57 protein-coding genes, 1 pseudogene and 1 CRISPR repeat array (2 of these 59 cut by a window edge) are annotated in these 55,881 nt (G+C 70.1%); of the genes and pseudogenes, 12 read left to right on the top strand and 46 right to left on the bottom strand.

What is annotated here, in order from left to right; all coding sequences use genetic code 11:
* Window positions 1–40 carry the 3' end of a DnaJ-like cysteine-rich domain-containing protein gene (locus O7608_RS18375; RefSeq protein WP_289205754.1) on the top strand. Its footprint begins 380 nt before the window's first position, so the window shows 40 of its 420 coding nt (coding positions 381–420); its start codon lies off the left edge, out of view; its stop codon occupies window positions 38–40.
* Window positions 41–90: 50 nt separating this feature from the next.
* Here O7608_RS18375 and O7608_RS18370 read toward each other — a convergent pair whose 3' ends face one another.
* The 4 genes and pseudogenes from O7608_RS18370 to O7608_RS18355 all read right to left on the bottom strand — a co-directional run.
* Window positions 91–1,059, bottom strand: coding sequence for a carbohydrate ABC transporter permease (locus O7608_RS18370; protein WP_421360829.1), 969 nt, complete (start codon window positions 1,057–1,059; stop codon window positions 91–93).
* A 13-nt stretch (window positions 1,060–1,072) separates the two neighbouring features.
* Window positions 1,073–2,014: a carbohydrate ABC transporter permease gene (locus O7608_RS18365; protein WP_289205753.1), complete on the bottom strand. Its 942-nt coding sequence runs from the start codon at window positions 2,012–2,014 to the stop codon at window positions 1,073–1,075.
* A gap of 60 nt (window positions 2,015–2,074) precedes the next feature.
* Window positions 2,075–3,523, bottom strand: coding sequence for an N-acetylglucosamine/diacetylchitobiose ABC transporter substrate-binding protein (gene ngcE, locus O7608_RS18360; protein ID WP_289205752.1), 1,449 nt, complete (start codon window positions 3,521–3,523; stop codon window positions 2,075–2,077).
* Window positions 3,524–3,622: 99 nt separating this feature from the next.
* Window positions 3,623–4,540, bottom strand: a pseudogene (locus tag O7608_RS18355) (MurR/RpiR family transcriptional regulator); the annotation flags it as partial.
* Between the two features lie 179 nt (window positions 4,541–4,719).
* Between O7608_RS18355 and O7608_RS18350 the strand changes: the two are divergent.
* Complete coding sequence (locus O7608_RS18350; RefSeq protein ID WP_289205751.1) at window positions 4,720–5,892, top strand: alpha/beta hydrolase; 1,173 nt, start codon at window positions 4,720–4,722, stop codon at window positions 5,890–5,892.
* Window positions 5,893–5,910: 18 nt separating this feature from the next.
* Here the strand turns inward: O7608_RS18350 and O7608_RS18345 are convergent, their stop codons facing one another.
* Complete coding sequence (locus tag O7608_RS18345) at window positions 5,911–6,972, bottom strand: pectinesterase family protein (RefSeq protein ID WP_289205750.1); 1,062 nt, start codon at window positions 6,970–6,972, stop codon at window positions 5,911–5,913.
* Window positions 6,973–7,084: 112 nt separating this feature from the next.
* Between O7608_RS18345 and O7608_RS18340 the strand changes: the two genes are divergently transcribed.
* A complete protein-coding gene (locus O7608_RS18340) occupies window positions 7,085–7,516 on the top strand; it encodes a VOC family protein (protein WP_289205749.1) in 432 nt (143 codons plus the stop codon).
* On the opposite strand, the gene O7608_RS18335 is transcribed toward O7608_RS18340, so the two are convergent.
* Entirely contained in the window at window positions 7,426–7,629 is a 204-nt protein-coding gene (locus O7608_RS18335) for a DUF397 domain-containing protein (RefSeq protein ID WP_502959218.1), read from the bottom strand. The two genes, O7608_RS18340 and O7608_RS18335, sit on opposite strands and share 91 nt — an antisense overlap.
* A complete protein-coding gene (locus O7608_RS18330) occupies window positions 7,626–8,417 on the bottom strand; it encodes a helix-turn-helix domain-containing protein (RefSeq protein ID WP_289205747.1) in 792 nt (263 codons plus the stop codon). Before O7608_RS18330 ends, O7608_RS18335 begins: the two co-directional genes overlap by 4 nt.
* 134 nt (window positions 8,418–8,551) lie before the next feature.
* On the opposite strand from O7608_RS18330, the gene O7608_RS18325 reads away from it, so the two are divergent.
* On the top strand, window positions 8,552–9,016 hold the full coding sequence (locus tag O7608_RS18325) for a hypothetical protein (protein WP_289205746.1): 465 nt from the start codon (window positions 8,552–8,554) through the stop codon (window positions 9,014–9,016).
* Window positions 9,009–9,299: a hypothetical protein gene (locus O7608_RS18320; protein WP_289205745.1), complete on the top strand. Its 291-nt coding sequence runs from the start codon at window positions 9,009–9,011 to the stop codon at window positions 9,297–9,299. The genes O7608_RS18325 and O7608_RS18320 overlap by 8 nt, the downstream gene beginning before the upstream one ends.
* Before the next feature lie 309 nt (window positions 9,300–9,608).
* Here the strand turns inward: O7608_RS18320 and O7608_RS18315 are convergent.
* The 10 genes from O7608_RS18315 to O7608_RS18270 all read right to left on the bottom strand — a co-directional run bounded on the left by O7608_RS18315 (window position 9,609) and on the right by O7608_RS18270 (window position 18,524).
* A protein-coding gene (locus tag O7608_RS18315) for an IS3 family transposase (RefSeq protein ID WP_502959132.1) occupies window positions 9,609–10,777 on the bottom strand; the annotation gives its coding sequence in 2 pieces (ribosomal slippage) (window positions 9,609–10,522 and window positions 10,522–10,777; 1,170 coding nt in all).
* Window positions 10,778–10,789: 12 nt separating this feature from the next.
* The gene (locus O7608_RS18310; protein WP_289205743.1) at window positions 10,790–11,413 is read right to left on the bottom strand and encodes a hypothetical protein; all 624 of its coding nucleotides are present in this window, start codon (window positions 11,411–11,413) and stop codon (window positions 10,790–10,792) included.
* A 352-nt stretch (window positions 11,414–11,765) separates the two neighbouring features.
* A complete protein-coding gene (locus O7608_RS18305) occupies window positions 11,766–12,164 on the bottom strand; it encodes a hypothetical protein (protein ID WP_289205742.1) in 399 nt (132 codons plus the stop codon).
* A gap of 3 nt (window positions 12,165–12,167) precedes the next feature.
* Window positions 12,168–14,324, bottom strand: a complete 2,157-nt coding sequence (locus O7608_RS18300) for an ATP-binding protein (protein WP_289205741.1) — start codon at window positions 14,322–14,324, stop codon at window positions 12,168–12,170.
* Window positions 14,321–14,890 (bottom strand): GNAT family N-acetyltransferase, encoded by a 570-nt coding sequence (locus tag O7608_RS18295; protein ID WP_289205740.1) that lies wholly within the window; start codon window positions 14,888–14,890, stop codon window positions 14,321–14,323. Before O7608_RS18295 ends, O7608_RS18300 begins: the two co-directional genes overlap by 4 nt.
* 63 nt (window positions 14,891–14,953) lie before the next feature.
* On the bottom strand, window positions 14,954–15,469 hold the full coding sequence (locus O7608_RS18290; RefSeq protein WP_289205739.1) for a DUF6879 family protein: 516 nt from the start codon (window positions 15,467–15,469) through the stop codon (window positions 14,954–14,956).
* A 2-nt stretch (window positions 15,470–15,471) separates the two neighbouring features.
* Window positions 15,472–15,678 (bottom strand): hypothetical protein, encoded by a 207-nt coding sequence (locus O7608_RS18285; RefSeq protein ID WP_282226833.1) that lies wholly within the window; start codon window positions 15,676–15,678, stop codon window positions 15,472–15,474.
* Between the two features lie 213 nt (window positions 15,679–15,891).
* Window positions 15,892–16,524: a class I SAM-dependent methyltransferase gene (locus O7608_RS18280; protein WP_289205738.1), complete on the bottom strand. Its 633-nt coding sequence runs from the start codon at window positions 16,522–16,524 to the stop codon at window positions 15,892–15,894.
* A gap of 5 nt (window positions 16,525–16,529) precedes the next feature.
* Window positions 16,530–17,651: a thiamine-phosphate kinase gene (thiL, locus tag O7608_RS18275; protein ID WP_289205737.1), complete on the bottom strand. Its 1,122-nt coding sequence runs from the start codon at window positions 17,649–17,651 to the stop codon at window positions 16,530–16,532.
* A gap of 297 nt (window positions 17,652–17,948) precedes the next feature.
* Window positions 17,949–18,524, bottom strand: a complete 576-nt coding sequence (locus O7608_RS18270; protein ID WP_289205736.1) for an HIT family protein — start codon at window positions 18,522–18,524, stop codon at window positions 17,949–17,951.
* Between the two features lie 190 nt (window positions 18,525–18,714).
* Between O7608_RS18270 and O7608_RS18265 the strand changes: the two genes are divergently transcribed.
* Both O7608_RS18265 and O7608_RS18260 read left to right on the top strand, forming a co-directional pair.
* Window positions 18,715–19,542: a DUF5753 domain-containing protein gene (locus tag O7608_RS18265; RefSeq protein WP_289205735.1), complete on the top strand. Its 828-nt coding sequence runs from the start codon at window positions 18,715–18,717 to the stop codon at window positions 19,540–19,542.
* Complete coding sequence (locus tag O7608_RS18260) at window positions 19,539–19,733, top strand: DUF397 domain-containing protein (RefSeq protein WP_289205734.1); 195 nt, start codon at window positions 19,539–19,541, stop codon at window positions 19,731–19,733. The genes O7608_RS18265 and O7608_RS18260 overlap by 4 nt, the downstream gene beginning before the upstream one ends.
* A 58-nt stretch (window positions 19,734–19,791) precedes the next feature.
* A CRISPR array of direct repeats spans window positions 19,792–21,430; the repeat unit is 36 nt; unit sequence GCCTCAATGAAGGGCAGCTCCCGAGAGAGCTGCGAC.
* A 208-nt stretch (window positions 21,431–21,638) separates the two neighbouring features.
* Here the strand turns inward: O7608_RS18260 and cas2 are convergent.
* Genes cas2 through cas7g form a run of 6 tightly spaced genes read right to left on the bottom strand, consistent with a single transcriptional unit; the run spans window position 21,639 to window position 30,177 of the window.
* Entirely contained in the window at window positions 21,639–21,941 is a 303-nt protein-coding gene (cas2, locus tag O7608_RS18255; protein WP_278169783.1) for a CRISPR-associated endonuclease Cas2, read from the bottom strand.
* Window positions 21,938–23,536, bottom strand: a complete 1,599-nt coding sequence (gene cas1 / locus O7608_RS18250; protein WP_289205733.1) for a CRISPR-associated endonuclease Cas1 — start codon at window positions 23,534–23,536, stop codon at window positions 21,938–21,940. The genes cas2 and cas1 overlap by 4 nt, the downstream gene beginning before the upstream one ends.
* Before the next feature lie 2 nt (window positions 23,537–23,538).
* A complete protein-coding gene (locus tag O7608_RS18245) occupies window positions 23,539–24,600 on the bottom strand; it encodes a hypothetical protein (RefSeq protein ID WP_289205732.1) in 1,062 nt (353 codons plus the stop codon).
* Window positions 24,597–27,419: a type I-G CRISPR-associated helicase/endonuclease Cas3g gene (cas3g, locus tag O7608_RS18240; protein WP_289205731.1), complete on the bottom strand. Its 2,823-nt coding sequence runs from the start codon at window positions 27,417–27,419 to the stop codon at window positions 24,597–24,599. Before cas3g ends, O7608_RS18245 begins: the two co-directional genes overlap by 4 nt.
* Window positions 27,416–28,945, bottom strand: coding sequence for a type I-G CRISPR-associated protein Csb2 (gene csb2 / locus O7608_RS18235; protein ID WP_289205730.1), 1,530 nt, complete (start codon window positions 28,943–28,945; stop codon window positions 27,416–27,418). Before csb2 ends, cas3g begins: the two co-directional genes overlap by 4 nt.
* Window positions 28,942–30,177 carry a type I-G CRISPR-associated RAMP protein Csb1/Cas7g gene (gene cas7g, locus O7608_RS18230; protein WP_289205729.1) on the bottom strand — a complete coding sequence of 412 codons (1,236 nt, stop codon included), beginning with the start codon at window positions 30,175–30,177 and terminating at the stop codon, window positions 28,942–28,944. Before cas7g ends, csb2 begins: the two co-directional genes overlap by 4 nt.
* A gap of 202 nt (window positions 30,178–30,379) precedes the next feature.
* Between cas7g and O7608_RS18225 the strand changes: the two genes are divergently transcribed.
* Entirely contained in the window at window positions 30,380–30,583 is a 204-nt protein-coding gene (locus tag O7608_RS18225; protein WP_289205728.1) for a hypothetical protein, read from the top strand.
* Window positions 30,584–30,768: 185 nt separating this feature from the next.
* Here O7608_RS18225 and O7608_RS32005 read toward each other — a convergent pair whose 3' ends face one another.
* The 5 genes from O7608_RS32005 to O7608_RS18205 form a co-directional block, all read right to left on the bottom strand.
* Complete coding sequence (locus tag O7608_RS32005) at window positions 30,769–31,272, bottom strand: ATP-binding protein (RefSeq protein ID WP_353850448.1); 504 nt, start codon at window positions 31,270–31,272, stop codon at window positions 30,769–30,771.
* The gene (locus tag O7608_RS18220; protein ID WP_353850447.1) at window positions 31,217–33,607 is read right to left on the bottom strand and encodes a helicase HerA domain-containing protein; all 2,391 of its coding nucleotides are present in this window, start codon (window positions 33,605–33,607) and stop codon (window positions 31,217–31,219) included. Before O7608_RS18220 ends, O7608_RS32005 begins: the two co-directional genes overlap by 56 nt.
* A complete protein-coding gene (locus O7608_RS18215; protein ID WP_289205727.1) occupies window positions 33,604–34,305 on the bottom strand; it encodes a hypothetical protein in 702 nt (233 codons plus the stop codon). Before O7608_RS18215 ends, O7608_RS18220 begins: the two co-directional genes overlap by 4 nt.
* Window position 34,306: 1 nt before the next feature.
* The gene (locus O7608_RS18210) at window positions 34,307–34,525 is read right to left on the bottom strand and encodes an endonuclease domain-containing protein (RefSeq protein ID WP_289210943.1); all 219 of its coding nucleotides are present in this window, start codon (window positions 34,523–34,525) and stop codon (window positions 34,307–34,309) included.
* 269 nt (window positions 34,526–34,794) lie between these two features.
* On the bottom strand, window positions 34,795–35,313 hold the full coding sequence (locus O7608_RS18205) for a hypothetical protein (RefSeq protein WP_289205726.1): 519 nt from the start codon (window positions 35,311–35,313) through the stop codon (window positions 34,795–34,797).
* Between the two features lie 413 nt (window positions 35,314–35,726).
* On the opposite strand from O7608_RS18205, the gene O7608_RS18200 reads away from it, so the two are divergent.
* From O7608_RS18200 to O7608_RS18190, 3 genes are all read left to right on the top strand, one after another.
* Window positions 35,727–36,554, top strand: coding sequence for a DUF5753 domain-containing protein (locus tag O7608_RS18200; protein WP_289205725.1), 828 nt, complete (start codon window positions 35,727–35,729; stop codon window positions 36,552–36,554).
* Entirely contained in the window at window positions 36,551–36,745 is a 195-nt protein-coding gene (locus O7608_RS18195) for a DUF397 domain-containing protein (RefSeq protein ID WP_289205724.1), read from the top strand. The genes O7608_RS18200 and O7608_RS18195 overlap by 4 nt, the downstream gene beginning before the upstream one ends.
* A gap of 914 nt (window positions 36,746–37,659) precedes the next feature.
* Entirely contained in the window at window positions 37,660–38,175 is a 516-nt protein-coding gene (locus O7608_RS18190) for a Uma2 family endonuclease (RefSeq protein ID WP_289205723.1), read from the top strand.
* Between the two features lie 48 nt (window positions 38,176–38,223).
* Here the strand turns inward: O7608_RS18190 and O7608_RS18185 are convergent, their stop codons facing one another.
* The 18 genes from O7608_RS18185 to fabG form a co-directional block, all read right to left on the bottom strand.
* Window positions 38,224–38,790 carry a Uma2 family endonuclease gene (locus tag O7608_RS18185; RefSeq protein ID WP_289205722.1) on the bottom strand — a complete coding sequence of 189 codons (567 nt, stop codon included), beginning with the start codon at window positions 38,788–38,790 and terminating at the stop codon, window positions 38,224–38,226.
* Window positions 38,791–39,071: 281 nt separating this feature from the next.
* On the bottom strand, window positions 39,072–40,220 hold the full coding sequence (locus O7608_RS18180) for an ABC transporter permease (protein WP_289205721.1): 1,149 nt from the start codon (window positions 40,218–40,220) through the stop codon (window positions 39,072–39,074).
* A gap of 17 nt (window positions 40,221–40,237) precedes the next feature.
* The gene (locus O7608_RS18175) at window positions 40,238–41,416 is read right to left on the bottom strand and encodes an ABC transporter permease (protein WP_289205720.1); all 1,179 of its coding nucleotides are present in this window, start codon (window positions 41,414–41,416) and stop codon (window positions 40,238–40,240) included.
* A gap of 2 nt (window positions 41,417–41,418) precedes the next feature.
* Complete coding sequence (locus O7608_RS18170) at window positions 41,419–42,357, bottom strand: ABC transporter ATP-binding protein (RefSeq protein ID WP_289205719.1); 939 nt, start codon at window positions 42,355–42,357, stop codon at window positions 41,419–41,421.
* Window positions 42,354–43,388 carry a right-handed parallel beta-helix repeat-containing protein gene (locus tag O7608_RS18165; protein ID WP_289205718.1) on the bottom strand — a complete coding sequence of 345 codons (1,035 nt, stop codon included), beginning with the start codon at window positions 43,386–43,388 and terminating at the stop codon, window positions 42,354–42,356. The genes O7608_RS18170 and O7608_RS18165 overlap by 4 nt, the downstream gene beginning before the upstream one ends.
* Window positions 43,388–43,930 (bottom strand): holo-ACP synthase, encoded by a 543-nt coding sequence (locus O7608_RS18160; RefSeq protein WP_289205717.1) that lies wholly within the window; start codon window positions 43,928–43,930, stop codon window positions 43,388–43,390. Before O7608_RS18160 ends, O7608_RS18165 begins: the two co-directional genes overlap by 1 nt.
* Complete coding sequence (locus O7608_RS18155; protein WP_289205716.1) at window positions 43,927–44,721, bottom strand: alpha/beta fold hydrolase; 795 nt, start codon at window positions 44,719–44,721, stop codon at window positions 43,927–43,929. The genes O7608_RS18160 and O7608_RS18155 overlap by 4 nt, the downstream gene beginning before the upstream one ends.
* Window positions 44,718–45,572, bottom strand: a complete 855-nt coding sequence (locus O7608_RS18150; protein ID WP_289205715.1) for an ester cyclase — start codon at window positions 45,570–45,572, stop codon at window positions 44,718–44,720. The genes O7608_RS18155 and O7608_RS18150 overlap by 4 nt, the downstream gene beginning before the upstream one ends.
* On the bottom strand, window positions 45,569–46,006 hold the full coding sequence (locus O7608_RS18145; protein ID WP_289205714.1) for a holo-ACP synthase: 438 nt from the start codon (window positions 46,004–46,006) through the stop codon (window positions 45,569–45,571). Before O7608_RS18145 ends, O7608_RS18150 begins: the two co-directional genes overlap by 4 nt.
* Window positions 46,003–46,908, bottom strand: a complete 906-nt coding sequence (locus O7608_RS18140) for an ACP S-malonyltransferase (protein ID WP_289205713.1) — start codon at window positions 46,906–46,908, stop codon at window positions 46,003–46,005. The genes O7608_RS18145 and O7608_RS18140 overlap by 4 nt, the downstream gene beginning before the upstream one ends.
* 29 nt (window positions 46,909–46,937) lie before the next feature.
* Window positions 46,938–47,801 (bottom strand): alpha/beta fold hydrolase, encoded by an 864-nt coding sequence (locus O7608_RS18135; protein WP_289205712.1) that lies wholly within the window; start codon window positions 47,799–47,801, stop codon window positions 46,938–46,940.
* The gene (locus O7608_RS18130) at window positions 47,798–49,039 is read right to left on the bottom strand and encodes an NAD(P)/FAD-dependent oxidoreductase (RefSeq protein ID WP_289205711.1); all 1,242 of its coding nucleotides are present in this window, start codon (window positions 49,037–49,039) and stop codon (window positions 47,798–47,800) included. Before O7608_RS18130 ends, O7608_RS18135 begins: the two co-directional genes overlap by 4 nt.
* Complete coding sequence (locus O7608_RS18125; RefSeq protein ID WP_289205710.1) at window positions 49,036–49,800, bottom strand: nitroreductase family protein; 765 nt, start codon at window positions 49,798–49,800, stop codon at window positions 49,036–49,038. The genes O7608_RS18130 and O7608_RS18125 overlap by 4 nt, the downstream gene beginning before the upstream one ends.
* Complete coding sequence (locus tag O7608_RS18120; RefSeq protein ID WP_289205709.1) at window positions 49,797–52,097, bottom strand: beta-ketoacyl-[acyl-carrier-protein] synthase family protein; 2,301 nt, start codon at window positions 52,095–52,097, stop codon at window positions 49,797–49,799. Before O7608_RS18120 ends, O7608_RS18125 begins: the two co-directional genes overlap by 4 nt.
* 37 nt (window positions 52,098–52,134) lie before the next feature.
* Complete coding sequence (locus O7608_RS18115; protein ID WP_289205708.1) at window positions 52,135–53,199, bottom strand: glycine cleavage T C-terminal barrel domain-containing protein; 1,065 nt, start codon at window positions 53,197–53,199, stop codon at window positions 52,135–52,137.
* Between the two features lies 1 nt (window position 53,200).
* A complete protein-coding gene (gene fabZ, locus O7608_RS18110; protein ID WP_289205707.1) occupies window positions 53,201–53,698 on the bottom strand; it encodes a 3-hydroxyacyl-ACP dehydratase FabZ in 498 nt (165 codons plus the stop codon).
* Window positions 53,695–53,991 carry an acyl carrier protein gene (locus O7608_RS18105; RefSeq protein ID WP_289205706.1) on the bottom strand — a complete coding sequence of 99 codons (297 nt, stop codon included), beginning with the start codon at window positions 53,989–53,991 and terminating at the stop codon, window positions 53,695–53,697. Before O7608_RS18105 ends, fabZ begins: the two co-directional genes overlap by 4 nt.
* Before the next feature lie 35 nt (window positions 53,992–54,026).
* Entirely contained in the window at window positions 54,027–54,776 is a 750-nt protein-coding gene (gene fabG / locus O7608_RS18100) for a 3-oxoacyl-ACP reductase FabG (protein WP_289205705.1), read from the bottom strand.
* Window positions 54,777–54,968: 192 nt separating this feature from the next.
* Here fabG and O7608_RS18095 point away from each other — a divergent pair, with 192 nt between their 5' ends.
* A protein-coding gene (locus O7608_RS18095; RefSeq protein WP_289205704.1) for an FAD-dependent monooxygenase crosses the window boundary here: on the top strand, window positions 54,969–55,881 show its 5' portion. It continues 713 nt past the right edge of the window; 913 of the gene's 1,626 nt are visible here — the first part of the coding sequence; it begins with the start codon at window positions 54,969–54,971; the stop codon falls past the right edge of the window.

Below are 55,881 nucleotides of genomic sequence, written 5' to 3'. Positions count from 1 at the left end.
TGTCGAATGCGACCGATGTGGCGGCATCGGCTACCTTTGACGTGCCGTCGCCACACCGACGAACCGACTTCCTGGCGGGACTGCGAGCTGCTATTTCGAGACGCTGCCGGTGAGGCCGGCCTGCACCTGCCGCTGGAAGACGAGGTAGACGATCAGCACCGGGAGCATGGCCATGGTGACGCCGGCGAACAGGCCGGACCAGTCGGACTTGTAGCCCTGGTTGACCGACAGGTCGATGAGGCCCTGCGCGATCACCTGATTCTTGGCCTCGCCGCCGCTGGGCTGCATCAGCAGGTACGGCAGGTACCACTGGTTCCACTGGCCGATGACGTTGAAGATGCCGATGCTGATCAGGCCGGGTCGGGCCATCGGCAGCATGACCCGGAAGAACAGCGTCGTGTGCGACGCGCCGTCGACCATCGCCGCTTCGGCGACGGTGTCCGGCAGGGTCTTGAAGAACGAGTGCATGAAGAAGACGGTGAACGCCAGCGACCAGGCGGTGTAGACCAGGATCAGCATGAGGTGGCTGTTCGGGCCGAGCAGCGGCAGGACGACCCCGGTGTTGTAGACGCCCTTGTACAGCGGCACTGCGGCCATGAACACCGGCAGGGTCAGCCCGGACAGGAACATGTAGTAGATGAGCCGGTTGCCGGGGAACTCGTAGCGGGCCAGCACGTAGGCGGCCATCGAGCCGAGCAGCATGGTGAGGAACACGCCGCCGCCGACGATGACGAGGGTGTTGAGGAAGAAGTCGCCGATGCCGCCGTCGACCCAGGCGCGGGCGAAGTTGTCCCAGTGCAGCTGGTCCGGGATCAGCGACAGCGGGTCGCGGATGATCTGCGCGTCGTCCTTGAACGACGACATCACCACCCACAGCAGCGGCAGCACCACCATGGCACCCCACACCAGCAGGAACAGGTGGGAGAAGCCGTTGAAGAAGCTGTCGGAGGCGGCGCCGGCCCGCCGGGGCGGCAACGGCCGGGCGGTACGGCGGCCGCCGGTGACGGTGGGCGGTGGCGGGGTGGCCGCGCCGGTCGGTGGATTGGTGACAGTGCTCATCGCGCGGCCCTCCCTAGTATTCGATCCGCTCGCGGCGGGTGACGCGTAGCTGCACGGCGGCGAGCAGCAGCGTGAAGATGGCCAGGGCGACGCCGATGGCGCAGGCGTACCCGAACTGGCCCTTGTTGAAGGCGGTGAAGTTGATGACCGAGGCGAAGACCTCGCTGGCGTGGTCGGGGCCGCCCTGGTTGGGGGTCATCATGAAGACCAGGGCGTACATGTCCAGGGCGATGAAGCCGAGGTAGACCCAGGCCACCGAGATGCTGTCACGCAGCAGCGGCAGGGTGATCCGCAGGAAGCTGGTGACCCGGCTGGCGCCGTCGAGCATCGCCGCTTCGAAGATGTCCTTGGGGATGGACTGCATGGCGGCGGAGAAGAGCACCATGTAGAAGCCGACGCCGCCCCAGACCGCGATCAGCAGCAGCCACCACAGCACCGCCGGTACGCCGAGGAACGGTGTCGGGTCGGAGACGAACTTCAGCGGCGCCTCGGCGTCGACCAGCCCGACCCGGATCAGGATGCCGTTGAGCAGTCCCTGGCTGTCGCCCCGGTAGATGGCGCCCCACATGATGGCGATCAGCACCAGGGAGAGCACCTGCGGGAAGAAGAAGATGATCTTGTAGATGCCGGACCCGCGTACCCCCCGGACGCCGGCCCTGTCCCCGCGCCCGCCCACGTTGAGCAGGAACGCCAGGAACAGGGCCAGCGCGATGGTGAACAGCGGCAGCGTGACCAGGAAGAACACGTTGTGCCAGAAGGCCTTGTGAATCAGTTCGTCACCGAAGAGCCGTACGTAGTTGGCCAGCCCGACGAACTCCTGGGTGTCGGAGTAGCCACCCCAGTTCGTCATCGAGTAGCCGACCGCCTGTGCGTACGGCCAGACGACGTAGAACACGTACAGCGCTACCGGCAGTGCCAGAAACCCGGTGACGAACCGGGCCTTCCCGTGCCGCATGACCTGTCGCTTCCTTCCTGGGCCGACGTACCGGGCCGCCGTACCGGGTTCAGGGCCGGGTCAGGACCGGGTGAACTTGTTGACCGCGTCGTCGGCGGCGACCGCGTCGGACGCCTCCTGCAACGCCGCCTGGAACTGCGCGGCGGTCATCCGGCCGGCCATCAGCTCACCGATGGCGTTCTGCTCCACCTTGTCGATGTCGGCGTACCAGTCGGGGTGGCGGAACGACACCAGGTCACCGGGGGCGTTGGCCATCAGCTCGTTGGCCGAGGTCAGCGCCGTCGAGTTGGTGACGTTGTCGCCGGAGCCCTTGACCGAGGCGAGCGAGCTGGTCAGCTCGGCGAACTTGCCGGCACCCTCCTTGGAGAGCATGGCCCGCAGGAACTCCATCCCGCCAGGGGCGTTGGCGGCCTTCTTCGGCACGATCCAGCCTTCGCCGGAGCCGGCCTGCACGGTGCCGTACGGGGCCGCGTCGTTCGCGCCGACGCTCCACACCGGGACGATCTTCATCTGGAACCCGGTCGGGATGGTGGAGCGCATCTCGTTCTCCAGCCAGGTGCCGCAGGGCAGGAACGCCGCCTTGCCGTCCAGCCAGGCCTGCTGCGACTCGGTGTGGGTCAGCGTGTCGCTGCCGGTCAGCGTGTAGCCATCCTTGACCATCTTCTCGACGGCGCTCATCGCGGCGGTGACCGCGTCGGTCTGCCAGGCGCCTTCCTTCAGGTTGTCGATGTCGACGACGGCCTGACGGCCACCGGCCAGCCAGATCCAGGTCATGATCGGCCACCGCATGTAGTACGGGTACTTGCCGGCGAACGCGAACGGCGCCACCCCGGCTGCCTTGATCTTCGGGGCGAGGGTGAAGAACTCGTCGAAGCTGGTCGGCACCGCCCACCCGTTGCGGTCGAACAACGCCTGGTCCATCCACAGCCCGAAGACCGTGTACGCGTAGTTGAGCTGGAAGAACTGGCCGTCGAACGTACCGTCGTCGACGGTGCCGGGCAGCAGCGTGTCGCGGACCTTGACGTCCGGGTCGTCCCAGCTCGGCGCGTCCAGCAGCGGGGTCAGCTCGGTCAGCGCCCCCTCGTTGATCAGGGTGTCGATCGCCATCAGGTCGGCACCCGAGTTGTTGATCAGGTCGGCCGGGGTGGTGGAGAACTTCGGCTGCTGCTCGGTCTTGATCTTCTGGGTGGAGCTGAGGTTGACGGTCACGCTGTCGTGCTTGGCCACGAAGAGCGTCTTGTCGAACTCCGGGTACTCGTCACCGAGTCCGCCGTTGAACACGACGACGTCGACGCTGCTGTCGTCGGCGACGCCGAACGGGTTGTCCGGGCTCTTGGTACCGGTTTCCGTGCCGCTGCCGGGGTCACTGCCGGCGCAGGCGGAGAGCAGGCCGGCGGCCGGGCCGGCGAGCAGGCCGGCGGCGGCGGCCCGACGCAGCAGGGTCCGGCGGCGCACCGAGGCGCCGGCGACCGCGGACGGGATCCGGGCGGAGTCGGGGATAAGGGACATGATCTGCGCTCCTCAGCTGGGGGTTTCGGCGGGGCGGTGAATGATCGGGTTCATGGCCTGGTGGCCGTCGACGGCCCGATGGCCATCGGCAGCCTTGTGACCATCAACAGCTTTGTGGCCGTCGACGGCACGGGCGGTCCGGCGGAACGCCGCGTGCGCCCGGTCGTGGGTCCGTTGTGCGACGGCGACGTACAGCAGGTCGAGCACGACGAGTTGCGGGTGCCGGGCAGACAGCGCGTCCGGCCGGAAGGTCGTCGCCTGGGTGGCGGTGAGCAGGACGATGTCGGCCAGCTCGGCCAGGGTGGAGCGGGGGAAGCTGGTCAACGCGACGGTGGTCGCGCCGTGGCTGCCGGCCTCCGCGACCATCTCGATGGTTTCGCGGGTCTGGCCGGTGTGCGAGATCCCTAGGGCCACATCGCCGTCGCGCATCAGCGCCGCGCTGGCCAGACCGTTGTGCAGGTCGGTCCAGGCCCAGGCCGGTACGCCGATGCGGTGCAGACTGAACTGCATCTCCTCGCCGACCAGGGCGCTGCCGCTGGCACCGAAGATGTTGACCCGACTGGCGGCGGCGACGGCGTTGGCGGCCTTCTCCACCTCGGCGAGGTCCAGCAGGGCCGCGGTGTCGTTCATCGCCTGGGTGTCGGCGGCCATGATCTGGCCGAGCACCCGGTCGAGCGGGTCACCCGGCTGGATCTCGCGTCCGATGTCGACGGTCCAGCCGGCGGCACGGGCCCGACCGGTCTCGGCGGCGATGCCGAGTCGCAGGTCGGCGTAGCCGTCGAAGCCGAGTGCCCGGCAGAAGCGGGTCACCGTCGCCGGCGACGTACCACTGCGTTCGGCCAGCTCCACTATGGTGGCGCGGGCGGCCCCGGCCGGGTCGGACAGCACCTGGTCGGCGACCCGGCGCAGGGCACCGGCGAAGTCGGTGAGCCGGATGCGGGCCAGCACCGAGTCCGCCGGCCCGGGGGCGTCGGCCAGCGCGGTCCCCGCGAGGCTCTGCTCCTCATGCCCGGCCATCGGCACCGACCTTTCGGGAAAGACTGTTAACTGTTAGTGGTAAAAGTTCTTACTAACACCCCCTCCCTGTCAAGACCGTGGGCGAAGTTTTCAAACTGTGACCGGGTGGGAGCGCTACCACCCGGCCAGCCCCAAGAGCATGATCAGGAGCGACACATCGATGCCGCTATGCTCCGGCGGTGGCACACGCGCGACTCCGATTCGGCCCGTACGAGCTGGACCTGGACGGCCGGCAGCTACGCCACCACGGCCAGCAGGTCCGCGCTGAACCCCGCGCCATCGAACTGCTGTGCCACCTCGCCGCGCACCGCGACCGGGTCGTCACCCGACAGCAGCTCCTTGACACCGTCTGGTCGGGACACCCCGTCAGCGAATCAGCGATCGCCGCCACCCTGCGCGCCGCCCGCCACGCCGTCGGCGACACCGGAGGCAGTCAGGAGATCATCCGCACCATCCACCGGCGTGGCTACCAGTTCATCGCCGACGTCGCCCCGGCCGCCAACCCCGGGGACTACGACACCGTCCGGTTCTGCCAGACCAGGGACGGCACCCGACTCGCGTACACCGTCACCGGCAGCGGTCCCCCGCTGATCTCCGCCGCCAACTGGCTGACCCACCTCGGCCTCGACCGCCGTGATCCGATGTGGATCCACTGGTACCGGGACCTGATGCGCGAGACCCGGCGGGGGCTGCGCTACGACGAGCGGGGCTGCGGGCTCTCCGACTGGTGCCCGCCGTCGCCGTCACCGCAGGTGTGGGTCGAGGACCTCGACACCGTCGCCGACGCCGCCGGCTACGACACCTTCGCGATCATCGGGACGGCCCAGGCCGCCGCCACCGCGATCGCCTACGCGGCGCTGCGCCCGGAACGGATCACCCGGATGGTCCTGATCAGCAGCCACGCCCGGGGCCGGCAGGCCCGCGCCCACACCGACCTGGACCGCCGGGTCGCCGACGTCGACCTGGACCTGGCCACCGTCGCCTGGCAGTCCGCCGACCCGGCCTTCCTGCGCGCCTACGCCGCCCTGTTTCTGCCCAACGCCGCCCCGGCCGAGCTGGACGCGTACATCGCCTTCACCCGACGGACCACGTCGCTGGAGAACCTGGTCCACTTCTTCCACATGATCGCCACCATGGACGTGTTTCCGCTGGTGGAGCGGGTCCGCTGCCCCACGCTGATCCTGCACGCCCGGGGCGACCCCCGGGTCCCCGCCTCGGACGCCACGGAACTCGCCGCGCTGATCGGCGACAGCCGGTTGGTGCTGCTCGACAGCACCAATCACCTGTTCACCGCGACCGAACCCGCCTGGGCCGAACTGGTCCGCCACGTCGACGACTTCCTCGCCGACTGACTGCGACCCCGGTCCCGGTCAGCAGAACGGCCGCCAGCCGTCCGCTCCGGCGAGGTACGCGGCGGGCGTGTACGCGGCGGCCTGCTCCCGGGTCAGCTGCGGACGGTCGTCGGTGACGCCGGCACCGGGGCCACGGCTGCGATACTCGAAGTAGCGTGCCTCCCGCCACGGCCAGCTGCCGAAGTCGGTCCACGGCGCGGCCTTGATGTGCGCACCGAGCACGCTGTCGCGGACGATCGTCTGCCCGATCGCGTCCGGATCGTTGCTGGGGTGCCAGGGCCGGCCGAGGAACACCGTGCCCGGCGCGGCGTCGCCGGTGAACCGGCACCGGTCGAAGAGCAGACCGTACGGGTTGCTGATCGCGGTGCTCGCGGCGGTCACGTACCCGTTGTTGCTGTCCGAACCCCGGTCCAGCGAATGGATGTGGCACCGGGTGAAGGCGGCGGTGGCCCGGCCGAAGATGAAGTCGACGTCGCCCTCGACGTAGCAGCCGTCGAGCGCCACCCGGGCGACGGTCGCGGCGGACTGGCTGTTGACGTACAGCGTGTCCTGGTTGCCGACGAACCGCACGCCCCGGAAGGCGATCCGGTCGGCGCGGGTCAGCACCGCGACGGCCTGCCGGTTGGTGATCTCCGGATGGGCGGCCTCGTCGAAGGAGTTGCTCAGCGTCAGGTTCTCCGCCGTGAAGTCGGCACCATCCAGTGTGACCGACGCGCTACCCGAGGTGCCCCAGGTCCCGCCGCCCGGCTTCGGCGTGCCGTTGGCCCGGTCGTCGGTGACCACGACGTCGGTAGGACCGCGCCCGAGCCCGCGCAGCACGATGTACGGCTTGTCCGACGGGACGATCACCTGCCCGTGGTAGACACCGGGCCGGACGTCGATCCGGAACGGCGCGGCGTTGCCGGCCGGGACCGCGTCGACCGCCGCCTGGACGGTCGTCACGTCACCCCGGCCGTCGGCGGCGACGACGATCCGCCGCCGGGACGACGCGGCCGCCGACACCGGCTGCGGGCCCGCCAGGGCACCGAGGCCCGGGATCATCGCCGCCGCACCGGCCGTGAGCACCACTCGCCGTCGCATCACACCTCCACCCCCACACCGGGAAAGCGCTTTCAGTGAGATGCGAAGTAGGCCGTCGAACGCCGTACGTCAATGTCTCAGTCGGCCGCCGACCGCGATACCATGTGGATTCGTGCGACTGAACCACCTCGGCCTGCCGGTGCGCGACCCGCAGCGCAGCACCCAGTTCTACGGCCGCTACTTCGGCTTCGACCCGGCCACGGCGCAGCGCTACCCGGACGGCACGGTCATCATCCGCGACGCCGACGGCTTCGACCTGGCGCTGCACGCCGTCGACGCCGTCGGCGCGTCACCGGAGTTCCTGCACTTCGGCTTCCGCATGCCCGCACCCGACGCGGTCCGCACGCTGCGCGGCCGGTTACGCGCCGATGGGGTCGAGATCATCGAGGAGTACGACGAACCCGCGTACACGGCGTTCAAGTGCCTCGACCCGGACGGCCACCGGGTCGAGGTCTACTGGGAGCCTCCGCCAGCGGTCACGGCCGCCCCGGCGACGAAGGACCGCCAGGCTGCCGGGCCGAACGTCAGCACCGGCCCAGCCTGATCCTTCGAGTCCCGCACCAGCACCCGACCCGGCACGTTGTCGGCCACCTCCACACAGTCACCGCCCTGGCCGTTACTGCGGCTGGACTTACGCCAGCGGGGGGTGTCAATCAGTTCCACGAATCTGCCACCTCCATGATCAAATTGAGCGACTCCTGTCGAGGCAGAGCGTAGCCCCGGATCGCCTCCCAAAGTTCCTCCAACAGCGCGACTTCATCCGGGTCCTCGGTCACCTGACCGCCCAACGGGCTGTCGAGGATGGCAACAGTACGGCCGTCGACCGTGCCGAGCACCAACGGACCGTTCAGGCCGGGGTAAGTACCAGTCGAAGAAGGCACCACGGCCACCTCGACATTGGGCTCCGCGCACGCTTTGATGATCGCCTGAAGTTGCTCATGCATCACCTCTGGCCCACCGATCGGACGGCGCAGCAAGGTCTCATCGAGGACCGCGAACAATCGACACGGCGTGTCGGCGCGGTGCAGCGCATCGGCCCGCGCCAACCGCGCAGCCACCGTCGACTCGATGTCTGTCACGCGGTTGCCTCCGTCGGTCAAGATCGCCCGCGCGTACTCCTCGGTTTGCAGCAGACCGGGCACGATCAGCGGCTGAAACGACCGGATCATGGTGGCGTTGCGTTCGTGCTCCAGCCACGAGCGGACCCAGACCGGCTGGCCGAAGCTGGCGCGGGCCTCCGCCGCCAGCTCCTGGAACATGTGGCCCGAGTCGAACAGCGCGTCGAGCTGTCGCGCCGTGTCCGGCTTCGGGATGAGGCGGCTCGTCTCGAACTTGGCGATCAACGACGACGAGACGTTGATCCGTGCCGCCAACTGTTCCTGCGTCATCCCGGCCTGATTCCGAGCGAACTTCAAGATCCGCGCCAACGCGTTGTAGCCACTCATCTTTCCTCATCCTTCCCCTCAGGTATGAAGAAGCGTCCGATTCGCTGCCCGCCGTCAATCTTCCACAACCGCCCGGCGGAGTCCAGGGTGGATCAGGAAAGGATCGCACATCTCCACCGCAAGGGAGATCCACTGTGTTGCGCAACGACGGTATCGGCGGTACGCCGCGCCTCGCCCGGTACACCTCGATCGGCACGCCGCCGCACTCCGACCCCACCCCGAACCGGCCACCGCTGCCCCGGCGTACCCCCGGTCAGACGGACGTCGACCGGGACGCCCGCTTCCGCCTGACCGCCGCGCGCGGAGTCACCGCCGCCCCGACGGGCGCGCTCGCCGACGCGCCCACCGCGCCCCGCAGCCCGGCCGCCCAGCGGGCCCTCACCCGAGCCCTCGACGCGCTCAACGTGCACCTGCCGAGCCGGCTCGGCGAATGTCGCCGCTGCGACATCGCCGCGCCCTGCAAGCCGTTCCTGCGGGCACTGGTCATCGTCCAACGCTGGGACCCGGCCAAGGCCCAGCGGGTACGCGCCGTGCTGCACCTGTCCGGCCTGTGGTCACCGGGCCAGCAACAGCCCCGCGAGGACGGCACCGATGCCTGAGGAACTGCTGCGGGTCGGCGACAACCTGCACCTCGGAAAATCCGACTGGGTGTACGGCGACCGCGCCATGCGGGTCCGGGTCTCCGACATCCGGTACGGCCACGACGATCCGAACTCCCCCGTCATCGGCATCCTGGCGACCGTGACCGGAGCCGGCCGCGACGGCCGGATGGTCTCGATCGCCGTCTACAAGACCGCCCTCACCCGCCCCGGTGTCCACGAACCCCACCGCCGAACCGCCAACCGAGTCGATGTGCCCTTCGACCCACCGCACCGAACTTGACCAGACAGCCTGGCGTCGCCGCTTCAGTGAAGGGCAGCTCCCGAGAGAGCTGCGACGGCCACCGCTCGGACCCGCCGCCGTGCGTCGGGGCGCCTCAATGAAGGGCAGCTCCCGAGAGAGCTGCCACCTGCGGTCGGCGTGCCAGGCGGCTGATACCAGCCAGTGGCAGCCTCAATGAAGGGCAGCTCCCGAGAGAGCTGCGACCGGCCGGCGGCGACGCCAGTACGCCTCTTCGTGGCCTCAATGAAGGGCAGCTCCCGAGAGTGGGCTGTGTCAAGGATCTTGGACAGGTCTTCGTAGGTTTGCTGGTCAGGCGGCTATCAGGGCCTGGTAGCCGGTGAGGGCTTCGGCCGGGGTGCGGTAGTCAAGGCTGGAGTGCAGCCGTTGTCTGTTGTAGAACACCTCGATGTACTCGGCGACGGCGAACCGGGCGCGGGCACGGGTGTCGAAGCGTTCCCGGTGGTACATCTCGTTCTTCATGGTGGCGAAGAACGATTCGGCGGCGGTGTTGTCCCAGCAGACACCGGTACGTCCCACGCTCACCCGCACCTGGTTGTCGGCGCAGTGGCGGGCGAACCTGGCCGAGGTGTACTGCGCGCCCCGGTCGGAATGGAACACCGCATCCGGGCGGACGTGGCCGTGTCGGATGGCCATGGCCAGGGCGTCGACCACCAGGCTCGTGCGCATGTGCTCGGCGGTCTGCCAGCCCACGACCATCCGGGTGGCCAGGTCGATGACGGTGGCCAGGTACAGCCAGCCCTCACCCGTCCTCAGGTAGGTGATGTCGCCGACCAGGCGGGTGCCCGGGGTGTCGGCGGTGAAGTCCCTGTCGATCAGATCCTTCGCGGTGACCGGGTCCCGGCCGGGCACCGTGGTCCGCTTGTACGCCCTGGGTTGACAGGCCCGCAGGCCGAGCTCGCGCATCAGGTCGGCGACGAGCCCGACGCTGCACGCGACACCCTTGCGGTTGAGCGCGGCGGTCACCCGCCGGCAGCCGTAGGTGCCCCGGGAGGCGTCGAAGACCCGCCGCACGTGGTCGGCGAGGGTCCGACGTCGGGCGGCGGTGACCGTCTCGGCGCGTTCCCGCCAGGCGTAGTAGGTGGAGCGGGGCACGCCCAGCAGGCGGCACATCCAGGCGATCGGGTAGGTGGCCTTCTCCGCGTCGATCACCGCGCACCGCAGGGCTACGGGTGCGTCCGGGCGAAGAAGGCCGCGGCTTTTTTCAGGAACTCGTTCTCCATCCGCAGGCGGCGGATCTCGTCTTCCATCTCCTTCACACGGGTGTCCTCGGTCCGGTCGGTGTGCGGCGGTACGGGCGTGGCGTGTTCACGGCGCCAGGTGTTGACCCAGTTGCCCAGGGTGGCTTCGTGGACCTCCAGATCACGGGCCACCGCGGCGATCGGTCTACCGGTCTCGACGACCATCTGCACAGCCTCGGCCTTGAACTGCGGACTGTATCGACGACGTTGCTCGGACATGGATCCATCCTCTCAACTCGGAGGACATGTCCAAGATCCTTGGTACACCTCACCCAGGGGTGTCCCGCCGTTGTCGGACGCGGCGTAGAAGCGGGACTGGGTGGGTTTGGGGGTGCTCAGCGGAGCGAGGACGACGCCGTCCGGCGGGAAATCCGTGGGTTTCCAGTCGGGGGTGACGCAGGTGACCGACCGGACGCGCAGCCGGCCACGGTAGCCCGAGGCACCGTCGTTGGCCCCGGAACCGTCGTCGCCGCCACCGGACGGCACCCACCCGAACAGCCGGTCCGCCGGGGAGAGCTGGTCGCGGTCCTGCGCGGGGCGAAGGCTGGGCGGCAGCAGGTCGTCGGGCGCGGCGGCGAACGGAAGCCGGCCGACCATGACCGGGTGGACCTCGGTGATCTCGTCGCGGGACTTGTCGTGCCTGACGTAGACGAGGGTGCCCGCCGGAAGTTCCCGCAGCTCGCGGGTGCTGGGCACGTGCTTGGACCGGACGATTCCCTTGGCTGTCGCGGGATCGCGGCGGTAGGTGGCCTGGGGGTCGTTGTATCCGTGGGCCAGGTCGTAGGCCCGCAGCACCGACTGCCAGTAGCGTTTGTGGTCGTCGGTGATCGGCACGTCCCGGCCGGCGGTCTCCACGAACAGCCGTTCGTAGCGCTTGGCAAGCGCACATCCTTCTGCTGCTCAACAGAGCCCGTGATCGTGCTCCGATCACCCACGGCACCGCGACCACAGCGGACGCGGTCATCGCCGAGGCCGCCGACGCGCACGCCCAGAAGCGCAAGCTGAGTACGGCCGACGCCGCACTGCTCCCCCGCACGCTGCCCGAGCTGCTACGCGAATCCGTCGATGCAGCCGCCGCCCTGGGCGGGTTGGGCAAGGCAGGTCAAGCCGACAGCCTGTTGCACCGCCATCGCCAACTCCACGGCGAGGTCGACGCGTGCATCCGCAGCCGGCCGCAGCCCACCCGCTGACCATCCACTGCCGCTTCTCATCCTCCGGGGCCGAAGTGCACGCCGCCGTGGATGTCACGTGCCTGCACCGCCGGGCCGCGTACCGGGCCGGAGATCGTGTTGCTGGCCCGGCTGTGGTCGTCTGCTGTTCGCGCGGCCCTGACCTCGGCCCAGAGCCGGTGCAGCTCGGCGGCGAAAACCTGGTCGTTGAGTGTGGCTGTGGTCAGCGCGGCGCGTAGTTCCGCGATCCGCTGACCGTCCAATGGCTCACGTTGGGCTGCGTCGAGTGCGTTCCCGGTGGCGGGCTGCTCGGCAGCCTTCCGCCGGACGAGCCGGACCAGTGCCGCGAACGCGGCTTTGCCGCCAGCGGTCACCTCGGCGGCGGCGCCCGTCGCCAGCGCCGTCGCGACAGCGGTCAGGATCGGGTCGTCCATCATCGCTCACGTCCTTTCCTCAGCTGACTCCAACCGCCGCCGCACCTCGACGACCAGCGGGTCGTCCAACCCGATCAGCGTCGTCAGCGCCGCCGACCACGCCTGACGCGCTGCGGTCCGGTCTCCGTCCGCCGCGTGCGCGTCGCCCACGTACACCAGGGTGATGCACTCGTGGCGGGGATCGCCGGCCGCCGCGAACAACTCGCGAGCGCGGGCAAGGTGGTCCAGCGCCGCGACAGGCTCCGGCACGTCGGTCAGGGTGCGACCGAGCTGCAATTCGACCAGCGCCTCGCTCCAGCGGTTTCCGAGAGTCCGGAAGATCTCCATGGCCTGCTCGTACGACGCGATCGCCTCGGCGTACCGGAGCATGTTGCGGTGGCCGTTGCCGAGGCTCATCAAGGACAGGCCGATGCCCCGGTCCTCGCCGGCATCGCGGAAGATCTCCAACGCACCCTCGGCGCACGCGACCGCCTCGTCGAAGCGCCCCGAGTCCTCGTAGGCGAGGCAGCAGCCGCGCAGCGCGTAGCCGGCTGTCCAGCTGTCGCCGACCTGCTGGGCCGCGTCCCGCGCTGCCGAGTAGTAGCGCAGTGCCTCGTCGGTGTCGCCGCGGTCCCACCAGGCGTCGCCGAGGAGCAGCAGCATGAAGCCTTCGGCCGATCGGTCCGCCAGGTGGCGGGTGCAGTCGAGGGCCAGCAGATGACTGTCGATCCAGGCCCGCCAGTAGGAGCGTCGTTCGAAGAACGCCATCGAGGCGGCGGCGAGTTTCCAGGTGACGTCGCAGTGCCCGGTGTCGTGCGCCAGGCGGATGACGTCGAGTACGTTCAGGCGCTCCTGCTCGGACCAGCGCAGCGCCTCGTCGAGCGTCGCGAACGGGGGCTGCCCGTCAGCGGTGACGCCGGTCAGGCCCGGGATCGGTCGGCCCTGGGGGAGGATCTTGCGATAGCTGTCGTACACCCGGACCAGGTACCAGTCGAACATCCGCGCCAGCCCGGCCTTGACCTCGGCGGGTGGCTCGTCCGCTTGCGCCCGTTCCGCCGCATAGAGCCGGAGCAGGTCGTGCAACCGGTACCGGTGCCCCGGGATCCGGGTCAGCAGGTGCAGCCCGACCAACGAGTCCAGGTGCCGCCGCGCCTCCGACACCGGCCGCCCGGTCAGTGCCGCCACCGCCGACAACGAGACATCCGCGCCCGGATGCAGCCCCAACAACCGGAAGGTACGCGCGACCGGAGGGTCGAGCGACCGGTAGGTCCACGAGAAGACGGTACGGACGGCGGACAATTCGTCACCGGGCACGGACAGTGCGTCGAGCCGGCCGTTCTCCTCCTCCAGCTCCGTCACCAGATCGGCCAGGCTCATGTCCGGGTCGCTGACGGCGCGGTCGGCCACGATGCGGAGCGCGAGTGGGAGCCGCGAGCAGAGTTCCGCCAGCCGCAGGGCCGCCGCAGGCTCGGCGTCGATGCGTTCCGGGCTGGTCGTCTCGCGCAACAGTCGGATGGAGTCGTCGTCGGTCAACACGTCGAGCACCGCCCGGATCGCACCGTCACGCACCGCCAGACCGGAAAGCCGGTCGCGGCTGGTGATGATCACCATGCAGGTCGGGGAGGCGGGTAGCAGCGGTCGCACCTGCTCGGCGGTCGACGCGTTGTCCAGCAGCACCAGCATGCGGCGTCCGTCGGTCAGCGACCGGTAGAGCGCGGTCCGTCCGGGCAGGTCCGTCGGGATCTTCTCCGGCGGTACGTTGAGCGCCCGAAGGAACCCGTCCAGTGCCTCCTGCGGGGTCAACGGCGGCACCGCATCGTAGCCGCGCAGGTTGATGTAGAGGTCCCCGTCCGGGAACCGGGCGCGCACCCGGTGTGCCCAGTGGACCGCGAGCGCGGTCTTGCCGACCCCGGCGCTACCCGAAACGGTCGAGATGGTCACGACCGGGAGCCTGCCGTCGCTGGTCCGTAGATCTGTCTCGTCGAGTAGCGAGTCGAGCTGCCGGATATGCAGTTCCCGGTCGATGAATCCTTTCGTGGCGGGTGGCAGTTGGCGCGGCGGGGGAAGCGGGACGTCGGTGACCCGGACGTGCACGCCACCGGATATCTGCGCGGCCTGGACAACCGCACCGGCACCCCCGGCGAAGTCGTTGTCGGCATCGGCGTTGCCATGCGCCGGGTTCATGGCACCTCGGCTCCGCCACGCGTGGCAAGAAAATCGGGACCCAGCAGTCCCATCAGTACGACATCCTGATACCTGCCGTCGAAGTACTCCTGTTCGCGAAGTAGCCCTTCGACGACGAATCCCAGTCGTTCGTGCAGCCGCAGCGAAGCGACGTTGGTAGCGTGAATGTCCACAAGGCACTTGTGGTAGCGCCGTTGTGTGAACATGTAGCGCAGCAGGATCCGTGCGGCTTCCGTCGCATGGCCGTGGCGCCGTTGGTCCCGCGCGATAGCGAGGCCGTAGCTGAAGCTGCCGCTGCGTGGGTCCGTGTCGCGGGTCGAGATCGCCCCGATCATTCCCGGATTGTCGACCCGTTCGACGGCGAGCGCGAAGCAGTCACTTCCGGGCTGCCAGGTGCCGACAGCGGCGATCTCCTGCCGGAGCTGCGCGGTCGAGCGCGGCGGCTCGACCCGGAACACGGACCGCTCGTCCTCGGTGTCCTCGGCGAAGGCCCGGTAGTAGCGGTCGTCATCGGGTTCGATCGCCCGTAACCGGACGAGGTCACCGACCCACAGTGAGCTCGACATGCCTGCACCTCCCTCGCTTCGCCGTAGACCGGGACTCGCAGATGGGCACCGCGAATCGCGTCATTACGACCGGTAGTCGGCGAACCTGGTCGCGCGGGTCCATGCCACGTCGCGCCAGTAGCAGTGCTGGAGTATGTCGTCGATCCCGTCGACCGCCTCGAAGCCGAGGAACGTGTCGTCGTCGCCGAAGTGCAGGACCGCGAGTTTGCGCGAGTCGAAAAGCCAGAAGTCATGGTGCGGGAGGTCCAACGCGTTGGCCACGTCGCGATCGATGTATCGAATGTCCTCGCCCACAGCCAGGTTGTACGGGGTGATAGAAATTTCGAAACGGAGGAAGTCGCTCGGTGGATCATCGACGACTCGGACGCGCTCCACCCGCTTCCCGGTCGAGGTCTGCGACGCCATCAAGTCCAGCCAGTCCCGGAGCCATTCGATGCCCGGGTCCCGGCCGGCCAGAAATTCCTGGAATGGAAGATCCTCGGCCTGCACCCCGTAGGATCTTCGCACCTCGAACTTGAAGGCGACATGCTCGAAGCCCAGAAAGAGTTTCCGGAAAGCATCAGGGTCGTCGACGATCACCGTCATTCGCTACTCTGGCCCTCGAACCAGGACATGAGCGAACGCGGCACTACGACAAAATTCTCACCCGGCAGCACGTCACGGAGCTGGGAAAGCGCCTCCGGGTCGGTCAACTCATAGCCTTGGACGACGATGTCCCCGGTATCGGTCTCGTAGAGCGTCGGACAAGATCCAGCGTTGCTCGATGTGGACAGAAAGCGAAGCTTCATCGACTCCTCCATTGGCCGATCTGGGAGATAAGAATACCAGTCGATCAATTAATGACGGAAGCTGTCTATGTCCCTACCTGTCCGAGCTTTCGCGATGTGAGACCTGTCCCATAAGCGGCCTGTCGACGTACGGTGTGGATGGTACCGCCCATCCACTCTGGCCCCTGCTGAGGGCAGGCACCGATCGTTCGCTGCGGTAATCCACAGCGGAACCTACAGCTCGGGCCGTTCGGCCGTTGCGGTGAACCAGTCCTTGCGGCTGCTGACGTCCAACTGCGCGACCCGCAGCCCCACCTTGCGACACAGCGCGGCGAAATCCTCCGGCTCGTAGTAGGTGAACCAGCGTGGGGCCGGGAAGTCGTCGGTGCTGCGCCACCCGTCACGACCTCCGTGTTTCATGCTGATCAGCGCCTTGCCGCCGGGCAGCAGAACCCGCCGGATGTTGTCGAGCGCGGTGACCGTGTGCTGCCGGGGCAGGTGCAGCAGGACCCCGCTGGCGATGACACCGGCAAAGGTCGCGGATCGCAGCGGGAGGGCGAGCGCGTCGCAGCAGACGGCAGCGTCGATGGCGATCCGTACGGTGGTCGCGCACAGCAGCTCCGGGGTGACGTCGGCGAGGACGACGGTCCGGCCGGTGCCGGCGACCAGGTTGGCGTCGCGACCGGCTCCGCAGCCGAGGTCGAGCACCGGCCCTGGCCCGAGCGCGGCAAGGAAGGCTGTCAGCTCCTGTCGCAGGCCGGGGAACCGGCCATAGTCGGCCGTCATCGCCGTGTAGTGCTCGACCAGGGCGGCGTAGGAGCGGCGTACCTGGGCGGTGCCGGACCAGCCGGCGGTCACGGCGGGCACGGCGGTCACCGCGCCGGGGCGCCCGGGGCGCCGCCGCCGGTGACGAGCGTGCTGATGTCGGTGCTCTGATGTTTCCAGGCGACGCCGGGCAGGGCAGTCCTGCTGCCGTCGCGGGTAAGCAGGCTGACACCGTCCTCGGGTGGGGTGGCGCGGCCGATGACGTCGAAGGTGAGACCGTTGCGGTCGAAGGCGTCCCGGCAGGCGTCGAGCCGGTCGTCGGGCACCGTGAAGGCGAGCTGGAAGTCGGCTGACGCGCTCATCGCGAGGGTGAGGTCGTCGGTGCCGGTCAGTTTGGCGACGGCGCTGACGGCGGGGTGGACGGCGATGTCGTCGGCGGTGACGGTGAAGCCGACCCCGCTGGCGGCGGCGAGCTGCTCGATCGTGGCCCGCAGGCCGTCCGAGGTGTCCTGGCAGGCGGTGGCGTAGCCGCCGGTGGAGAGCAGCCGGCCTTCGGCGACCCGGGCGCGGGGCCGCCGCCAACTGTCGAGCAGGTCGGCTTCGACGCTGTCGGGCAGCGCCCACCCGTTGACGGCGCGCTTCGGGAAGTAGGCGACGGCGGCGCCGAGGACCCCACAGGGGCCGGTGACGCAGAGGTGGTCGCCGGGTCGCGCGCCACGGCGGGTCAGGGCGGTGCCCGTACGGCAGATGCCGATCGCGGACGCGGAGAGCACGATGCGTTCGGCGTTGCCGATGTCGCCGCCGACGTTGAGGGTGCCGAAGTCGGTGCAGGCCTGGTGGATGCCGGCCATGACGTCGAGGAATCCGGTGTCGTCGAGGTCGTTGGGGTAGCGCACGACGGTCAGTACGCCGATCGGCGCGGCACCCATCGCCGCGATGTCGCTGACGTTGGCGGCGACCGGGTAGTAGCCGATGTCGACGTTGGTGAGCAGGCCGTGTTCGTAGAGGGCGAACTTCGGGCCGCGTACGTAGTCGGAACCGACGACGAGGGTGACCGGCCCGTCGAGGTCGTAGATCGCGCAGTCGTCGCGGGTGTCCGCCCCGGCGGTGAGGGTGGCGTGCGGGCCGTGGCTGTCGCCGAGGACCGCGCCGGACTGGCCGGAAAGGAATGCGCCGACGAGCGCGGCGACCCGGGTCGGTTCATCGGAGTAGCTGGCGGGCGAGGTCATCGGCGCGCTCCCAGATGGTGTACGACTGCCCGCAGCACGGCGACTGCCGGCAGAAACGTGGTGTCCAGTACGAGGCCGTGTGACTGACGGGCAACGTGGTCGCGGATGGCGTCGGCGGCGGTGAGGAAAATGTGGCAGTCAATGATGCTCCCAGGGATAAACGACCGTCGGTGTGACCGGTCGCGCCGCCGGCATGGCGGGCTCTTGCCGCAGCAGATCGAACCGCGAGGGCGAGTTCGCCGGCTGCCTCAGCGTGGTCCGGCACGACGCTGATCCGGTCCGGCGCACGCGCGCCACTCAGCGCAGCAGCGGACCGGACCGGCCGAGTGCTTGGGCCGTCGCGGCCGCCCAGGTCTGCGGATCGCAGTTCGGCAGAATCTGTCGGATGCCGCCGGCCGGGTCCTCGACGTCACCGAACCAGCGCGGAATCACATGGATGTGCAGATGGTCGACGCTGCGCCCGGCCGCGCGACCTTCGTTGACCCCGATCGTGAACCCATCCGGCCGCAGCCTCCCGGTCAAATCGGTGCGCACCGTCAAGATCAATTCGTACGTGTCCCGCAACTCCTGCGGGGTGAGGTCGAAGAACGACTCGATGTGGCGCTTCGGCACGATCTCCGTGTGCCCCTCCGCCGCCGGGAAGTTGTCCAGCCGGGCAAAGCAGGTCGCATTCTCGTGCGAGATGCGGTTGAGCTGCTCGTCCTCGCGCCGGCAGAACAGGCAGTCGGCTGGCACGCCCTCGTGAAGATCCATCCTGCAGCCTTCCGTTCGCCCTACCTTCCACCGCTGAACGCAGCCTACGTGTGCCCTCCTGGCCGCAGCCTGCCACACTCGACCTGCCGCAGCATACGGCAGCTCGTCTGGCTCATCCATCCCATCACAACCTCCGTCGAATTCACCATTGTCACGGCCCGCGTTTCCCCTCCCGATAAGGCAGAATCGATGGCGTACGCCGGTCTGTCTCCACTGTGACGTGGCGATCCGGCGACCGACCCAGCCCGGTGTTTCATTTTGAAACATTGGCGCGGGTGGTGAGTGTGTCGGACGAAAGGAAGGTGAAGCGATGCCAGTCACCGGACCAACTGTGGTGCGCCGTCAGCTGGGGCGACGACTGCGCCGACTGCGAGAGGAGGCGGCCCGCACCGAGCAGGAGGTGGAGCGGGCCAAGGTCTGTTCCCGTACGACGTTGTGGCGCATCGAGAACGGCAAGTTTCCGGTCAAGATGAACACCGTACGGGGCCTGTGTTGGTTCTACGGTGCCGATCCGGAAACGACGGACGCACTGACCCGGCTCGCCGCCGCGTGTGACGAGCAGGGCTGGTGGGAGTCGCACGGCGACGCCGTACCGGACTGGTTCCGCTTGTACATCGGCCTCGAAGCCGCCGCCACCGAAATCCAGCTTTACGATCCGGAGCTGATCCACGGTCTGTTGCAGACGCCGGACTACATGCGGGCGGTGTTCCGGGCCGCCGACCCGAGGGTGCCCGAGCAGCAGATCGAACGGCTGGTGTCGCTGCGGCTCGACCGGCAGATCTCCTACTACGACCGGGCCGAGCCGGCGAGGATCGTCGCGATCTTCGGAGAGGGTGCAATGACTCGCGAGGTCGGCGGCCCGACGGTGATGGCCGAGCAACGCGCCCACCTCGCCAACGTCGGTCGACGGGTACGGGTTGAAGTGCGCGTCCTGCCCGGGGCCGCTGGTGCACACGCCGCGTTCGCAGGCGCTTTCACCGTGCTGGACTTCGCCGACCCCGACGACCCGGACGTGGTCTACGTCGAGTCCCATATGGGCGCTCGCTACATGGAGCGTCCGGAGGAGTTGGCGGAGTACCGTCGAGTTTTCCGGCTGATCCGCGACCAGTCGATCCCGATCGAGGAGTACCTACGATGAAGCCCGACACCCCCTGGTTCACCTCCAGCCGCAGCGCCGGCAACGGCGGTCAGTGCGTCGAGGCCCGCCGGCACGCCGGCCGCGCCGAGGTACGCGACAGCAAGGACCGCACCGGCCCCACCCTCACCTTCACCGCCACGCAGTGGGGCATCTTCACCACCGCCCTGCAAACCGGCGCGCTCCCGCACTAACCTCACCCACGGCGGTGGTGGCCGCCTCGGTACCCGAGGCAGCCACCACCGCCCCGCCGCACCAATGAAGGGCAGCTCCCGAGAGAGCTGCGACGACGCGCAGCGACCGCGCGAGGTCGGCGCACCGGTCGACGCCTCAATGAAGGGCAGCTCCCGAGAGAGCTGCGACCCGAGACGAAGGGGCCCCGCGTGTTCGGAGCCGAGAAGCCTCAATGAAGGGCAGCTCCCGAGAGAGCTGCGACCTGGTCGACGACGCTGGTTCGCGTCCCCACAGCCGGCCTCAATGAAGGGCAGCTCCCGAGAGAGCTGCGACCCTGGGTCACAACCGGTACTTCACGGCCGAGCAGCCTCGATGAAGGGCAGCTCCCGAGAGAGCTGCGACGCTCGCCGCCTGGCACCGGGCCACCGACACGCCGCCTCAATGAAGGGCAGCTCCCGAGAGAGCTGCGACATTCCTTGGGTCAACCCCTTCTAACCAACCACCTTTTGGCCTCAATGAAGGGCAGCTCCCGAGAGAGCTGCGACCTAGCGGTAGGACTCGCATCCGCCGCCTTGGCGGTCGGAATGCCTCAATGAAGGGCAGCTCCCGAGAGAGCTGCGACCATCGAACCGGTAGCCGTCGCCCAACACGGCGGCGCCTCAATGAAGGGCAGCTCCCGAGAGAGCTGCGACGACGTGTCCGCCGGGAACTCGACGTCCTTGTCGAGCGCGCCTCAATGAAGGGCAGCTCCCGAGAGAGCTGCGACTCGGGAACTCGTCACCGCGCTGGACGTGGCGCTACACTGCCTCAATGAAGGGCAGCTCCCGAGAGAGCTGCGACTGTTGTTGGCGCCGGCGGTGTAGATGCGGCGGCCGAACAGGCCTCAATGAAGGGCAGCTCCCGAGAGAGCTGCGACCTGTACGCTGGCCCCGGACAGGCCCCGACTCTTCAAGCCTCAATGAAGGGCAGCTCCCGAGAGAGCTGCGACTCGGAGTACGGCGAGCCGGTAGGCCGGCGGCTGACCCCGAGGCCTCAATGAAGGGCAGCTCCCGAGAGAGCTGCGACGTGAGCATGAAGTGAGCCCGAGGATCCCGCATGAAGCCTCAATGAAGGGCAGCTCCCGAGAGAGCTGCGACTCGTTCGCGTGGTGTGGGAGGTGCGATCCAGTGGAACGCCTCAATGAAGGGCAGCTCCCGAGAGAGCTGCGACTCGCACCGGTGGGCCGTCGGCCTGGACGGCGTCGAGCCTCAATGAAGGGCAGCTCCCGAGAGAGCTGCGACCCTTGCCGAACATGTTCGTGATGCCGTTGATCAAGCCCTGCCTCAATGAAGGGCAGCTCCCGAGAGAGCTGCGACCGGCGACAGCCGTCGGCGCGGTCGAGTCCTCCATTCCGCCTCAATGAAGGGCAGCTCCCGAGAGAGCTGCGACCTTAACAACACCGACTGGGGCGGCGCCGAGGTTGAGCCTCAATGAAGGGCAGCTCCCGAGAGAGCTGCGACCAGCGACGGGTTGTCCATCCGCGCGACCTTGATCACGCCTCAATGAAGGGCAGCTCCCGAGAGAGCTGCGACGTCGAGATCGGCACACCGGTGCCGGAACGCCGCTACCTGCCTCAATGAAGGGCAGCTCCCGAGAGAGCTGCGACCGGCGAACCGCTGTTCTCTGACGCTGCCTACTCCCAGCCTCAATGAAGGGCAGCTCCCGAGAGAGCTGCGACTGGGTCCGAATCTTACCCCTCCCGACCTGCGGTGGAGCGAGGGGTTCGCGAAGGGTCCGTCGACGGAGAGCCTCGCGACGCCCCAACAGCCACTTTTGTCCACTATAGAATGGCATCTGAGCAGGAAAAACAGCTCCGCGAAGGGTCCGCGCTCACGGCCGTCACGACGGACCCTTCGCGGCGGGCAGCGGTAGGGCGGACGGCGGGGCTAGAGAATCGCGGGGCCGTGGCCGGTGATCGGTCGACCCTGGCCGATCACGTCGAGGGACCGGCTGGCGCGCTCCCGCAGCGTACCCAGGTCGCAGAACAGGATGGAATCCGTACCCTGGTTGATCATGTCGGTCAGCGCGGCCCGTAGCCGCAGGATCTTCGCCGGACGGGCATCCACGACGAACACGCTGTACTGGACGCGATCGCCGTACGATTCGAGCTTCTTCGCCACCCGCGTACGGCGTACGTCGTCGGAGACGTCGTAGGCGACGATGTAGCGCCGTACGTCGTCGAGGCTCATCTGGTCTTGATCCCCTCGTAGCGCGGCTGCGTCCCGTCGATCACGCCGAGCACCAGGCGCGCCTGGATCTCCATCGCGCGTCGCCAGGTCACCTCGTAGCCGAAGGTCGGGTGGCGGAAGGTGCCGGTTACTCGGCGTTCGTAACCGGCGATGAGCGCCTTCCGTCCGTTCGCGCCGATCCGGGTGGTGCCGAGCACCGTGGTGAAGTCGCGGGCGCGCAGCTCGCCGTTGTTGAATGCGGTGATGACGACCGAGTCGGCGACGGCTGCCCGGAACTCCTCGACCAGGTCGAGAGCCAACGCCGGCTTGTTGCGGCCGGAGCTGTGCAGGAACCCGGCGTGCGGGTCGAGCCCGCAGGCGACGACCGCCCGGAGCACGTCGGCGGTCAGCAGGCCGTAGCAGAGGTTCAACGCGGCGTTGATCGGATCGCGGGCCGGGCGTCGGGTCCGTACGGAGAACGTCAGCTGTTCGGCGTCGACGACCTTCGGCCGGAACATGGTCAAGAATTGGGCGAAGTAGCCGGCGGCGGCCTCACCTTCGATGCCGAACAGGTCCGTCAGCGACGGTGCGTCGAGAGCATCGCGTTGCAGCTCACGCAGCCGGGCCACAGTTTTCGGGGCGTTGCCGTGGCGGCGCAGCAACGTCGCCTGGTTGGCGATCTTCGCGGTGACGAACTGGCGGGCCAGGTCGATGCGCCCGTTGTGGGAGGCGACGTGCTGCACCAGTCGCGGTCCGCCGTTGGGTCCCTGAGCCGGCCGGGCCCAGCCGGTGACCCGGCCGGTGCTGGTGCACCACACCACGGACAGGCTGCGCCACAGGATCTCCCGGATCAGGCCGCTGGACAGGTCGACGTTGCCGTGGACCACCAGGCCCTGCACCCGTTCGATCGGAAACGACCCGAGCTTTTCGCCGCTCTTGCTGACCTCGATCCGGCCACGCTCGACGTACGCCCGCGACCCTGGCGTGGTCAGATGCAGCACCTGGGTGTCCGGGTCGGCGACGACGATCCGGCGGGTCACCGGCGCGAGCGGGCGTTCGTCGGGCAGGCAGACGCTGATGTGCGAGCAGCGGGAGCAGCGCCGGTCGTTCTCCAGCGGCGGCGGGGCCTGCTCGGCGTCGAGCGTACGCACGGTTGCCGCCACCATCTCCCGGGCGGCGGCGACATCCCCCGGCGACAGGGTGATGTCAACCCGGACCCGGTGGTTGGTGAAGTAGACCGCCTGCCCGGCCACCGGGTAGCCCATGTCCGCCAACGCCCCAGCGAGCAACGCCACCTGGATCCGCATCGGTTCGGTGACGTCCGGCCGGCGGCGCACCGGGGTGGCCTTGTGTTCGACGACGGTCATCGCGGCGTCGTCGTCGAGTTCGACGGTGTCGCAGCGCCCGTACACGCCGAGGTCGTGGCTGACCACGTCGACAGCCCGGTAGCGCCGGGACCGCGACCCGGTCGGGTCGTCGGCCGGGGTGTGGGCCTGGACGCCGACCTGCACCTGGTGGGTGTCGGTCGACTCGCCGGCTGCTTCCAGCCAGGCCCGGCGTGGGCAGAAGGCCTGGTGCGCCACCAGGCTGATCGGAAGCAGTTCCGGCGTCGTCATCGTCAGCGTCTCACGACGAGTGGCTTGTCGGTCTTGAGCAGCTCGCCGCGCATGGCTCGGCGTTCGGGGGCGCTGTCGCTGCCGAACCGCTGCACCGGGAAGCGGATGACGGCGGTGACGCCCCGGGCGGCCAACCACCCTCGGGCGGGCTCGCCGTCGACCGGTTTACTGTCCGGCGGCTTACCGAGCGCCTTCGACGACAGTCCGGCGGCCGCGAACCGGGTCAACTGCCCGCTGGCGAGGACCGTCCGGTGCCGGGCCGTGCGCCACCGCCCGGTCCACACGGGTACGCAGAACCAACCGCCGGTGGCCCGACCGACGTGGCCGGTGGTGGTGGCGGTGGCGTCGACCCGCTGGGCGATCGCGAACTGCGAGATGCCCCAGAGCGCACACCAGGCGAGGGCGTTGTCGGTCGGGCCGGGGGCGGCGAAGCCGGTCGGCGTACGGCTGTCGGGTTTGTCTTTGGCGATCTCGTCGCGGACCCGGCGGCCGGTCAGCCCGTCGGCGACCTCTTCGGCGGTACGGGCGGCGACCGCTGCCGCGAGTGGCCGCAGCCGGTTGCCAACGAACTCGGAGCCCTGGTTGCGGGGCTGCATCTCCAGCCGGCTGGCGCCGTCGTCCTGGAGCCGGTCGCCTTTGCCGTTGTGGCTCCAGTAGGCCGGTTCGCCGAGTGCGGCGATCAGCCGCAGGTCGAGCAGCGCCCGTGCGTCGGTGAGCTGGTCGAGCACCTGATGCCGGCGGTGCTGCAGGTCGCGCCAGCCGTCGCCGGTGGTGATGACGCTGATCCGGGGGCTCATGAGCGCTCGCTGCTCGCCGTCGCGCAACTGCCGGCTGGGCCAGGCGTCCGGGTCGTCGTGCCGGGCGGCGTGCCGGCGGACGATCTCGCCGATCGTCTCCGGGTCGGCCTGCGGGGCGCTGAGCACCGGGCGGGAGTTCATGCCGGGTGTCCAGGAGAGTCGGACGTCGTCAAGGCCGGCGTCTTCGACGATGGCGGCGAGCCCGTACAGCGCCATGTGCGACAACATCGTGTACGGGTCGGCGTGTGGCAGTACGAAGTCGGTCATGATCCCTCCGCGGAGACCTGCCCGTCGGCGGCGCGGAGCAGCGCTTCCAGGTAGGCGCAGCCCCACACCCCCCACCGGCGGTGGGTGCGTTCGATCAGTTCGTCCCACCGGCCCTCGTCGAACAGGTCGACGGCGGTAGCGTCGGTGTCGCCGACGAGCTGCCCAGCGGTGTGCGGGAAGCCGTGCCGACCGTGTCCGTGGCTGGTGCCGACCAGTCGAGCGATCAGCTCCCGGCTGGTGTCATCCTCAAAGGAGTCCTCGGTGGGCAGCGTGGACCAGGCCCGGACCACGGATAGCTGCTCGTGGCGCCAACCGGTCGGCAGGCCGGATTTCTGCCGCAGCCGGCGGATCGTCCTCGCATCCCGGACCGCACTCTTGGCCAGTGGATCAGGCGGCGGATCTCCGTCGCACAGCGACTGTTGAAAGCGCTTATCGATCTTGCCATCGTCATGATGCAGGCCGGCCAGTCGCAGCGCCTGCAGCAGCTCGGCGGCCAAGCCGAGCCGGTCGCCGACCGTTTCGGCCCGGTCCGCTACCGCCTCGGCATGCTGGCGAAGCGATACCCTGCGACGGCGTGGGGTCCACGTCTGGCGCAACTCGTCGTCATCGGTTGCCTTTCGCAGGTCGACGACGATCAACCGGGCGAGTTGCGGCTTGCCGTCGTCGGATTCCTGCCAGTGTGGGATGACCTCGGCCCCGGCCCGTTCGCTCTCCGGCCGGTCGAGCAGGGCGGCCGCCGCGACCACCATCGGGCGCGGCGTCAGCTCGTCGCGGTGCACCCGCAGCAGCTGGGCGACCTCCTCCGGATCGAGTTCCACGGCACCCTGGCTCTCCGGGTCGTCCTGGTCCACGACGGTGGCGGCGACGGCGTCGAGGAACCGGCAGCGCGCGGCCGTGTCGCGTTCGATCCGGAGTACGACCTGGCCGGGTTTCGGCTCGCCGATGACGTCGAGCACGTCGTCGACCTGTTCGGTGCCGGCCGGGTCGACAACCTTGGAGGTGAACAGCGCAGTGGTGTCGTCGAGGACGAGTATGTCGCCTGGACGAATCCTGTCATCGACGGTCAGCGGGCGCGGCGCGGACTCTCCGGGCCGGACCAGAATCGGCGTGGGCGGCGGGTCCAGGCGGGCCCTGACAGCTGCCGTCGCGATGTCATCGATCCGCTTACTGATCTCCGTCGCCTTCCGGATCGACACCGGGAAGACCTCGTACGGGCGGGGCGGCAGGGCTTCGATCAGCCGTACGGCGTCGGCGGCGTCGGCCGGCAGCGCCCGCCGTACGACGATGCCGAACTCGTGGTCGGCTGCGTCGAGGTCGTCGGAGAGCCACAGGTCGAGGTCGTCCTGTGCGGCGGCGGCGAGGTCGTCGCTGGTCCGCGCCAGGTGCCACGCCTGCGCCAGCTCCAGCCGTTGAAGCAGGTCGCGCCGCAGCTCCGGGGCGGGTGGCCGGGGGTCGCGCAGCGCCCACGGGGCGAGGCCCGCCGGGTCGACTGCCCGCCCGGCCAGCCAGGTGAGGGCCGCCGCCAGGTCGTCCCGCTGGTACGGCCCGGACTGGGCCGGGTCGGGCAGCTCGCCGGCCGGCACCAGCACGCTGACCTGCGTAGCTGAACGGAGGCCGAGCCGGTTGACCCGGCCGGCCCGCTGGGCGAGCGCCCCGCCGGGTGCCAGCTCGGTCACGGCGGCCGCCAGGTCAAGATCGACCCCAACTTCGAGACTCTGCGTGCTGACCAGGACATCGACCGTCGGATCACCACCGAGCGTAAGCAGCGTCGACGCGGGCGGCCGCAGCCGGTCCACGTCGTACGGCCGCAGCCGCCCACAGATCAACTCGACTTTCAGATCACGCGCACGTAGTTCGGCGTCGACAGCGGCGGCGACCGCGACACTGTTGACGAAACAGCCGACCGTCGCGCCGTACGCCGCATGCAGCCGGGCCGCCTCGTCGGCCAGCGCCGCGACGCCCGCCTTGACGGCCGGGCCGCTGCGCGGGATCGGCCACGTCGGGACCGGCGCAAGGGTCACCGGCTTCGGCGCGGTCAGCCGCTGCCGCAGCGGCGCGTCCACGGCCAGGTCGTCGGCTTCGACACCGACCGCCACCCCGGCGTCGGCGTGCGGTGTGGCGGTGGTCTCGACGACCTGCAGCACCGGTACGCCGAGCGGCTCATCGGCGACGGCGGCCAGCTCGGCGACCCGCCGGGCCGTCGTCACCAGCTGCCGGGACAGGTGCGCCTCGTCGACGACGGCGACCGTGTCGTAGGCGAGCAGCCCGGCTTCGCGCGGCCGGGCCTGTGCCCGCGAGCCGTAGCCGGCGAGCAGCAGCCGCGACCCCCACATGTCGGGGGTGGCGCAGAGCACCGCCGCACCGGTCGGCTCGTCCAGCCAGGACCGCGACGGCGGCGCGCCGCCGCGCAGCAGCGCCACCGTCAGCGGGCTCGCGGTCGGTTCCGCCTGCCCGGTGCGCAGTGAGTCGAGCGCGGCGGCGACCCGGGCCAGCACGGTCCGGCCGCCCCGGGCCGTCGCCAACAGGTCGGCGGTCGCCGTCGCGTGTGCGTGCTGGTCGTCGACGAGGGCCCGGCGGTCGACGACGAGAGCGAGCCGGCGCGGCACCCGTACCGGGTGGCCGGCGGCCATCAGCGCCACCGCAAACACCTGTACGTCGATGACGCTGGTCTTACCGGCCCCGGTCGGCGCGACCAGCTGGTCCGGCCAGCGGCCGGTGGTCAGCAGGTGGTCGAGCAGCCGTTCCTGCCAGCGGAACGGCTGCTGCCCGCCACGGACGGCGGCGAAGAAGGCGCCGAAGTCGGCGCGGTCGACGCTCACCGGGCCAGCCGCCGGGCGATGGCTTCCGGCAGGTCCCGGGGCACCAGCAGGCCGCCGCCGAGGTGCCGGCTCTGCCCGATCGCGGCGATCGTCCGAGGGCCGGTCAGGTTGCCAAGGTTGAGCACCGCCCGGTACGGCTGGATGGTCGTACCCTCGTGGACCTTGTGGACGTACCGGCTGACGTCGCCGTCCATCACCCGTACCGCTGATTCGACCCGGACCCTGCGCGCGGTCGCCGCCGCCGCGAGCGCCTGGTAGCGGGCCTCGCCCCGGTCCGGCACCGACTCGAACTCGTCGCGCCAGACCAGGGCGACCGACAACGCGGCGGCGTCAGCGAGCGACCAGTCGCGGACGCGGGCGCGCGGCGGCCGGCTGTCGGGTACCGCGACCGGGTCGGTCTGCCACCAGCGCTGGGTGCCGGCGGCCGGCTCCGGCCAGAACTCGTCGGCCGCTACTTCGACCGGCGGCTTGACCGTGAACGGGCCAGCGGCGACCTTGACGAGCCGCAGGTGGTGCGCGGCCATCCGGATCAGCGTCAGGTCGATGTCGTCGGCGTCGCGGGGCAGCAGCAACGCCAGCGCCGTGCCGCCGACGTGCGGCGCGTCCGGGCCGACGAACTGGATGGCGCACCGGTTCGCCGGCTGCGGCACGTTCTCGCCGTACGCGCCGGTGAGGATCGCGGGCGCACCGTCGCCGACGAGCGAGACCAGGGCCCGGTGTACGGCGACCGCGTACCGCACCCGCAGCTGCGCCGGGACCGGCTGGTCCATGCCGAACAGCAGCACCGACGTCCACGGCGTCAGCGGAGGCGACTTCTCCGTGCGGGTGTAGCGGCCGAGTTCGACGCCGGCGGTCACGGTCGGCGGCGCTACCGTCTTCTCGCTGGAGCGGTGCGCGTCGGATTTCACCGGCGGCACGGCGGTCGCCTCCCGGTGCGCCGCTTCGAGGGCGTCCGACCTGCCGGCGACGGCGACCGCCAGGTCGAGGCCGTCGCCGGTGAACAGGTCGGCGTCGGGGTCGAGGCGGTGCGTCGGCTCGGCGTCGGCGACGACGAGCCGCACCGGTGACTCGGTCGTGCCGAGGTAGGGCACCTCGGGGCAGAGCGCGGCCAGTGCGGCGGCTACCGGCTCCGGCGGCGGCTGCTCCCACGTCCACGCGTACCGTCCGGTGACCGCGACACCGGTCACCGCCGGCTTGCCGACCAGCTTCTCCGCCAGCGGGCCGCGGCCTTCCTTGACGATCAGACCCTCCTGCCGGTACGCCGTCGCCGCCCCGCCGCCGTTGGGGAGCGTCTGCGGCACGGCGATGCCGTCCGGCGGGTTGGCCTCCAGCCAGCGCAGCGCCTCCCGGTCGGTGTCGCAGGGCTGCAGCCCGTCACCGTCGGGGACCGCCCTCACTCCTTGGGCGGCCGCGCAGAGCAGGGCGGCGTGCAGCCGGGCCGGCGACGGCAGCGGGTCGAGCTCGCCGCTGCCGACGTGCCCCTTGTAGACGCCGAGGACCGGCTCTGCGACGATCGCAAAGCTCACTGGTCGTCACCCGTTTCGAGCGCGCCGGAGACGATGTCCGGGTTGCCGTCGACCCGCATCGCCAGACCCGACCAGGTGACGTCGGCGACCTTTTCGGCGTGTGCGAGGGCCTCGCCGAGCAGCAGGTCGGCGGCGTCGATGCTCAGCGGCTCGACGTCGGCGAACGATCCGCCACGCTGGTCGAGCCGGACCTTCGGCTGCTCGGCCTCGACCAGGTCGCAGTTGGCCCGCAGGCACAACTCGGCGTCGGAGCGGGCAAGGGCGTTGAGCGCCAACGCGGCCAGTAGCGCCCGGCAGGCGGCGTCGCCGTCGACGCCGGCCCCGAAGCGCATCTGCCGCAGTGTCGCGAACGACAACACGTGCGTACGGATGATGGTGTCGCAGGCGACGCCGGCCAGTTGGTCCAGGGTCGGCGGGATGCCGCCGAGGCCGAGCGCGGACGCCGATTCCCTGGTACCGGCCTTGATCGCACCAGCTGCCTTGAGGATCTTGCTATGCGTGACTGGGCTCAACTCGGCCTGCTGCCGGTTCGCCGTCTCGGTCATCGTCTTCTTGTCGAGGTTGATCTGCATGCCGACCGGGTCGACCCGCGCCCCGCCCCGCCGGCCGGGCCTGGGCTCCGTCAAGGCACCGGTCCCGTCACGGCTCGCGGCGACGAAGCCGACGATCTCGCCGACCAGGGCACTGCGCCACCGGCCCTGCCGGCTACGTCGGCTCGAATCCCAGCCGCCGAAGACCAGGGTCACCGGGCTGGTCTCCAGCAGCGCCCGTGCGTTGGCCGGGCTCGCGTCTCGCACCGCCCGGTACTCGGGCGTCTGCGTCGTCGGCACCCCGTCGATCGTGCCGGCGCGAATGTGACCGTCGAAGACCCGGTGCGGCAGCGTCAGGTCGTAGTAGCGTTCGACCGTGCCGTCCCGCTCGTAGGTGACCTGCACGTGCGGCACCCGCGACAGCAGCGGGTGTCCGTCCTCGATGGCCTGAGCGAGGGTCTGCTCTGCCCGGTTGAGCTGGGACTGCTTGGAGTCGATGATCGCGGCGTAGCGGCTCTCGTCGCCGAGGAAGCGCTGCTCGTACGCGTACACGGACCCCTTCCCGCGCTCCGGGGCGAACTTGGCCGGCGCGACCGAGGTGTGCCGGCCACCGGCCGGCTCCAACGTGGTCGTCGACGTCAGACAGCTCGACCCGCCGGGCGAACCGGCGGCCAGCAACACATCAAGATCCAACGAACGCACCTAGAGAATCCCTTCATAGCGTCACCTTCGGTGACGTCGTAGCGTACGGCTCCACGGATGATGCTGCGCCTGCCGAGGGGGCCTAGCAATTTTGAATGTACTTGGTGGCGCAAAGCGCCCGACCCGACCCCGTACCCTAGACGTCGATGCTGTGGTACGGTCGCAATCGTACAGTCCAACGTCGAAAGTTGAGGTACCGCCTGTGCGTCAGCAGCCCCTGATCACCATCAACCGGTCCACTGTGGGAGACGTTCTGATCCAGAGCACCGCTCCTGCCACCGGGTCCACCTACCAGGAGGAGCCGAAGAACCCGAGCGACAACGACACTCGGCCTCGTCGTAGCCCGGTCTCGGCGCTGATCTCCGCGCTGATCGCCATCGGCCACCTTGTCGGGCTCGGCAGGTGACGACACCCCAGGTGGCGTGACGCCACCAGACACAGCCTGGCAGTTGCGGGTCGGGTTGCCGATCGCCGTGGAGTCGGCCAGACTGTAGACGCAGGTGGGGGTGCCCTTCATTAAGGCTTGGTCGCGCAATGCGCCCAACCTCTGAGCAGTTCGCTGCACCCCTTCCTGCGCCTCCGCTACCAACGTCATGCCAACGACGCTGCTCGGTGCACTGGCGATGAAGAGTGCTGGGCGCGGGTGAGGACGTCCTCGGCGGTCAGCGGGCTGGCCGGGTGGTGGCTGAGGCAGAGCGGCGTACGGGTCTTGCGGAACGGCTGTCCTTCGACCGCGACGTAGAACTGTCCGCTGGTCAGCTGGGAGATGTCCGGCACGTCGCCGCCTTTGAAGCGGGCCATCTCACGCGCCGCTTCGATGTGCACCGGCGCGTTGAGCAGCCCGAAGAACTGCGTCGCCGCGTTGCCGGGGATCTGACTGTGCAGGCCCTTCGGCGCCTGGGTGGCGAATACCAGGCCGAGGCCGTACTTGCGGGCCTGGGAGGCGAGCATCAGCGTGCTGCGGGTGCAGGGCGTGATCGGCCCGGACGGCGCGAGGGTCTGCGCCTCGTCCATCACCAGCAGCCCACCCAGCGGCCGGTCACCGGCCGGATTCCGTTTGATCCAGGCGAAGAGGGCCAGCTGGAGCTGATTCACGAAGCCCTGCGGGTCGGCCACCCTCCCTGCCCGGCGTCCACACCACGACGTCGGTCGCGTCAAGGTAGTCGGCGGCGGCCTGCGCGTCGCCGTCACCCCACGCCGCTGGCGGCTGCGGCCACGGGTCGCCGAGCCGGGCGAGGTCGTTGTTGGGGTCCAGGACGATCGCGGATACGCCGAGCAGTGCGCACTCTTCGACCAGTCGCCGGATCAGGACGGTCTTGCCGGATCCGGAGCCGGCGTAGACCGCGACGTGCTTGCGCAGCGCTGCCAACTCCAGCCGTACCGGGTCGCCGTGGTCGAAGTCGACACCGACCCGCAGGTACGGACCGGGTCCGTCGACAGCGGCCGACTCGCGACCGGGTCCGTCGGGGGCGGCCGGTTCGCGGGCGGCGTCGGCGAGCGCGGTCGACAACAACGCGGTACGCGAGGCGGGACGTCGGTCGGCCAGCCACGCCTGCAGTCCGTCCGGTTCCTCGGCGAGGAGTGTCCGCAACGCGACCAGGCTGCGCAGGTCGTCGTCGGTGACTGGCAGGGTCCGCCCACCGGCGGCGACGAAATCGTCCACCGCCTTGCGTACGCCTGGTGTTCGCGGCCACTCGTCGTTGCGCAGGATGAACAGTCGCCGGTTGGCCACCCCGTGCGCCAGGCCGGCGGCGACGCAGGCGTTGCGCAGCCGGGACAACTCGCCGTTGTAGTGCTGCGCGGCGATCGCACGAAACGCCCAGTGGACCTCGTCGCCGGTCGTGTCGTCGAGGGTGCGCCGCAGCCGGGCGTGCAGCACCGGCCGGCGGGCCGGGATGGTGTCCTGCTCGAAGTCGGTGTCCGCGCTTTCCCAGGTCCACGCGCGCAGGCCGGCGGCGAGCAGCTGCGGCACCTGGGTGTCCTCATTGGCCCGGTCGAGCACTCCGGCTACCTGCGCGTTCGCGCGCAGTTCGGCGTACCGCTGATCGAGCCTGCCCAGCGACGAGCCGTCACCGGCCGACGTCGCTGGCGTGGTCGGTGTCGTCGGCGTTCGTTTCGGTTTCGCGGTCGGCGGCACTGCGGTCGGCTGTTCGGCGGCGGCCGAGCTGGGGGTGGTGAGCGTGGTGAGCGTGGTGAGCGTGGTGAGCGTGGTGAGCGTGGTGAGCGTGGTGAGCGTGGTCATCTCGGTGACCCGGCCGTCGCGGACGCACGCGCGAATGTGTTTCTCGACGTTGATGAGCAGTTGCCGTGGGGTGAAGTCCGGGGCGTCGGCGAACGCTTCGGGCCGCACCGGCCAGCTCGGGTACGGCGGCACGAACCCGACGTCGGCGTAGTGTGCCGCGAGCCGGCGTTCGACCAGGGTGCGGCCGACGTCGGCGTCCGGGATCGATTCGAGCGGGGCGGTTTCCCGGAACCGGTCCTGGGCGGTGTCGACCGCGTTGCTCTTGATCAACGCCCACGATACGGGCAGCAGCGACAGCACGGTCAGGGTCCGGCAGGTCAGCTCCCGCAGCTCCATCAGGCCGCTGGCGACCTGGTCGATCGAGACCGCCGCCCGCCAGCCGTCCTCCTCTGCCCCGGTGCCGGGCGACCCGGAGACGTGGCTGCGGTTGGCGACCTGCGCGATCAGGCCGTCGACCTGGTCGACGGCGATGACCGACGGCCCGGTCAGCGCCAGCAGCCGCGACACGTCGGAGACGATCTCCTGCGGCAGCCGCCGAGCCGGCCGGATGCCCAAGGCGAGGCGTTCACCGGGCTCCGCCTCCTCGCTGCCGAGCAGGTACGAGTTGGCGACGTCCTGGGCTCTCGGGTCGAGGCCGGCGAGCAGTGTCAACGCGCGGGCGGTGTCCCGGCAGCCGATCCCGATCCGGCGGTGCGACCAGGTCAGGGCGGCGACGAACTCGTTGAGCCGGTCCACGGTCATCGGGGCCCGACCGGTCACCGCCATCCGGGTCACCACGGACAGTTCGAGGCCGTCGGCGAGTCGGTGCAGGAACGCCTGCAGCTGGGTGGTGCCGTCGTGGTCCACCGGCTGGTGCAGGCCGTCGACCATCGACACGGCGGCGCTGCGCCAGAACGCGCTGGCGTCGAGCAGGTTGATAAGGAAGAAGTAGCCGCCGTCGAGCTGGGTCAGCTCACGCACCCGGCTGAGCAGGTGGGTCTTGCCCGCGCCGCGTTGACCCCGCACGGCGACACCGATCGGGCTGGTGTCCGGGCTCTTCTTGGCCAGCGCCAGTCCGTCGAGGATGGTCCGGAGCACGTCCGTGTGCAGCCCGTCGACGTGGGACGCCGCCGGCCGCCAGACGTCGCTCATCGCCGGCGTGTAGTTGAACTGCAGATGCGCGAGCGCTTTCAGCGCCGCCTCGGTCACGATGCCACCATGCTGATCATGTGCTTGGCCTGGTCGCCGATGACCACGGCGGCGGCCTTGATCCGTGGGTCGAGACTCTTCTGGTTGGCTTCCGGGACGAGCGTGACGCCGCGTTGGCGGTGCAGCCGGCGCAGCGCCGCGTCGACGTCGGCCCGGTCGAGGTCGTCGACCAGGTCGCGCAGGTCGGCAAGGTCGACCAGGTCGCCGGCCTGGGGCGCGACTTTCCAGTACGCCGCCCGCACGCGTTCCTCGACGGCCCGCTCGTCCAACGCAGGCTCGGCGCTTGTCGGCTCGGCAGCCGCCGGCGCGGCGGGCACGGCCGGCAGGTCGTCGGCGACCGGCGCGTTCGAGGCGGTCACGAAGTCACCGAGGCTGAGCCCCTGCGCGGTGAGGAAACGATCCACCGTCAGCAGGAGTGCGTAGAGCGCGCCACCCATAGGCCCCGATCGTGGTGGCGGCGATCCGGCAGCGAATTCGGCGCGGCAACGATCCCGACCCGCCTCGGTCAGCCGCAGGACGAGCCGGCGAGGGGTGCCCCCGACCTGGATCAGTCTCAATTTTTCCAGCTTCTCGCGCGAGCGCTTCTCCAGCTTGCAGCCATGCTCCTGGGCGAGCTTCACGTTCAGCGCTTCGCCGGCCTCGGTGAGGAGAATGAAGAGAGCGGCCGTCTCAACCGAGGTCAACTTCTCGTCCGACATGTCATATGCCTTTTCTGGTACGGCGACGGGTGGCGAGGAACTGCTGCAGGAGCACGAGCACGTTGTCGATGTCGTCGAGCACCTGGGTGTTGGTGAAACGGAGGACGGCGTACCCGTTGAGCTGGAGCATCACGTCGCGGTGCCGGTCCTCGGTGAACTTCGCCGCCGTACGGTGGTCGTCTCCGTCGATCTCGACGACGCACCGCTCCCGTTTCCACAGCAGGTCGACCCGGACGGGTTGACCAGCGGACCGGGCCGGACGGTGTGGTTCCAGGCGCGGCCGGCGGCCCAGGACCGGCGGGCCAGGGCGGCTTCGAGCGCCACTTCGGCGCGGCTGGCCGGATGCGGCTTGCCGACGACACTCGGCGACCGTCGGGTGCTGCCGCGCGGCTCACGGCGCGGCCGGACCACCGGCGGAGGACCCGTCGCTCGCGGCGACTCCGTCACTCGCGGCCGGCTGTCGATGCCGTACGGCGAGTCGCTGTCGATCTATACGGTCAGCCGGCCGTGGTCGACCAGCCACTGTGCCGCCTGGGCCAGCGCCAGCGTGGCCGCCTCGTCGAGGTGATTTGGTGGGCGCAGCACCAGTGCGCACGACGGGCGGCCGAAGCTGGCCGCGATGACCCGGGCCAGCCCACGCGCTCGGACTTCCGGCGGATGCCGCCGGGTGTGCGCGGTCAACCCGGTCAGGGCCGCGGCCGCCAGGTCGGCGAGGAACGGGCCGGACTGGGCGGTGGCTGCGGCGTGGGCGACAGCGAGCCGCCGTACGGCGACCGGCGCGGCACCGGCCGACGCCGTGATCCCTTCGGCCCCGGGCAGCCAGGCGGGGAACAGCTGGCCGGCGGTCGTCTCCAGCTCGTCGAGGACGGCGGCGACCGTCGCCTGCTGGCTCGGCGACCCGGCGGTACGCTGCACGACGACCGCCGGAGCATCCGCCGATGCCAATATTTGCTGTTCCCAGTCGCTCACGCTGAGATGCCTGATCCACACCACCTGACCAGTCGGCATCTGCGAGAGCGAATGGACCAACGACCCGCCTAACGTGAGAAGTCGGCACCCATCGTGGCGAAGCGGTGATCGCATCGGCAATCAGCCGAACGTCGGTGTATCGCCGCCACCCGGCACCAGCCTTCAGCTGATCAAGGGGCGTCACGTCAGCCCACCGGCAGGCTCGAATGAGCGGTGCGGATGAGCGGTCGGCTGGTGACCGCCGGACACCGTTGATCAACTTTGTCTGCGAAGCCGCGTCGAATTCACCACGGTGGCGGACCACATTTTCCGCCCACGTACGGCACACTCGATCGTGGACGCCGATCTGTCACGGCTCTGACGTGCGAATTCGGCGGCAAACCCGGCCCGGTGTTTCATTTTGAAACATCGGCATGGGTGGTGGGTGTGTCGGATGAGAGGAAGGTGAAGCGATGCCGGTCACCGGACCGACTGTGGTGCGCCGTCAACTGGGGCGACGACTGCGCCGACTGCGTGAGGAGGCGGCCCGCACCGAGCAGGAAGTGGAGCGGGCCAAGGTCTGTTCGCGTACGACGTTGTGGCGCATCGAGAACGGCAAGTTTCCAGTCAAGATGAACACCGTACGAGGTCTGTGCTGGTTCTACGGTGCAGACGCGGAGACGACGGACGCGCTGACCCGGCTCGCCGCCGCGTGTGACGAGCAGGGCTGGTGGGAGTCACACGGCGATGCCGTACCGGACTGGTTCCGCCTGTACCTCGGCCTCGAAGCCGCCGCCACCGAGATCCAGCTTTACGATGCGGAGCTGATCCACGGTCTACTCCAGACGCCGGACTACATGCGCGCGGTGTTCCGGGCCGCCGACCGGCAGGCGTCCGAGCGGCAGATCGAGCGCCTGGTGTCGCTGCGGCTGGACCGGCAGATTTCCTACTACGACCGGGCCGAGCCGGCCCGGATCGTCGCGGTCTTCGGAGCTGGCGCGTTGGCCCGCGAGGTCGGCGGCCCAGCGGTGATGGCCGAGCAACGCGCCCACCTGGCCAGCGTCGGTCGACGGGTACGGGTGGAGATCCGCGTCCTGCCGTGGTCCGCCGGTGCCCACGCCGCCATGGTCAGCCCGTTCACCTTGCTCGACTTCGCCGACCCCGACGACCCCGACATCGCTTACGTGGAAACCCATCTCGGCTCCCGCTATCTGGAGCGGCCGGAGGAGTTGGCCGAGTACCGTCGGATTTTCCGAGAGGTCCGCGAGCAGTCGATCCCGATCGAGGAGCACCTGGCATGAAGCCTGACACCCCCTGGTTCACCTCCAGCCGCAGCGGCGGCAACGGCGGTCAGTGCGTCGAGGCACGCCGGCACGCCGGCCGCGCCGAGGTACGCGACAGCAAGGACCGCACCGGCCCCACCCTGACGTTCAGCACCGCCCAGTGGGGCACCTTCACCACCGCCCTACAGACCGGCGCCCTCCCCCACTGACAGTCCAACCCACGACGCCCACGGCGGTGGGGGGCACCTCAGTACCCGAGGTGCCCGCCCCCACCTGTCTGCACTTCAACGAAGGGCAGCTCCCGTGTGAGCTGCGACCATACGCGATGAGAATCCGCGTCTCCTCATCGTCACCTCAATGAAGGGCAGCTCCCGAGGAAGCTGCGACTGGGACCCGGAGGAGATCCGCGCCCACCAGGCCGCGCCTCAATGAAGGGCAGCTCCCGAGGGAGCTGCGACGTCCGCCGACAATCAGCTGTACATGGGAGCCGGCAGCGCCTCAATGAAGGGCAGCTCCCGAGGGAGCTGCGACGCGATGCCAGATCTGCAAGCGGGGCATCAGCGCAGCCTCAATGAAGGGCAGCTCCCGAGGGAGCTGCGACTGGGTCGGAATTCTACCCCTTCTGACCTGCGGCGGAGCCACCGGTCCGCGAAGGGTCCGTCAACGGAGAGCTTCAGGATGCGCCCAGGGCCGCCTTCGTCCACTACAGAACAGGCGTCAAGCAGGGAAAACAGGTCCGCGAAGGGTCCGCACTCACGGCCGTCACGACGGAGCCTTCGCGGCTGGTCTACGGAATCGCCAGTCCGTGGTCAACGATCGGCAGCCGCCGCCGATCACATCGAGACCGGCTGGCGCTTCCACGGAGCGTACCGGGGTGGCCGGACCAGACGGATTCCGTACCCTGGTTGATCATGCTCGATCAGTGCGGCCAGCAGCCGCACGGTCGCCGCCAGGCAGGTCCCCGCGCGGCCCGACGTCACTACCGATCGACGCAGGGCCAGGACTACCCCTCGACCGCCGTCAGCTGGCTACGCAGTGGCTGGTCGTGCGCGTCAAGCAGCCCCGGACGGCATACCTTGCAGTCACGAGTTCGGAGGCTGTCGGCAGGCACATGCCCACCGTCGTGACGCTCGACGACCTCACCGCGATGATGGCTGCGGACGAATCTCATCGATATGAGATCAGCCCTGACGGAGCGCTCTCGATCTCGCCGCCGCCTCGGTATGCGCACGCGATCATCGCGACCCGGCTCACGGTGTGGCTCGCCACCGCCGGTGTCCCAGCGGAGCGGATCGCCCAGGCGGTTGGACTCCGCATCCCTGGTCGCGGCGGTGCGGTCGGTGGCCGGATCCCCGACCTGGTCGTGTGGAGCAAGCCGCAGTCCGACGCCGTCTGGCTGCCGGTAGCGGACGTACTGCTCGTCGTGGAGATCGTGTCGCCGGGTGCAGAAGGCACCGACCTGATCACCAAGCGCAAAGAGTACGCGGCTGCCGGCATCCCCCGATACTGGATCGTCGACCAAGATCCGGCCCAGACCGTCGAAATGCATCGCCTGACAGGCGATCACTTCACGGTGCACGCGACGATGCCCCTTGCCTGGGTGCTCAATACAAGCCCTAACGAGCACGACCTCGGCTGATCGTCGACGACCGAAGAATGCCGCCGTTGCCAGGCGGGCCCGGACCGGTCACATCTCGCCGAGATCGACCTCGATGGGAAAGGGCGCGGTCAGCTTTACGATGCCCGTGAAGATCCCGTCGTCGCGGTAGCGGCCCGTTGCCGGGTCGAGCACGTACGTGTAGACGATAGGAGCGCCAGTGACTGCCTGCTCTACACGCCAGTAGAACTGAATACCGGACCTCGCGTACTGGCTTGCCTTGACGATCCGATCGGTCGTCTCCGAACCAGGCGAGACCACCTCGACGACTAGAAGGACATGCTCTGGTCGGGTCGGCGTGACGTCGATGGTATCGGCCCGGTAGACCGTCACATCCGGACGACGGTTGTTCAGCGGTACGTCCTGAAGCCGGACGTCGAAATCGGTGTCAGCGTTCCAGTCCGGCCCCGCAGCAGCGTCCAAGGCGTTCGCCAGAATTCTGGCCAGGCGGTTGTGTCGCTTTGAGGCGCTCGGGCTCACAAGGACCATCCCGTCAACGATCTCAATGCCCGCGCACTGTTCTTCCGTCCACGTCGCGTACTGCTCGGCCGTAACCTGCTCATGCATCCAGGCCGGCGCGACCATCTCGGCAGTCATACCCACCTCCTAGTCGCGGCTGGCACCCCGAAGATACCGTAGCGACGCGGACAGTCCCCCACCCTATGCCTTTTGCCCCAATTAGGCCGATCAGCCGGCAGCGACCACCAAGCAGACCTCGCATCAGGGCGCATCGACTGTCACCAGTGGCAGCGCCTGCCATAACCGGCGTACGCTGTAGCGTCACAGCTCGGTTGGGTGTGCAGCGCCGGCCCGGCCTTGTGCACGACGTACTCGAGCGCGCCGTTCCAACCGGCCCGTCCGGTTCCGGTACGGCGCGCTCAGGTCGTGGACAGGGCGCGGCGGTGGAACACCGCCAGCGAGGCGCCGAGCAGCCCGACCGCCATGGCGAGCAGTACGGCGACCTCGGTCGTCACGTCGGCAAGGCCGCGACCGGGGATCGACACCGCCAGCAGGGCGTCCAACGCCCAGGCGTGCGGGGTGACGTAGCCGATCAGGTGGAGGGTCTCCCCCGCGACTTCCCGGGGCCAGAGGCAGCCGCCGAGCATGCCGAGGAAGATGCCGACCGGTGGGCCGATCGCCGGGGCCTGCGCGCCCGACCTGGCGAGGCTGCCGACCAGCATGGCGGCGCCGGTGGCGACCAGGGCGAACGCGCTCACGACGACGGCGACGGCCAGCGGGTCGCCCCAGGAGACGCCGAACATGAGCGCGCTCACGACGATGATCAGGATCGCCTGGGTGATCGCCACGATGAACCGGCTCAGTGCCTCGCCGAGCAGGATCGCCGAGCGGCGTACCGGTGCGCCGAGGCTGCGCCGGACCATGCCGAGTCGGCGGCTCTCCACCAGCGCGGCCGCGACCGCCATCGAGTTGACGAAGGTGAACAGCAGGACGTTGGCCGGCGCGGTGTAGGCGAAACCGCGCGGTGTGGCCTCGCCGTCGTCGGTGCTCCGTACGGCCACTGAGGCGGACTCCTCCTGCGCGGCCCGGACCAGCGCTTCGGCCTCCTGCGGGCTGGCGCCGGCGGCTTCGGCGGCGCGGACCGCTTCGCGTACCGCCGACACCTTGCCGACGGCGACGTCCAGCGCGCTACGGGCGGCCATGCCGCTGCCGTTGGTCTGGGTGACCACCAGCTCCAGTTCGGACTCGCCGGGGGTGACGACCAGCCCGGCGGCGAGGGCACCTTCCCGTACGTCGGCGCGCACCTGGGCGGCGTCGGCGACCCGCCGTACCTCCAGATCGGGTCGGGCGGTGAGCTCGCGCAGCACGGCGGCGGCCACCGGGTCGGAGTCCTGGGCGACCACGCCGACGGGAAGTTTCTCCTGACCGGAGGCGCTGCCGCCGAGAGCCAGGCCGACGAAGGCGATCGTCACGAACGGCATGACGACCATGAAGAACAGACCGACGCGGTCCCGCGACTGGCGCAGCAGGTTGGCGACGACCAGTGCCCGGACCGCCCGTGGCCGCACCCTGACGGCTCCTGACCTCATCGGATGAGCCCTTTGCGGAAGCGGAGCACGGCCAGTGCCCCGGCGACGGACGCGATACCGGCCAGGACGGCGACCGGGGTCGCGACGGCGGTGACACCGTCGCTGGTGCCGGCCAGCCGGGCCAGCCCGGTGGAGGTCCAGCCGTTGGGCGTGATCATCGCCAGGCCCTGCAGCAGCTCCGGCAGGTCGTAGAGCGGCACGAGGCTGCCGCCGAGCAGCGCGAAGACGAACGCGATGCCGAGGACGAAGCCGTCGGCCTGCGAGTCGGTGCGGGCTCCGGCGGCGACCAGCATGACGATGGCGGTGGCGGCGAGCACGTGGGCGGTACCGACGGCCAGGACGCCGACCGGGTCGCCCCAGGTGGTGCCGAAGATCAGCACCGATGACAGCCAGGTGGCGCAGAAGCTGGCCAAAGCGAGCAGGAACCCGACCAGACCTTTGCCGACGACGATCGCCGACGCCGGGATCGGCGCGGCCTGCAGACGGCTGAGGGTGCCGAGTTGCCGGTCGGTGAGCAGACTGCGCGCGCAGGTGCCGACGACGAAGAAGACGAACAGCGCGGCCATGCCGGAGCCGTAGTAGACGCCGAGGTCGACGGTGCCGCCGGCGACCGGGTCGCCGGCGAGGCTCAACGCCGGGCCGTCGGCGCCGTTCTCCTCGACGAACAGCTGCACCTCGTCGGCGGGTACGCCGGCCGCCAGCGATGCCTTCACGGCCAGGGTGCGGGCGTCGACCAGGGCGGAGATGCGGTCGACCATGCTGCCCGCGACGACCCCGGCCAGTGGTGCCTCGGGCGAACGCAGCACCCGTACCTCGCCGCCGTCGCCGACCCGGACGCTGTCGCTGAACCCGGCGGGGAAGACGATCGCCGCGCCGATCTCGCCGTCGTCGAGGTCGCGTCGGGCGTCGGCTTCCTCGGCGTACGACCGCAGGGTCAGCATGCCTTGCAGTTCCTCGGCCGCCAGGGCTTCGCGTCGTACGCTGGCGGGGAACTCGCCGCCGTCGAGGTCGACGATGCCGACGGTGGCCCGCAGCGGCGGGTCGTCGCCGCCGAGGGCGAGGCCGAACATCGAGGCGAGGGCGACCGGCGCGACGAAGGCGATCAGGATCGCGGTGCCGTCCCGCAGCCGGGTACGTAGTTCGTGGCCGGCGATCACCAGCAGGGCCCGGATCATCGTCAGTCCCGCAGTTTGTTTCCGGTGAGGTGCAGGAACGCCGCTTCCAGGTCGGGTTCGGCCACCTCCACGCCGGTGACGGTGGCGGTGTCGCCGACAGCGGCGATGATCGCCGGCAGCAGGTGCCGGCCGCCGGTGGCGAGCAGCCGGACGGTGGTCGCGCCGGTGACCAGGGCGTCGGTCACCCCGTCGACGGTACGCAGCTTGTCGGCCGCGGCGTCGACGTCGCCGTCGAGGACGAGTTCGATCCGGTCGGATTCGCCGACGCGGGAGACCAGTTCGCGGCGGGTCCCTTCGGCGACGACCCGACCGTGGTCGATGATGCCGACCCGGCGGCACACCCGTTCCACCTCCTCCATGTAGTGCGAGGTGTAGAGCAGGCTCATACCGTCGGCGACGAGCCGCTCGACGCCGTCGAGGATGGCGATGCGGCTCTGCGGGTCGACGCCGACGGTCGGCTCGTCGAGGATCAGCACCTTCGGTTCGTGCAGCAGGGCGACCCCGATGTTGAGCCGGCGTTTCATGCCGCCGGAGTAGGTTTCGACCCGGTCGCCGGCGCGGTCGGCGAGGCCGACGAACTCCAGAACCTGGTCCATGCGCCGGTTCAGCGGGCGGCGGGGCAGGCCGTAGAGGCGGCCGAAGTAGCGCAGGTTCTCCCGTGCGGTCAGCTCCGGATAGAGCGCGATCTCCTGCGGTACGTAGCCGACCAGCGACTTGGCGGCGATCGGATCGGTGGCCAGGTCGTGGTCACCGATGCGGACCGTGCCGGCGTCCATCTTCAGCAGGCCGACGAGCATCGAGATGGTGGTGGTCTTGCCGGCCCCGTTCGGGCCGAGCAGGCCGTACGCCTCGCCCGGCTCGATGAAGAAGCTGATGTCGTCGGCGGCGAGGTGCTCGCCGTACCGTTTGGTCAGCCCTTCGCAGACGATCGTGGCGGTCACGGGGCTTCCGGAGCGGTGCACCCGTCGATCTTCTCCGGTGCGGTCGACGCCGCCGTGTTGTTGGCCAGATGCTGGGACGGGATGCCGTCGGCGACGGCGATGTCCACTGGGGCGTTGTCCAGCACCTCGTTCCAGAGCAGGTAGTTGTCGAACGGGTCGGCGCCGCCCCACTCCTTCGACGATCCCACCACGACGGCGGCGCCCATCACCGAGGGTCCGCCGGGGTGGTGGCCACGGATCCGGTTGCCGACGGCGGTGACCCGGGTGGTGCCGATCATCGACAGGCCGACGCCGGAGATCGGCGGGCCGGCCGCGCCGAGGCCCTCGGGGTTTCCGCCGCTGGCCAGGGTGTTGGCGTAGATGTCGTTGTCGGCGACGAGGCAGTCGCTGACGCCGCCGGGCAGTTCGCCGGCGTAGGTCTGGTTGAGCAGCAGGACGCCGGCGGCGTTGCCGTGGCTGGCGCTGCGCAGCACTTTGACGAAGGAGGAGTTGTCGACAAAGACGCCGAAGGCGTTGGCGTACGTCTCGCACTGGTCGATGTGGGCCTGGGCGGCCGGGCAGAAACTGATCCCGATGCCGGCGTACTGGCTGCCCGAGGCCTTGCAACGCAGCACCTGCAGCCCGCCGCTTTCCCGCAGGTAGATGCCCCAGACGGCGTTGCCCACGGCGTGGACGTCCTCGATGTGCACGTCGGACGCGGAGTGGACGTAGATTCCGGCACCGGTGAAGCCGCGGACGGTCAGTCCTTCGACGCGCACGTCCCGTACGCCGTCGCCGTGGATGCCGATGCCGCTGACCACGTTCGGCGGCGCGTCGTGCAGCGGCGGCAGCTGTACCGGCCGGGCCTCGCCGGGGGTGATGACGGTGGCGTCGGCGCCCGCGCCGAGCAGGGTGACGCCGCTGTGCCGGATCCACAGGTTGCCCGGGTAGTGGCCCTCGGCGAGCCGGATGGTCGCTCCCGGCCCGGCGGCGTCGAGCACCTGCTGCACCGACTCTCCCGCGGCGACGGTCACCTCGTCGGTCATGTTCATCACCGTACTCCTCCATTGTCGACAATCAGGATGGCCAGGGCGACCACCGTGTCACCGTGGCGGCCCCACCGGGCGACCCCGACCACCGGGGTGGTCGCCGGGGTGGTGGCCGCGCCCTGCGTGGTCAGCCGGGCCAGCGCGGCGGCGCGGCTCGCTCCGCGTACCCGGTGCACGACCTGGTGGTCCAACGGCAGGTCGGCGGCGGCACGCAACCGCGCGGCGGCCTCGTCGAGCAGGTCCATGACCGGGTCCGCAGCCTCCTCGAGCAGGTCCGTGACCGGGCTCGCCGCCTCGTCGGGCTGGCCGAGCGGGCCGTCGAAGTCGTGCCACCGGAAGCCGACCGGCCGACCACCGACCGCTTTGATCAGTGATTCCTTCATGGCCACGCTGGCCGTCACGGCGACCGCGTCGACCCCGGCGGCGCGGCGTTCCGCCGGGGTCAGCAGGTGCCGCAGGTAGGTGCCGCCGAGGTCGGCGACCGCGCGGGCCACCCGGGGGACCTCGGCCATGTCCACCCCGACCAGCGCCGGCAGGACCGTCATACGGGTAGTCCGGCGCGCCGGCTCAGGAAACCCTCCAACACCGACGTGTACTCGTCGGGGCGTTCCGCCATCGGGATGTGCCCACACTCCTCGACCACCACGAACTCGGTGTCGGGCCGGTCCGACAGCAGTGCCAGCCACGGGTCGATCGGGGTCATCCGGTCGTACCGGCCCCACACGTACAGCGCCGGGCACGACGTCCGGTCGACGGCTGCGGTGACGTCGAAGCGCCGGGTGGCCTTCAGGCTGCGGGCCATGCTGACCATCGCGGCGGGCCGGCGCAGCAGCTGCGCGGTCTGCTCGATCTGCTCCTCGGTGAAGTGCCGGCCCCGGTGGAACAGCGCGTCCAGCATCCGCTCGCGGAACTCGTCGCCGGCGAGCTGCACGCTGGCCCGCCGGTCCATGTTCAGACCGACGTCCGGGTCCGGGGTGAGGCCGGGTGCCCCGCTGACGACGATCCCCGCGATCCGGTCCGGGTAGCGGCTGGACATGTCGATGGCGACCAGTCCGCCGAGCGAGTTCGCGCAGAGCACGAACGCGCCGATGCCCGCCGCGTCGGCGGCGGCCAGCAGCTCCTCGCCGAGCCGTTCGATCGAGCCGGCGATCTTGCTGTCCAGGGCGCAGATCGCCTCGCGGGTCCGCAGCACACCCCATCCAGAACGCGCTAGCGACGTGTACGGGTGGTCCCAGATCCAGCCGCCGGCGAACAGCGCGGACATGAAGACCACCGGGGGTCGGGCGGCGTCGCCGGGCTGGTAGTCGAAGCTGAACGACACGTTGGCTCCGATCACAGGAGGGAATCGTCGGGGGCGGACCAGCCGCACTCGCAGGTTGGTCCCTTGTGCACCGCCACCACGGCGGCGCAGCGCGGGCAGCGGGCGAAGTCGTGCACGGAGGTCGACTGCCAGACGCTGGTCATCGACCGCAGGCACAGCCCGCCCTGAAAGAACCGCCGGACGGCCCGCTGGTGCGGGCGGGCGTGGACCGCCCGTACCGCCTCCGGGGTGTCGAAGGTGGACAGGGTGAACTTGCGGTCGCCGATGTCGAAGGTCGACATGCCGAGGAAGCCACGTGCCGCCCGCAGCGCCGTCACGATCGGGCTGACCAGCAGGTCCACTTCGGCACTCTCGGCGTCGTCGCGGATCTGCAGCGAGGTGAGGACGAGGGCGCCGGGTCGGGCGGTACGCCCGGACCGGATGCGTGAGCTGGTCCCGAAGTACCGGTCGGACTCGTCGGCCGGCAACGACCTGCTCTGGTAGCCGAGCGCCTCCAGCAGCGCGAGCCGGTCGAACTGTCGGGTGACCCGCACCGTCTCGCCGAGCCGGGCGACAGTGTCCACGCCGTCGATCGACAGCGTCGTGTTGGTCGCGGGCACCCCACGGTACGCCGCCCGGTGCTCGGCGGACATCGTCCAGGCCAGGACTACGGTCGTCTCGTCGGCGACCGCGTGGCGCACCTCGAACCGGGCGTTGCGGAACCGGTGCAGAAACTCGGTGGCGTGCCGGGTGATGTCGTCCCCGCCGATCGCCCCGGCCGTGTCCGGGTCCTGGTAGGAGTCGACCGTGCCGGCCACGGCGTCGGCGTCGGCGGCCTGCCAGGCGTCGAGATGGGCGCGGGCGATCTGCGCCAGCTTCGTGGTCATGGCTCCTCCGGTGCGTCGTGGCCGGCGAGCCGTGGCCCGATCAGCGCCACTGCGAGGGCCGTGTCGGCGGTGTGGGTCACGGAGAGCCGGATCTGCCCGATCCCCCGCTGCCGGGCCCGGTCGGCCAGCGCACCCTGCAGCCGTACCGCCGGGGGGTGGCCGTGCTGGCAGCGGGCCGACCGGTCGCAGAGCGCCGTCGGGCGGGGCAGCACCTCGGCCCGACCCAGCGCGGCGGCGTCGGCGGCGACACCGAGCAGGTCCAGGACCGCCCGCTTGGCGGCGAGCCGCCCCGCCCAGTGCCGCAGGCCGCGCCCGGCGCCGGAGCGGATCCGCTCCGCACGGGTGTAGACCCCGTGCAGGTCCATCCCGTCGATCAGCTGCTGTGGGCGGGACAACCCACCGAAGTGGACCACCCCGCACCCCCACCGCGTCACGCGGTCACCGCCACCGCGAGGCGGCGGAGACCGGCCGGCTCGCTCAGGCTCAGGCAGCGCAGACCCGCGCCCCGGGCGAACCCGGTCAACGTCCGACTGTCGCCCACCTCGACGCAGGTCGCACCGGCCGGCAATCGCTGCATCGTCTCCGCCCAGCGCACCCGGGCGACCAGTTGGGTGGTCAGGGATTCCCGCAGGACCTCGACGTCGGTGGTCGGGGTCGCGGTCACGTTGGGGACCACCGGTACGGTCGGCGGGCGCATCGGCTGCTCGCGTACGACCCGCCGCCACTCGTCGAGGGCTTCGGCCATCAGCGGCGAGTGGAACGCGTTGCTGACCTTCAGCGGCACGATCCGTCGGCCTGGGCCGACGAGTTGGCGAAACCGCTCGATGGCGGGGAAGGCACCGGAGACCACCACATGGTCGGCGGCGTTGACCAGGCCGACGGCGAGCGGTTCGGTGTCGGTGCCGGCGGCAGCCACCGCCTGTTCGACCTGCGGCAGCGGCGCGCCCAGCACGGCGACCATCGCGCCGGTGCCATCGACGGCGGCCATCAGCCGGGCCCGGTCGCGCACCAGCCGCAGCGTCGTGGCCAGATCCAGTACGTCGGCGGCGTACAGGGCGCTGAGTTCGCCGACGCTGTGCCCGGCGACGATGCCCGGGCGGTGGCCTTCGGCGCGCAGCACCGCCAGCGCGGCCAGGTTGCAGACGGTCACCGCCGGCTGGGCGTTCTCCGTGGCCACCAGGTCGGCGATCGGCCCCCGCGCGCAGAGCTGGCTGATCGGCATCCGCAGCACCGCGTCGGCCTCGTCGAGCACGGATGCGGCCGCCGGGTGGCGGCGCAACCAGCCGCCCATGCCGACCCGCAGGGTCCCCTGCCCGGGAAACAGGTACGCGAGCACTACTCCTCCAACTGACGGAACTGAGCGCCTCAGAGCCGGCGGCGGCGCCGCTGCGGTTCGGCGCCCTCGTGGGTGCCGAGGAAACCGAGGATCAGCTCGTTGGTCTTGTCCGGGGCGTCGAGCGGGATCCAGTGGCTGGCACCTTCGATCCGTTCGTAGCGCCACGGTCCCTTGACGTACCGGCCGGAGTTGGCCATGCCCTCCTCCTCCATGGCCTTGTCGCCGTCGGACCAGATGCCGAGCGTCGGGGCGAGCACCGGCGGGAAATTGGTCTGCGTGCGCAGCTCCGCTTCCGGGGACCGGTTGGCCCGGTACCAGTTCAGCGCGGCGGTGAGCGCACCGGGGCGGGCCAGGTCGCGCAGGTAGCGGGTGTGGTCGCCCTCCCGGCCCATGATCTGTTTGAACAGCCGCCACCCGTTGCGGCGCAGCAGTTCCTCGGTGACCCCCGGGAACTGGTAGTAGAGCATGTACCACGACTTCTGCCGCTGCTCGATGCTCGGCGTGGCGAACACGCCGGGGTGCCCGACCGAGAGCACCACGAGGTGGTCGACCCGCCGGGGCATGAGAAAGGCGTACATCCAGGCCAGCGCCGCGCCCCAGTCGTGGCCGACGACGTGGGCGCGCCCGATGCCGAGCTGCGCGGTGACGCCGACGAGATCGTTGAGCACGGTACGCATCTCGTACGCCTCGATCTCCTGCGGCTTGCTCGACTCGCCGAAGCCACGCAGGTCCGGGGCGACGACCCGGTATCCGGCGTCGACCAGGGCCGGGATCTGGTGCCGCCACAGGTAGGACGAGTCGGGGAAGCCGTGCAGCAGCAGGACCGGGTCGCCGGCGCCTTCGTCGACGAGGGCGATCTCGACGTCGTTGACCGTCACCTTCTTGTTGATCACACTGTCTCCCTCAGCAGCCGTTCGACGAAGAACTCGCTGAACCCGAAGTCCGGCACCTGCTCCGGCGGGACCATGTTCAGCAGCCCGGTCACCTGCAGGGCGTCGTTACGGGTCATCAGCTCCCGCGCCCGCCGGCGGCGGCGCACCGCCGCCTCGCCGAACTCGACGTGCAGCTTGGCCATCACGTTCGCGCCGAAGTGCAGCCGCTTCATCCGTGCTTCGCGTTCGACCACGTACGGGTCGAACGTCGCCGGTGACCAGTCGTCGGTGCCGCGCAGCAGTTCGCAGACCGTACGGGCGTCGCGCAGGCTGCACGACAGTCCGGTGCCGAGCACCGTGTCGGCGTTGCCGGCCTCGTCGCCGATCAGCACCACGCCCTGCGCCAGCGGCGGGCGCTGCGGCACGATCGACACCGACGGCCAGGCGACCAGCGGCCCGTCGGCCCTGGCGGCGGCCACGGCGGCGCCCTTGTCGGGCAGGCAGTCCAGTGCGAACGCGGCCAGGAAGCGTTTGACACCGCCGGGCCCCCGGTAGCGGGTCTGCTGACCGGTGGCGAAGTTGAGGTACAGCCGGGCCCGGCCGTAACCCTGCGGGAAGACCATGAACATCACGTCACCGGCGGTGCCCATCGCCTGGACGTCGGCCGGCCAGTCGTCGAGGCCGTCGACCATCAGGCCGGCTCCCCAGTGGTGGATGGCGTTGCTCATCGTGACGCCGATCTGCCGGCCCACCGTGCAGGCCCGGCCCGTCGCGCCCAGCACCATCCGGGTGGTGATCCGGTGCTCGCCGTCGGCGTCGCGGTAGGTGACCACCGGTTCGGCGCCGGCGGTGACCGCGATCCGGGACGCACCCATCACCACCCGGGCGCCGTTGCCCGCCGCCTGTTCGGCCATCAGTTCGCAGACCCGGTGGTGCGGGAAGGAGTACGGTCCGCCGACGCCCGGCATGAAGCTGCACATGTCGACGGCCTGCGCCTCGTCCGGGTGCACCACCTCGTCCCACTGCACCCACTCCCGGATCTCCCAGGCACCGCCCAGCACGAAGGCGTCGTCGACGCCGAGCCACTGCGCCTCGGCGATGCCCCAGGGGGCGAGCCATTCACCGCGTACCAGGTCCCGGTACTGGGTCTGCTTCTCCAGCAGCATCACCGACATGCCGTGGGCGGACAGGTCGCAGGCGGCGGCGGCACCGGCGATGCCGCCGCCGACGATGACGACGTCCGCGCTGTGGTCCGTCACGCTCCCCACCTCTCCCAGAAGGTGCGCTCCTTGGCCGGGCGCCGCTTGGCGGGCCGGAAGTCGGTGCCGACCGTGTAGGCCACCGGCAGCAGGCAGATCTGGGTGACCCCGGACGGGATGCCGAGCAGCTCGCCCACCTGCCGCTCGTACGGCAGATGCATGCAGGTGATGGTGCTGCCCAGCCCGCGGCTGCGCAGGGCGAGCTGCAGCGACCAGATCGCCGGGAAGATCGAGCCGTAGTAGATGCTGTGCCGCATCGGTCCGAGCTGCACGTCGTGCGCCGGGTCACCGGCCGGTTTGCCGGCCCGGAACCGGGCCCACTCGGCCTCGATCGCGGCGGTGTCCGGCGGTCGGCCGAGCACGCAGGGCAGGATCATCACCGGTACGCGGGGCAGGATCTCCTGCAGCGCGGCGGCGGAGGAGTTGTTGCGCCGCGCCTGCGCGGTGTTGCGTTGCCGCCCGGACCGGGTCCACGACTCGTCGCGGTGGAACTGCCAGGACAGCGCGATGATCTCGGAGATCCGGTGCTTGACGTCGGGATCGGTGATGACCAGCCAGCGCCAGTTCTGGTGGTTGTTGGCGGTCGGTGCCTGGACGGCGATCTCCAGTGCCTCCTCCACCAGGTGCCGTGGCACCGGCCGGTCCAGGTCCAGGCGACGCCGTACCGCCCGGGTGGTGGTCAGCAACCGGTCGGTCTCGGCCAGGTCGAAGGGGTCGGCGCTCACGCCGGCCCCGACAGGGTCGAAGGGGTCGGCGCTCATGCCGGCCCCAGCAGGACGGCGCCGCGTACCGAGCCGGGCGCGGCGGTGAGCACCAGGGTCCGGTCCAGCGCCGGCAGCATGTCCGGTTTGGTCAGATAGGACTCGACGGTACCGGCCACCGGACGCCGCAGACCGGTCACGGCGGGGGCGACGCGGTCACGTAGAGCCAGGGCGCCGAGGGCGATGTTCAGCGCGCCGGTCGCGGCCTGACAGTCGCCGGTCTGCCCGACGGACGTGGTCAGCAGCGCCCCGGGCAGGGCGTCGAGCAGCGCGGCCGCCTCGGTGGCGTCGTGCGCTCCGCCGGTCGCCGCGCCCAGCACCAGTCCGATGCCGGGCTCGGCGGTCACGGTCGTCAGGCTGTTGCGTACGCCGTCGCGTTCGGTGCCACCGGCGGCGGTCGCGTGCCGGGTCCGTACGACGGTGGCGTAGGGCCGGCCGCCGCGCGCCGCGCAGTGCGCGGCGGACTCGACCACCAGGGCGGCCGCCGCCGAGCCCGGCGCCGGGGTGTCACCGGCGATGTCGTACGGCGAGACCGTGCTGCCCTCGGGCACCGGCCGGGCGGTTTCGTCGGCGGCCACGACCAGCACCACCTCGGCCTTGCCGGACCGGATCATCTCGACCGCGCAGTCGAGCGCGATCGACGCCGAGGCACCGCCGTTGCAGATGGTGGTGGTCGGTCCACGCAGGCCCAGTGCCTGGCAGACCGCCCCGCCGGTGGCGTTGAGGACGACGTTGGAGAAGCTCAGCGCCGACGCCCGGCCCGGGTCGACGGCCACGCTCTGGTCGAAGTCGTCGGTGCTCTCCACGGATCCGGCGGCGGTGGCGAAGACCACGCCGACGTCGTTGAGCGCGCTACGGGGCAGTTTCAGCGCCGCGTCCTCCCAGGCCAGCCGGGACGCGGCGATGGCCATCCGGGACAGGTGGTTCATGTGCCGCCAGACCGGGCGGGGGGCGTACGAGCGGCTGGTCAGGTCCGGCGGCTGCCCGACGGCGCTGCGGCCGGTGCTGATCGCCTCGCTGAGCTCGTCGATGCCCACACCGAGGCCGGTTACCGGGCCGAGTCCGCTGATCACCACCGGGGCGGCGGCGTCGTATCCGGGCTGCTCGGCGCGGGCCCGGCCGGGGGTGGTCAGCACCAGCGAGGCGTTGTTGCCGCCGAAGGCGTAGTTGTTGCAGACGACGACGTCGATCGGCATCGGTCGGGCCGTGTTGGGGACGAAGTCGAGCCCTTCACGGGCCGCCGCCTCGTCGTCGAAGCCGATGGTCGGCGGGGCGGTGTCGTGGCGCAGCGCCAGCACGCTGGCGACCGTCTCCACCGCGCCGGCGGCGCCGAGGGTGTGCCCGAGGAACGACTTGATGCTACTGGTGGGCACGCGCGCGGCCCGGTCACCGAAGACGACCCGCATGACCTTGGCTTCCATGCTGTCGTTGGCGGGCGTACCGGTGCCGTGACCGTTGACGTAGTCGACGTCGTCGACGCTCACCCCGGCGTCGGCCAGCGCCCGCCGGACCGCGCTGGCACCGCCCCGACCGGCGGGGTCGGGGGCGGTCGCGTGGTAGGCGTCGGCGGACAGCCCGTAGCCGGCGACCTCCGCCAGCGGTTCGACACCCCTGGCCAGTGCCCGCTCCAACGGTTCGACCAGGACGAACGCCGCGCCTTCGCCGAGGTTGAGGCCGTCGGATCTGCTGTACGGCGCGCAGGCTCCCGGGCTCAGCGCGTGCAGGCCGGCGAAGCCGGCGTAGGTGCCGAAGAGCAACGGGTCGACGCCGCCGGCGAGCACCAGGTCCGCCTCGCCCGTGATGATCTTGTCGCGGGCGAGGCCGACCGCGTTGCCGCCGGCCGCGCAGGCGGTGGAGACCAGGATCCGTGGGCCGTGGGCGCCGAGCCGGTCGGCCACCACATCAGCGGTACGGTGCATCGGCTGGTACCTGTTCGCCGGATCCGGCGTGGCCTGGCACTTGCCCAACACCATCCCGAACCGGTCCGGGCCGGCCGCCGACAAAGGTAGACCGGTCCTGGGCAGTTCCAGACCGGCCTGCCGCAACGCCTGGCGCGCCGCGACCATCGCCAACTGCGCCGTCCGGTCCAGGCCCGCTTCGTCGGCGAGCAACTGCGACGTGATCCACTCGTCGGGCACCTGGCCGGCGTGGCGTGCCTCGAACGCGGCGAAGGCGGGGTCGGTGATCAGGCTGATGCCCCCGGTGCCCGACGCGAGCCGCAGCCAGAACTCGTCGGGGTCGCGGCCGATCGCGCAGATGACCCCGAGGCCGGTGATGACGACAGTGGGAAGCGCCATGGCGTCCTCTCCTCACAAGCGATCCGGTCCGGCTGGCTCAGAGGACCGGGACGCTCCAGCTCTTGGGCGTCACGTACGGGCTGCTGAGGGTGACCGCCTCGGCGTCGCCGACGGTGAGGTGCAGGCCCGCCGCGGCGAACTCGGGTGACACCCGGGCCAGGCCGAGGGTCTCGCCGATGCCGATGCTGTGGGTGGCGTAGACCACGTGCCCGATCTGCTCACCGGCGGCCGACACGCTGGCGCCGGCGGCGGGCAGCGCGCTGCCACAGCGGAACCCGACCGTCCGCACCGTCGGCGCGCCCTCGAACTCCCGCAGCAGCGCGTCCTTGCCGACGAAGGACTCCTTGGTGAAGTCGACGAGCCAGTTGGCGCCGAGCTCGAGGACGCTGGCCCGGTGACCGTCCTCGTGCCGCAGCACCGGCTGACGGACCTCCAACATGGCCAGTTCCAGGGCTTCGAGCCCGGCCGGGGTGGCGTGCTCGACGGCCAGGCCCCACAGCGTCGCGGCCTCGGTACGCGGCACGATGATCTTGTATCCGTACTCGCCGGTGCTGCCGGTGCGACCGAAGACGACGTCCACGCCGTTCCAGGTGGTGTCGGCCACCGACTCCAACGGCAACGCCGCGAGCTCCCCGTCGATCAGCCGGCCGATGACCCCCCAGCAGTACGGGCCCTCGAAGGCGATGATCGCGAGGTCCTGCGACCGGTCGACGATCTCGACCCCGGCGTGCTCCTGCGCCTCGAGGTACGCCAGCAGGCTGGTGCCCGTACCGCACGAGCTTTCCAGGATCATCCCGTCCTCACGGCCCCAGACCACCACCTGGTCGACGATCCGACCGTCGGCGGCGAGCACCAGACTGCTCATGCACCGCTCGGCGGTCAGGTACTCCACGTCGCGGGCGAGGATCCGCTGGATGAAGTCCACCGCCGCGTCGCCGCGTACCTCGATGAGGCTCGCCGGGCTGAGGTCGATGACGGCGGCCCTGTCCCGGATGGCCGCGTACTCGGTCTCCATGGTGGAGTAGCGCATCGGCACCTCGGCGTCGGCGATCTCGCCGAAGACCGTGCCGTCGGGGTGGACGTCGGTGAGTGCGGATTTCATGTCAAGCCTCTCCAGCTGGTTTTCCTGCGGCGGGGTCGGTGATGGTGATCAGCCCCTCCGCCGCGACCTGGTCGTCGACCCGTGCGACGACGCGGTACTCGCTGATGCCCCCCGCGCCGGCGGTCCGCTCGGCGGAGAGCACGATCTGGTCACCGGGAACGATCCGGCGCCGGAACCGCATGGACCGCACACCGGTCAGATAGCTGATCCGGCCGGCCCCGGCGAGTGCGAAGACGGCACCGGCGAGCTGTGCCATCGCCTCGATCACCACGACGCCGGGCAGGACCGCTTCCTCCGGGAAGTGACCCTGGAACCACAACTCGGTCGCGGCGACGTTCTTGATCGCCACGCCGTGGGTGCCCGGTTCGATGCTGTCGATCCGGTCGAGCAGCAGCATCGGCCAGCGGTGCGGGATCAACGCCCGGATCTGGTCGTTGCTCAGCGCCGGCGCGGCCGTGGTGTGCCCGTTTCCGGACGCCGGCCGGGTGCGGACCCTCATGACCCGGCAGCGGGCAGCAGATCCGGATTGATCGTCTCCGCCAGCCGGGACACCGATCCGAAGATCGCCAGATCGCTGTCGTAGAGCGCCACCCCGAACTCCGCTTCGATCGCCACGTAGAGTTCGAGGACGTCGAGGCTGTCCAGTTCCAGTCCGCGACCGAACAACGGCTGGTCGTCGGTGATCCAGTCAGGGTCGATCGGAATGTCCAGGCGGGTGACGATCATTTTCTTTATCTGTGCGCACGCCTCGCGACGTGCTGCGGCACGCGCCCGAATGTCGTCCAGAGTCATCCATAGCCTCCCTGTTCTTCAGGTACGCGGTGGCCTCAGCCGAGACCGCCGCCATTGGCCACCAGAACCTCGCCGGTCACGTACGATGCCTTTTCCGAGGCCAGAAACGTGACCAGACCGGCTATCTCCTCGGGCCGGGCCATCCGCCCCAACCGGATCCGGGACTCGTACTGCTTGCGGATCTGACTCGGCAGTACCCGGGTCATGTCGGTGGCCACGAATCCGGGCGCGACGACGTTGGCCCGCACCCCGTGCGGCGCGGCCTCGTACGCCAACGCCTTGGTGAAGGCGATGATCGCGCCCTTGGACGCGACGTAGTTGGTCTGACCGGGGAACCCTCCGTCGAGCCCGCTCGCCGAGGAGAGCGTGACGATCGCCCCGCGACGTTGGTGCTGCATGATGCGCATCGCCTCGCGGCAGCTGAGGAAGGTGCCCTGCACGTTCACGTCCATGGTCTCCTGGAACTGGCCCAGGCTCATCGCCACCAGGTGCCGGTCCCGGGTGATGCCCGCGCTGGTCACCAGGACGTCCAGCCGGCCGTGCTCGGACCGCAGCGCACGGAACATGTCCCGGACGCTGACCTCGTCGGTCACGTCGGCGTGCAGGGCCGCCGCGCTGCCGCCCTCCTGGCTGATCTGGCTCACCAGTTCCTTGGCGTCGCTCTCGGACCGCGAGTAGTTGACCACCACGTGGACGCCCTCGCGGGCCAGATCCAGCGCCACGGCCCGGCCGATGCCGCGCGAGCCGCCGGTGACCAACGCGACCGAGCCATCGGCGAAGAGCATGTCGACTGTCCCCCGCTCTGTCGTGACCGACGACGGCGCGCGACCCCTGACCGGGGTCCCGCCCCCGCCGGTAATACGAATCGCACACCGACCCAGGTACCCAGGACACGGTATCCCCGGAAGTTATTGCGTCAATATCATCGCGATTTCGTCGCATTGACGAGCCTTCAGGCCCATGGGAGGATACGGCCCATGAATACGGTCGACGTCGAGGTTCTCATTGTGGGCGGAGGACCGGTCGGCCTGTCCGCCTCGATCGAACTGTCGCGCCATGGAGTGACGTCTCTCCTCGTCGAGAAGCACGCCGGCACCTCCATTTTTCCCAAGGCACGACTCGTCTCGACGCGCACCATGGAGATATTCCGGTCCTGGGGGATTCAGGACGCGGTGGAGCAGGCCGGGCTGCCCCGCGCGGACAGCCTCGCGCTGGGGATCGGCTCCGCGCTGACGGCGGCGGACTTCCAGCGGGCCGTCGCACCGATCCACGACGACGCACCCCAGAGCCCGACCTACACCTACATCTGCTCGCAGGACCGGCTCGAGGTGATCCTGCGGGCCCTCGCCACCGGGCACGACACCGCGCAGGTGCGCTTCGCCACGACCATGACCCGGCTGCGGACCGTCACCGACGGCGTCGAGGCCGTGGTCGACTCCGCCGACGGCCGACGACTGGTCCGGGCCCGCTACGCGATCGCCGCCGACGGCGGACGCAGCGGCATCCGGGCCGCGCTGGGGATCGGGGTGGCCGGTCCACCGCCCCTGGGCCACATGCTCAGCGTCATGTTCGACGCCGACCTGCGGCAACTGCTGCACGACCGGCTCGGCGCGCTCTACTTCGTCCGCGGCGAGGTGGGCTGCGCGGTGGAGGCGGTGGACAACGTGCGTCGCTGGATCATCCAGACCGCGTACGAGCCCGAGCTGGGTCAGCGAGCCGAGGATTTCACCGAGGAGGTCTGCCTGGGCCTGGTCCGGGCGGCGGTCGGCATCCCGGACCTGCCGGTCGAGATCATCGGTACGATGCCCTGGCTGCAGCAGGCGATCGTGGCCGACGAGTTCCGCCGTGGCCCGATCTTCCTCGCCGGCGACGCCGCGCACGTCGCCACCC

The sequence above is a fragment of the Solwaraspora sp. WMMA2056 genome (assembly GCF_030345095.1).
Lineage (GTDB): Bacteria > Actinomycetota > Actinomycetes > Mycobacteriales > Micromonosporaceae > Micromonospora_E.
This window is presented reverse-complemented; position numbering and strand designations above follow the sequence as displayed.

What these genes read in the sequence shown, in the direction of transcription:
- fabG (WP_289205705.1), bottom strand. Translation starts at nt 54,776, where the DNA reads ATGCTCTTCGCCGATGGCTCGGTCGCGTTGGTCACCGGCGGCTCGCGC.
- cas2 (WP_278169783.1), bottom strand. Translation starts at nt 21,941, where the DNA reads ATGAGCCTCGACGACGTACGGCGCTACATCGTCGCCTACGACGTCTCC.
- O7608_RS18300 (WP_289205741.1), bottom strand. Translation starts at nt 14,324, where the DNA reads ATGAACCCGGCGCATGGCAACGCCGATGCCGACAACGACTTCGCCGGG.
- O7608_RS18115 (WP_289205708.1), bottom strand. Translation starts at nt 53,199, where the DNA reads ATGAAATCCGCACTCACCGACGTCCACCCCGACGGCACGGTCTTCGGC.
- O7608_RS18165 (WP_289205718.1), bottom strand. Translation starts at nt 43,388, where the DNA reads ATGAACATGACCGACGAGGTGACCGTCGCCGCGGGAGAGTCGGTGCAG.
- thiL (WP_289205737.1), bottom strand. Translation starts at nt 17,651, where the DNA reads ATGACCTCGCCCGCCAGCTACTCCGATGAACCGACCCGGGTCGCCGCG.
- O7608_RS18365 (WP_289205753.1), bottom strand. Translation starts at nt 2,014, where the DNA reads ATGCGGCACGGGAAGGCCCGGTTCGTCACCGGGTTTCTGGCACTGCCG.
- cas1 (WP_289205733.1), bottom strand. Translation starts at nt 23,536, where the DNA reads ATGACGACGCCGGAACTGCTTCCGATCAGCCTGGTGGCGCACCAGGCC.
- O7608_RS18330 (WP_289205747.1), bottom strand. Translation starts at nt 8,417, where the DNA reads ATGAGTGGCTACAACGCGTTGGCGCGGATCTTGAAGTTCGCTCGGAAT.
- O7608_RS18370 (WP_421360829.1), bottom strand. Translation starts at nt 1,059, where the DNA reads ATGAGCACTGTCACCAATCCACCGACCGGCGCGGCCACCCCGCCACCG.
- O7608_RS18295 (WP_289205740.1), bottom strand. Translation starts at nt 14,890, where the DNA reads ATGTCGAGCTCACTGTGGGTCGGTGACCTCGTCCGGTTACGGGCGATC.
- O7608_RS18105 (WP_289205706.1), bottom strand. Translation starts at nt 53,991, where the DNA reads ATGACTCTGGACGACATTCGGGCGCGTGCCGCAGCACGTCGCGAGGCG.
- O7608_RS18175 (WP_289205720.1), bottom strand. Translation starts at nt 41,416, where the DNA reads ATGATCCGGGCCCTGCTGGTGATCGCCGGCCACGAACTACGTACCCGG.
- O7608_RS18305 (WP_289205742.1), bottom strand. Translation starts at nt 12,164, where the DNA reads ATGATGGACGACCCGATCCTGACCGCTGTCGCGACGGCGCTGGCGACG.
- O7608_RS18205 (WP_289205726.1), bottom strand. Translation starts at nt 35,313, where the DNA reads ATGCCGACTGGTCAGGTGGTGTGGATCAGGCATCTCAGCGTGAGCGAC.
- O7608_RS18260 (WP_289205734.1), top strand. Translation starts at nt 19,539, where the DNA reads ATGAAGCCCGACACCCCCTGGTTCACCTCCAGCCGCAGCGCCGGCAAC.
- fabZ (WP_289205707.1), bottom strand. Translation starts at nt 53,698, where the DNA reads ATGAGGGTCCGCACCCGGCCGGCGTCCGGAAACGGGCACACCACGGCC.
- ngcE (WP_289205752.1), bottom strand. Translation starts at nt 3,523, where the DNA reads ATGTCCCTTATCCCCGACTCCGCCCGGATCCCGTCCGCGGTCGCCGGC.
- O7608_RS18200 (WP_289205725.1), top strand. Translation starts at nt 35,727, where the DNA reads ATGCCGGTCACCGGACCGACTGTGGTGCGCCGTCAACTGGGGCGACGA.
- O7608_RS18270 (WP_289205736.1), bottom strand. Translation starts at nt 18,524, where the DNA reads ATGGATGAGCCAGACGAGCTGCCGTATGCTGCGGCAGGTCGAGTGTGG.
- O7608_RS18215 (WP_289205727.1), bottom strand. Translation starts at nt 34,305, where the DNA reads ATGTCGGACGAGAAGTTGACCTCGGTTGAGACGGCCGCTCTCTTCATT.
- O7608_RS18125 (WP_289205710.1), bottom strand. Translation starts at nt 49,800, where the DNA reads ATGAGCGCCGACCCCTTCGACCCTGTCGGGGCCGGCGTGAGCGCCGAC.
- O7608_RS18285 (WP_282226833.1), bottom strand. Translation starts at nt 15,678, where the DNA reads ATGAAGCTTCGCTTTCTGTCCACATCGAGCAACGCTGGATCTTGTCCG.
- O7608_RS18245 (WP_289205732.1), bottom strand. Translation starts at nt 24,600, where the DNA reads ATGACCGACTTCGTACTGCCACACGCCGACCCGTACACGATGTTGTCG.
- O7608_RS18160 (WP_289205717.1), bottom strand. Translation starts at nt 43,930, where the DNA reads ATGACGGTCCTGCCGGCGCTGGTCGGGGTGGACATGGCCGAGGTCCCC.
- O7608_RS18150 (WP_289205715.1), bottom strand. Translation starts at nt 45,572, where the DNA reads ATGACCACGAAGCTGGCGCAGATCGCCCGCGCCCATCTCGACGCCTGG.
- O7608_RS18345 (WP_289205750.1), bottom strand. Translation starts at nt 6,972, where the DNA reads ATGCGACGGCGAGTGGTGCTCACGGCCGGTGCGGCGGCGATGATCCCG.
- O7608_RS18320 (WP_289205745.1), top strand. Translation starts at nt 9,009, where the DNA reads ATGCCTGAGGAACTGCTGCGGGTCGGCGACAACCTGCACCTCGGAAAA.
- O7608_RS18120 (WP_289205709.1), bottom strand. Translation starts at nt 52,097, where the DNA reads ATGGCGCTTCCCACTGTCGTCATCACCGGCCTCGGGGTCATCTGCGCG.
- O7608_RS18265 (WP_289205735.1), top strand. Translation starts at nt 18,715, where the DNA reads ATGCCAGTCACCGGACCAACTGTGGTGCGCCGTCAGCTGGGGCGACGA.
- O7608_RS18195 (WP_289205724.1), top strand. Translation starts at nt 36,551, where the DNA reads ATGAAGCCTGACACCCCCTGGTTCACCTCCAGCCGCAGCGGCGGCAAC.
- O7608_RS18185 (WP_289205722.1), bottom strand. Translation starts at nt 38,790, where the DNA reads ATGACTGCCGAGATGGTCGCGCCGGCCTGGATGCATGAGCAGGTTACG.